Origin of the sequence: Mycolicibacterium chubuense (assembly GCF_001044255.1) — a bacterium.
Classification (GTDB): Bacteria; Actinomycetota; Actinomycetes; order Mycobacteriales; family Mycobacteriaceae; genus Mycobacterium; species Mycobacterium chubuense.
On sequence record NZ_JYNX01000037.1, the window covers coordinates 53,706 to 109,593 of the forward strand.

General features: G+C 65.6%; 53 protein-coding genes and 2 pseudogenes (2 of these 55 only partly in view). 24 read left to right on the forward strand and 31 right to left on the reverse strand.

The annotated features are described in order from the left end of the window. The 5 genes in view from MCHUDSM44219_RS14790 to MCHUDSM44219_RS14810 are tightly spaced (at most 50 nt apart) and all read right to left on the reverse strand, a layout consistent with a single transcriptional unit that may run on beyond the window. Window positions 1–373 carry the 5' portion of an ArsR/SmtB family transcription factor gene (locus tag MCHUDSM44219_RS14790; protein WP_048419011.1) on the reverse strand. It extends 41 nt beyond the left edge of the window, so 373 of the gene's 414 nt are visible here — the first part of the coding sequence; it begins with the start codon at window positions 371–373; its stop codon lies off the left edge, out of view. A gap of 48 nt (window positions 374–421) precedes the next feature. Next, entirely contained in the window at window positions 422–1,705 is a 1,284-nt protein-coding gene (locus MCHUDSM44219_RS14795; protein WP_048419012.1) for an MFS transporter, read from the reverse strand. 30 nt (window positions 1,706–1,735) lie between these two features. After that, window positions 1,736–2,968, reverse strand: a complete 1,233-nt coding sequence (locus MCHUDSM44219_RS14800; protein WP_048419013.1) for a CaiB/BaiF CoA transferase family protein — start codon at window positions 2,966–2,968, stop codon at window positions 1,736–1,738. After that, entirely contained in the window at window positions 2,968–4,428 is a 1,461-nt protein-coding gene (locus MCHUDSM44219_RS14805; RefSeq protein ID WP_048419014.1) for a dihydroorotase, read from the reverse strand. The genes MCHUDSM44219_RS14800 and MCHUDSM44219_RS14805 overlap by 1 nt, the downstream gene beginning before the upstream one ends. Before the next feature lie 50 nt (window positions 4,429–4,478). Further along, entirely contained in the window at window positions 4,479–5,849 is a 1,371-nt protein-coding gene (locus MCHUDSM44219_RS14810) for an FAD-dependent oxidoreductase (protein WP_048419015.1), read from the reverse strand. 222 nt (window positions 5,850–6,071) lie between these two features. On the opposite strand from MCHUDSM44219_RS14810, the gene MCHUDSM44219_RS14815 reads away from it, so the two are divergent. The 4 genes from MCHUDSM44219_RS14815 to MCHUDSM44219_RS14830 all read left to right on the forward strand — a co-directional run bounded on the left by MCHUDSM44219_RS14815 (window position 6,072) and on the right by MCHUDSM44219_RS14830 (window position 10,107). Further along, entirely contained in the window at window positions 6,072–6,887 is an 816-nt protein-coding gene (locus tag MCHUDSM44219_RS14815) for an IclR family transcriptional regulator (RefSeq protein ID WP_048419016.1), read from the forward strand. Further along, the gene (locus MCHUDSM44219_RS14820) at window positions 6,874–7,722 is read left to right on the forward strand and encodes an HpcH/HpaI aldolase/citrate lyase family protein (RefSeq protein WP_048419017.1); all 849 of its coding nucleotides are present in this window, start codon (window positions 6,874–6,876) and stop codon (window positions 7,720–7,722) included. The genes MCHUDSM44219_RS14815 and MCHUDSM44219_RS14820 overlap by 14 nt, the downstream gene beginning before the upstream one ends. Beyond that, the coding region (locus tag MCHUDSM44219_RS14825) for a cyclase family protein (RefSeq protein WP_236695464.1) at window positions 7,719–8,540 on the forward strand (822 nt) is incomplete at its 3' end. The genes MCHUDSM44219_RS14820 and MCHUDSM44219_RS14825, both read left to right, overlap by 4 nt. A 112-nt stretch (window positions 8,541–8,652) precedes the next feature. After that, entirely contained in the window at window positions 8,653–10,107 is a 1,455-nt protein-coding gene (locus MCHUDSM44219_RS14830) for an MmgE/PrpD family protein (RefSeq protein WP_048419019.1), read from the forward strand. Window positions 10,108–10,162: 55 nt separating this feature from the next. Here the strand turns inward: MCHUDSM44219_RS14830 and MCHUDSM44219_RS14835 are convergent, their stop codons facing one another. From MCHUDSM44219_RS14835 to MCHUDSM44219_RS28935, 4 genes are all read right to left on the reverse strand, one after another. Continuing rightward, window positions 10,163–11,284 (reverse strand): hypothetical protein, encoded by a 1,122-nt coding sequence (locus MCHUDSM44219_RS14835; RefSeq protein WP_172506266.1) that lies wholly within the window; start codon window positions 11,282–11,284, stop codon window positions 10,163–10,165. Between the two features lie 360 nt (window positions 11,285–11,644). Continuing rightward, window positions 11,645–14,281, reverse strand: coding sequence for a helix-turn-helix transcriptional regulator (locus MCHUDSM44219_RS14840; protein ID WP_048419021.1), 2,637 nt, complete (start codon window positions 14,279–14,281; stop codon window positions 11,645–11,647). Between the two features lie 601 nt (window positions 14,282–14,882). Further along, on the reverse strand, window positions 14,883–15,539 hold the full coding sequence (locus tag MCHUDSM44219_RS30000) for a hypothetical protein (RefSeq protein ID WP_048419022.1): 657 nt from the start codon (window positions 15,537–15,539) through the stop codon (window positions 14,883–14,885). Between the two features lie 186 nt (window positions 15,540–15,725). After that, complete coding sequence (locus MCHUDSM44219_RS28935; RefSeq protein ID WP_157868768.1) at window positions 15,726–16,175, reverse strand: hypothetical protein; 450 nt, start codon at window positions 16,173–16,175, stop codon at window positions 15,726–15,728. 242 nt (window positions 16,176–16,417) lie between these two features. Between MCHUDSM44219_RS28935 and MCHUDSM44219_RS14850 the strand changes: the two genes are divergently transcribed. The 4 genes from MCHUDSM44219_RS14850 to MCHUDSM44219_RS14860 all read left to right on the forward strand — a co-directional run bounded on the left by MCHUDSM44219_RS14850 (window position 16,418) and on the right by MCHUDSM44219_RS14860 (window position 19,531). Then, window positions 16,418–17,542 (forward strand): hypothetical protein, encoded by a 1,125-nt coding sequence (locus tag MCHUDSM44219_RS14850; RefSeq protein ID WP_131722317.1) that lies wholly within the window; start codon window positions 16,418–16,420, stop codon window positions 17,540–17,542. A gap of 240 nt (window positions 17,543–17,782) precedes the next feature. Continuing rightward, window positions 17,783–18,166, forward strand: a complete 384-nt coding sequence (locus tag MCHUDSM44219_RS14855; RefSeq protein ID WP_236695466.1) for a hypothetical protein — start codon at window positions 17,783–17,785, stop codon at window positions 18,164–18,166. Window positions 18,167–18,660: 494 nt separating this feature from the next. Continuing rightward, entirely contained in the window at window positions 18,661–19,245 is a 585-nt protein-coding gene (locus tag MCHUDSM44219_RS31050; protein WP_236695479.1) for a helix-turn-helix domain-containing protein, read from the forward strand. Further along, a complete protein-coding gene (locus tag MCHUDSM44219_RS14860; protein WP_236695467.1) occupies window positions 19,139–19,531 on the forward strand; it encodes a hypothetical protein in 393 nt (130 codons plus the stop codon). The genes MCHUDSM44219_RS31050 and MCHUDSM44219_RS14860 overlap by 107 nt, the downstream gene beginning before the upstream one ends. Here MCHUDSM44219_RS14860 and MCHUDSM44219_RS28945 read toward each other — a convergent pair. Next, window positions 19,461–20,237, reverse strand: a pseudogene (locus MCHUDSM44219_RS28945) (transposase); the annotation flags it as partial. The gene MCHUDSM44219_RS14860 and the pseudogene MCHUDSM44219_RS28945 sit on opposite strands and share 71 nt — an antisense overlap. Window positions 20,238–20,487: 250 nt before the next feature. Between MCHUDSM44219_RS28945 and MCHUDSM44219_RS14865 the strand changes: the two are divergent. Further along, window positions 20,488–22,878 carry a heavy metal translocating P-type ATPase gene (locus MCHUDSM44219_RS14865; protein WP_048419026.1) on the forward strand — a complete coding sequence of 797 codons (2,391 nt, stop codon included), beginning with the start codon at window positions 20,488–20,490 and terminating at the stop codon, window positions 22,876–22,878. 51 nt (window positions 22,879–22,929) lie between these two features. On the opposite strand, the gene MCHUDSM44219_RS14870 is transcribed toward MCHUDSM44219_RS14865, so the two are convergent. Then, window positions 22,930–23,343 (reverse strand): DUF302 domain-containing protein, encoded by a 414-nt coding sequence (locus MCHUDSM44219_RS14870; protein ID WP_048419027.1) that lies wholly within the window; start codon window positions 23,341–23,343, stop codon window positions 22,930–22,932. Window positions 23,344–23,563: 220 nt separating this feature from the next. Here MCHUDSM44219_RS14870 and MCHUDSM44219_RS14875 point away from each other — a divergent pair, with 220 nt between their 5' ends. After that, window positions 23,564–24,280, forward strand: a complete 717-nt coding sequence (locus MCHUDSM44219_RS14875; RefSeq protein ID WP_048419028.1) for a DUF305 domain-containing protein — start codon at window positions 23,564–23,566, stop codon at window positions 24,278–24,280. A gap of 61 nt (window positions 24,281–24,341) precedes the next feature. Here the strand turns inward: MCHUDSM44219_RS14875 and MCHUDSM44219_RS14880 are convergent, their stop codons facing one another. Together MCHUDSM44219_RS14880 and MCHUDSM44219_RS14885 are read right to left on the reverse strand one after the other, a co-directional pair. Continuing rightward, window positions 24,342–25,487 carry a sensor histidine kinase gene (locus tag MCHUDSM44219_RS14880; protein WP_048419029.1) on the reverse strand — a complete coding sequence of 382 codons (1,146 nt, stop codon included), beginning with the start codon at window positions 25,485–25,487 and terminating at the stop codon, window positions 24,342–24,344. Continuing rightward, complete coding sequence (locus MCHUDSM44219_RS14885) at window positions 25,484–26,224, reverse strand: response regulator (RefSeq protein ID WP_048419030.1); 741 nt, start codon at window positions 26,222–26,224, stop codon at window positions 25,484–25,486. The genes MCHUDSM44219_RS14880 and MCHUDSM44219_RS14885 overlap by 4 nt, the downstream gene beginning before the upstream one ends. 53 nt (window positions 26,225–26,277) lie before the next feature. Between MCHUDSM44219_RS14885 and MCHUDSM44219_RS28950 the strand changes: the two genes are divergently transcribed. From MCHUDSM44219_RS28950 to MCHUDSM44219_RS14895, 3 genes are all read left to right on the forward strand, one after another. Next, window positions 26,278–26,580 carry a hypothetical protein gene (locus MCHUDSM44219_RS28950; RefSeq protein ID WP_236695468.1) on the forward strand — a complete coding sequence of 101 codons (303 nt, stop codon included), beginning with the start codon at window positions 26,278–26,280 and terminating at the stop codon, window positions 26,578–26,580. After that, complete coding sequence (locus MCHUDSM44219_RS14890; RefSeq protein WP_082162213.1) at window positions 26,577–28,115, forward strand: multicopper oxidase family protein; 1,539 nt, start codon at window positions 26,577–26,579, stop codon at window positions 28,113–28,115. The genes MCHUDSM44219_RS28950 and MCHUDSM44219_RS14890 overlap by 4 nt, the downstream gene beginning before the upstream one ends. A 142-nt stretch (window positions 28,116–28,257) precedes the next feature. After that, entirely contained in the window at window positions 28,258–28,512 is a 255-nt protein-coding gene (locus MCHUDSM44219_RS14895) for an SHOCT domain-containing protein (protein ID WP_048419031.1), read from the forward strand. 80 nt (window positions 28,513–28,592) lie between these two features. Here MCHUDSM44219_RS14895 and MCHUDSM44219_RS14900 read toward each other — a convergent pair whose 3' ends face one another. The 10 genes from MCHUDSM44219_RS14900 to MCHUDSM44219_RS14945 form a co-directional block, all read right to left on the reverse strand. Next, complete coding sequence (locus MCHUDSM44219_RS14900; RefSeq protein ID WP_048419032.1) at window positions 28,593–30,941, reverse strand: heavy metal translocating P-type ATPase; 2,349 nt, start codon at window positions 30,939–30,941, stop codon at window positions 28,593–28,595. A gap of 38 nt (window positions 30,942–30,979) precedes the next feature. Then, window positions 30,980–31,222, reverse strand: coding sequence for a heavy-metal-associated domain-containing protein (locus MCHUDSM44219_RS14905; RefSeq protein WP_048419033.1), 243 nt, complete (start codon window positions 31,220–31,222; stop codon window positions 30,980–30,982). Window positions 31,223–31,384: 162 nt separating this feature from the next. After that, window positions 31,385–31,678, reverse strand: coding sequence for a metal-sensitive transcriptional regulator (locus tag MCHUDSM44219_RS14910; RefSeq protein WP_048419108.1), 294 nt, complete (start codon window positions 31,676–31,678; stop codon window positions 31,385–31,387). Window positions 31,679–31,905: 227 nt separating this feature from the next. After that, complete coding sequence (locus tag MCHUDSM44219_RS14915; protein ID WP_330218625.1) at window positions 31,906–32,538, reverse strand: pyridoxamine 5'-phosphate oxidase family protein; 633 nt, start codon at window positions 32,536–32,538, stop codon at window positions 31,906–31,908. A gap of 10 nt (window positions 32,539–32,548) precedes the next feature. Next, entirely contained in the window at window positions 32,549–32,956 is a 408-nt protein-coding gene (locus tag MCHUDSM44219_RS14920) for a hypothetical protein (RefSeq protein WP_048419035.1), read from the reverse strand. Further along, window positions 32,956–34,455 carry a hypothetical protein gene (locus MCHUDSM44219_RS14925; RefSeq protein ID WP_048419109.1) on the reverse strand — a complete coding sequence of 500 codons (1,500 nt, stop codon included), beginning with the start codon at window positions 34,453–34,455 and terminating at the stop codon, window positions 32,956–32,958. Before MCHUDSM44219_RS14925 ends, MCHUDSM44219_RS14920 begins: the two co-directional genes overlap by 1 nt. After that, window positions 34,436–35,167: an ATP-binding cassette domain-containing protein gene (locus tag MCHUDSM44219_RS14930; protein WP_048419036.1), complete on the reverse strand. Its 732-nt coding sequence runs from the start codon at window positions 35,165–35,167 to the stop codon at window positions 34,436–34,438. The genes MCHUDSM44219_RS14925 and MCHUDSM44219_RS14930 overlap by 20 nt, the downstream gene beginning before the upstream one ends. Then, window positions 35,164–35,925, reverse strand: coding sequence for a methyltransferase family protein (locus MCHUDSM44219_RS14935; RefSeq protein ID WP_048419037.1), 762 nt, complete (start codon window positions 35,923–35,925; stop codon window positions 35,164–35,166). The genes MCHUDSM44219_RS14930 and MCHUDSM44219_RS14935 overlap by 4 nt, the downstream gene beginning before the upstream one ends. A 36-nt stretch (window positions 35,926–35,961) precedes the next feature. Continuing rightward, window positions 35,962–36,189 (reverse strand): DUF2933 domain-containing protein, encoded by a 228-nt coding sequence (locus MCHUDSM44219_RS14940; RefSeq protein ID WP_048419038.1) that lies wholly within the window; start codon window positions 36,187–36,189, stop codon window positions 35,962–35,964. A gap of 528 nt (window positions 36,190–36,717) precedes the next feature. Next, the gene (locus tag MCHUDSM44219_RS14945; RefSeq protein ID WP_048419110.1) at window positions 36,718–37,659 is read right to left on the reverse strand and encodes a L,D-transpeptidase; all 942 of its coding nucleotides are present in this window, start codon (window positions 37,657–37,659) and stop codon (window positions 36,718–36,720) included. A 259-nt stretch (window positions 37,660–37,918) separates the two neighbouring features. Between MCHUDSM44219_RS14945 and ripC the strand changes: the two genes are divergently transcribed. After that, entirely contained in the window at window positions 37,919–39,025 is a 1,107-nt protein-coding gene (gene ripC, locus MCHUDSM44219_RS14950; protein WP_236695469.1) for a peptidoglycan hydrolase RipC, read from the forward strand. Between the two features lie 197 nt (window positions 39,026–39,222). Here the strand turns inward: ripC and MCHUDSM44219_RS14955 are convergent, their stop codons facing one another. Together MCHUDSM44219_RS14955 and MCHUDSM44219_RS14960 are read right to left on the reverse strand one after the other, a co-directional pair. After that, window positions 39,223–40,068 (reverse strand): F510_1955 family glycosylhydrolase, encoded by an 846-nt coding sequence (locus tag MCHUDSM44219_RS14955; protein WP_053081260.1) that lies wholly within the window; start codon window positions 40,066–40,068, stop codon window positions 39,223–39,225. 388 nt (window positions 40,069–40,456) lie between these two features. Beyond that, a pseudogene (locus tag MCHUDSM44219_RS14960) lies at window positions 40,457–40,681 on the reverse strand (response regulator); the annotation flags it as partial. 129 nt (window positions 40,682–40,810) lie between these two features. Between MCHUDSM44219_RS14960 and MCHUDSM44219_RS14965 the strand changes: the two are divergent. After that, complete coding sequence (locus MCHUDSM44219_RS14965) at window positions 40,811–41,011, forward strand: hypothetical protein (RefSeq protein ID WP_048419040.1); 201 nt, start codon at window positions 40,811–40,813, stop codon at window positions 41,009–41,011. 41 nt (window positions 41,012–41,052) lie between these two features. On the opposite strand, the gene ripA is transcribed toward MCHUDSM44219_RS14965, so the two are convergent. After that, window positions 41,053–42,459: an NlpC/P60 family peptidoglycan endopeptidase RipA gene (ripA, locus tag MCHUDSM44219_RS14970; protein ID WP_048419112.1), complete on the reverse strand. Its 1,407-nt coding sequence runs from the start codon at window positions 42,457–42,459 to the stop codon at window positions 41,053–41,055. Window positions 42,460–42,836: 377 nt separating this feature from the next. On the opposite strand from ripA, the gene MCHUDSM44219_RS14975 reads away from it, so the two are divergent. The 7 genes from MCHUDSM44219_RS14975 (at window position 42,837) to MCHUDSM44219_RS14995 (ending at window position 48,270) form a co-directional block, all read left to right on the forward strand. Then, window positions 42,837–43,202, forward strand: a complete 366-nt coding sequence (locus MCHUDSM44219_RS14975; protein WP_048419041.1) for a BlaI/MecI/CopY family transcriptional regulator — start codon at window positions 42,837–42,839, stop codon at window positions 43,200–43,202. Further along, window positions 43,199–44,119 (forward strand): M56 family metallopeptidase, encoded by a 921-nt coding sequence (locus MCHUDSM44219_RS14980; RefSeq protein WP_048419042.1) that lies wholly within the window; start codon window positions 43,199–43,201, stop codon window positions 44,117–44,119. Before MCHUDSM44219_RS14975 ends, MCHUDSM44219_RS14980 begins: the two co-directional genes overlap by 4 nt. 202 nt (window positions 44,120–44,321) lie before the next feature. Next, entirely contained in the window at window positions 44,322–44,498 is a 177-nt protein-coding gene (locus MCHUDSM44219_RS30005; RefSeq protein ID WP_157868769.1) for a hypothetical protein, read from the forward strand. Beyond that, on the forward strand, window positions 44,495–44,905 hold the full coding sequence (lpqS, locus tag MCHUDSM44219_RS28960) for a putative copper homeostasis (lipo)protein LpqS (RefSeq protein WP_082162214.1): 411 nt from the start codon (window positions 44,495–44,497) through the stop codon (window positions 44,903–44,905). The genes MCHUDSM44219_RS30005 and lpqS overlap by 4 nt, the downstream gene beginning before the upstream one ends. A gap of 104 nt (window positions 44,906–45,009) precedes the next feature. Further along, on the forward strand, window positions 45,010–46,125 hold the full coding sequence (locus MCHUDSM44219_RS14985; protein ID WP_048419043.1) for a PLP-dependent cysteine synthase family protein: 1,116 nt from the start codon (window positions 45,010–45,012) through the stop codon (window positions 46,123–46,125). Further along, on the forward strand, window positions 46,122–47,384 hold the full coding sequence (locus MCHUDSM44219_RS14990) for an MFS transporter (RefSeq protein ID WP_048419044.1): 1,263 nt from the start codon (window positions 46,122–46,124) through the stop codon (window positions 47,382–47,384). Before MCHUDSM44219_RS14985 ends, MCHUDSM44219_RS14990 begins: the two co-directional genes overlap by 4 nt. A gap of 58 nt (window positions 47,385–47,442) precedes the next feature. Continuing rightward, window positions 47,443–48,270 carry a winged helix-turn-helix transcriptional regulator gene (locus MCHUDSM44219_RS14995; RefSeq protein WP_236695470.1) on the forward strand — a complete coding sequence of 276 codons (828 nt, stop codon included), beginning with the start codon at window positions 47,443–47,445 and terminating at the stop codon, window positions 48,268–48,270. Window positions 48,271–48,302: 32 nt separating this feature from the next. On the opposite strand, the gene ripB is transcribed toward MCHUDSM44219_RS14995, so the two are convergent. From ripB to MCHUDSM44219_RS15015, 4 genes are all read right to left on the reverse strand, one after another. Further along, entirely contained in the window at window positions 48,303–49,073 is a 771-nt protein-coding gene (ripB, locus tag MCHUDSM44219_RS15000) for an NlpC/P60 family peptidoglycan endopeptidase RipB (RefSeq protein ID WP_048419045.1), read from the reverse strand. Between the two features lie 520 nt (window positions 49,074–49,593). Next, on the reverse strand, window positions 49,594–50,817 hold the full coding sequence (locus tag MCHUDSM44219_RS15005; protein WP_048419046.1) for a L,D-transpeptidase: 1,224 nt from the start codon (window positions 50,815–50,817) through the stop codon (window positions 49,594–49,596). Window positions 50,818–51,156: 339 nt separating this feature from the next. Further along, the gene (locus MCHUDSM44219_RS15010; protein WP_048419047.1) at window positions 51,157–52,128 is read right to left on the reverse strand and encodes a sterol desaturase family protein; all 972 of its coding nucleotides are present in this window, start codon (window positions 52,126–52,128) and stop codon (window positions 51,157–51,159) included. A 48-nt stretch (window positions 52,129–52,176) separates the two neighbouring features. Next, on the reverse strand, window positions 52,177–52,947 hold the full coding sequence (locus MCHUDSM44219_RS15015) for a helix-turn-helix domain-containing protein (protein ID WP_048419114.1): 771 nt from the start codon (window positions 52,945–52,947) through the stop codon (window positions 52,177–52,179). A gap of 743 nt (window positions 52,948–53,690) precedes the next feature. Here MCHUDSM44219_RS15015 and MCHUDSM44219_RS30490 point away from each other — a divergent pair. Then, window positions 53,691–53,852 carry a hypothetical protein gene (locus MCHUDSM44219_RS30490; RefSeq protein WP_172506264.1) on the forward strand — a complete coding sequence of 54 codons (162 nt, stop codon included), beginning with the start codon at window positions 53,691–53,693 and terminating at the stop codon, window positions 53,850–53,852. Between the two features lie 737 nt (window positions 53,853–54,589). Here the strand turns inward: MCHUDSM44219_RS30490 and MCHUDSM44219_RS15030 are convergent. After that, a complete protein-coding gene (locus MCHUDSM44219_RS15030) occupies window positions 54,590–55,393 on the reverse strand; it encodes a hypothetical protein (RefSeq protein ID WP_236695471.1) in 804 nt (267 codons plus the stop codon). A 301-nt stretch (window positions 55,394–55,694) separates the two neighbouring features. Here MCHUDSM44219_RS15030 and MCHUDSM44219_RS31055 point away from each other — a divergent pair, with 301 nt between their 5' ends. After that, window positions 55,695–55,888: the 5' portion of a hypothetical protein gene (locus tag MCHUDSM44219_RS31055; protein ID WP_048419050.1), read on the forward strand. 463 nt of this gene lie beyond the right edge of the window; the window shows 194 of its 657 coding nt (coding positions 1–194); its start codon is at window positions 55,695–55,697; the stop codon falls past the right edge of the window.

A 55,888-nucleotide genomic window follows, 5' to 3' on the forward strand; every position in this document is an offset into this window, starting at 1 on the left:
TCGGATGCAGGCTGGCCAGCTCCTCGGCGTCGCGATGGTGGCCGGGCACATCCGGTCCGGCATGTTCGGCGTTGAACACCGCGTCGGTGACGAGCTGGCCGACATGGTCGTTGTCGAGGCTGTAGAAGATGGTGGTCCGGTCGCGGCGGGTCCGCACGAGTCGCGCCATCCGCAGTTTGGCCAGATGTTGGGACACCGACGACGCCGGTTTGCCGATGTGCGCGGCGAGATCGTTGACCGACATCTCGCGGCCCACGAGCGCCCACACCACCTGCACGCGGGTGGCGTCGGCCAGCATCCGGAACACCTCGACGACCAAATTCACCTGATCCTCGGGCAGCCGGCGGCTGCATGCACCACTATCTGCATTCATACGCAGATAGTAAGCCTTACAGCGGTGATCGGCCAGGAGGCGATGCCGTCAGGGGGTCAGGGGCGACCTTTGGCGTGTGATTTCCTCGCGCTGTGGTTCTTTGGTCAGGAAGAACATGGCGGCGGCGCCGACCAAGCACAAGGCGCTCATCACCACAAAGCCCCCGTTGTAGGAGCCCGTGGTGCTGACGAAGAATCCCATGACGATCGGCGCCACGATGCCCGAGCTCGCAAAGCAGGCGTCGGCGAAGCCGGCAGCGGTTCCCGGCTGGCCGGGGGCGGCGTCGATGGAGGCGACCCACCAGATGCCGGCTGTGATGAATCCGCAACCCACGCCGGCGGAGATGCAGATGAGTGCGACGGTGAGGTTCCCGCGGAACATCACGATCGGCGCCAACGCGGCACCCGCAAGCAGCAGGGCCACGCCGATGATGATGAAGCGCGAGCGGATACTCTCCGTCCGCTTGTACACACGATCGACGATCAACCCGCCCACCAGGGCACCGACGACGCCCGCCGCCCACGGGGCCACCGAGAAGGCGCCCACGGCCTTGATTGACAGACCGAAGTCGGCCTCGAGGTACTGGGGCAACCAATACATGAAGGCCCAGAACATGAATCCCCAGGCGAAGTAACCGAAGCCGAGTATCCACATGTTTCTGTTGCGCAGGACGGGCCCCCAGTCGGTGGCTGTCTCGTGGCCGGACTCCTCCTCGGCAACCTGGCCCGCGCGGATGTGCTCGAGCTCTTCCTTCGAGACGAACGGTGCGTCGCCGGGGGAGTCGTACAGCCACCGCCACGCCACGACGATCCACAAGAAGCCGACGGCTGCCAGACCCCAGAACATCACTCTCCAGTTGGTCAGGGCGATGATCTGGGTCAGGATCGGGCCGCCGACGAGCAGGCTGCCTGAGACGGCGACGCCGCCGATGAGGGCGAGCGCCTTTCCTCGCTCCTGTACCGGCAGCCACCTGCTCGTCACCCGGGTGGCTGCGGGGAAGCATGGTGCTTCGCCCGCGCCGAGGAGGATGCGCAGCAGGATCAAGCCGATGAAGCCGCCGGCGAAGGGTGTCAAGGCGGTGGATATCGCCCAGATGAGGAGGCCGCCCATCAGGACGCGGCGGGCACCGAACCGGTCGACGAGCGGCCCGGACAAGAGTGCGAAGAGCATGTAGCCGACCGAGAAGGCGGAGCTGATGATGCCGTACTCGGCGGCGCTGATGCCGAATTCCTCGCGCAGGGGTGACGCGGCAAAAGAGATCGCGCTGCGGTCGACGTAGTTGACGACAACGAGCCCGAGGATGATTCCGATGGTGAGCCAACGCGTTCTCATGAGAACTCCTAACGGGGCAGGGGACAGGGGTCAGACGGTTCCGGTGCCGCGGAGACGCTCGATCTCTGCGGTGTGCATTCCGAGCTCGTGCAAAATGGCGTCGGTGTCCTGGCCGTGGGCACGTCCGGTGTGTTCGATCGAGCCGGGGGTTCGGCTCATGCCCCAGAGGACGTTGTGCATGCGCATGACGCCGAAATCGTCGTCCGTTACGGATGTGATCATCTCGGTGTCGACGACTTGCGAATCCTCGAGAAGCTCGGAGGGTCGGTAAACGGGCGCAACCGCCGCGCCGGCCTCGGCGAAGGCCGCGGTGACGTCATCTCGGCTGCGTGCTGCGATCCACTCTCCGACAAAGGCATCGAGAAGATCCGCGTGCTCTGCACGTTGACGCCCGCTGTTAAACCACGGCTCGTCGATCACCTCGGGATGACCGACCAGGCGCATGACCCGTTCGGCGATCGCCTGAGCGCTGGTGGACACCGCGAGCCAGTGATTGTCCTTGGTTCGGTACAGATTTCGCGGTGAGTTGTTCTGCGACCGGTTTCCGGTGCGATGCTGATCGATACCGAGCTGGTCGGCATAAATCACTCCTGGACCGACCGCGGTCATCATCGGCAGCAGCAGGCTGAGGTCGATGACCTGCCCCCTGCCTGAGGAGCGTTCGCGTTCGAGCAGGGCCATCGCCACTGCCGACGAGCCTGCGATCCCGGCGATGGTGTCGGCCAGGCCGAATGCCGGGAGCGTGGGTGGGCCATCGGGCTGGCCGGTCAGGTGAGCGAATCCGCTCATGGACTCGACCAGCGTCCCGAACGCCGGACGCGTCGAGTAGGGGCCGTGTTGCCCGAAGCCGGTGACACGCAGCAGCACCAAACCGGGATTGTCGGCGCTGAGCGCGTCATAGGACAGGCCCCACCGTTCCAGGGTGCCGGGCCTGAAATTCTCGACGATCACATCGGCGGTCGCGGCGAGCTTGCGGAAGACGCGCTGTCCATCAGGGGTTCCCAGGTTCAGGGTCATCGCCCGCTTGTTGCGGCTGATCATCTTCCACCACAACGGGATACCGTCTTTACCCAGGCCGTGTCCACGCATTCCGTCGGGCTTGTCGGGATGCTCGATCTTGATCACGTCGGCCCCGTAGTCGCCGAGCACCTGCGCGGCGAGCGGACCGGCCAGAATTGTCGAAACGTCGAGGACGCGGTATCCGGCGAGTGGACCGGTCCGGGCGCCGGCCGCGTCGTGGGTCGATCTCGTCAGCGCCGCCATCAGTACGGTCGTTTCAGGTAGTTGCCCACCGGCCGGCCGGTGACGGCACCATCGGTGAGCACGCGGATACCGCGCACGAATGTGTCGGTCACGGCTGCGGTGAGTTCGAATCCCTCGAAAGGTGTGTACTCCTGGGTGGATTCCGAATCGGCAGCCGAAACCGTCCAGGTGCGATCGGGATCGACGATCGCCAGGTCGGCGTCCAGGCCGACGGCGATACGCCCCTTGCCGGGCAGGCCGTATCGGTCGGCGGGGTTGGTGGCCGTCATGCGTGCAATGGTCTTGAGAGACAACCCGCGTTTGGTGCCCTCGGTGATCAGCCCGGGCAGGAGGTACTCGGCCCCGCCGAAGCCGGACTTCGCGGCGAAGACGTCGTCGGGGTCCTCACCGAATTTCAGCTCACTCTTGCAGCACGCGTGGTCGGACACCACCCAGTCCACGTTTCCGGCCAGGACGTGCTCCCAGAGTGCCTCGACGTCCTCTCGGGGCCGGATGGGGGGATTGACCTTGGCGCCCAGCCCCATTGCGGTGTCGATGTCGGCGAGAAGGTGCCCGATGGTGACTTCGCGGCGGAAGTCCACGTGCGGGAAGGTGTTTGCCATCCGCATCGCCGCGGTCATCGCCTTGGCCGAACTCAGGTGCAGCAGATTGATGTTCGGCAGTCCCGTCTCGTCGGCGAGGAACGAGGCGATCGTCACGGCCAAGCCCTCCGAATGCTGCGGGCGTGATGCACTGTAGGCGGCCAGGCCGGTGAGGCGGCCCTCCTGCTCGACGAGTTTGGTGTAAGCGGTCATGATCTCGGCGGTCTCGCAGTGCAGCGAGAGCGAGATGTGCTCGGCGAGATCCGGCATGCTCTCCCGGGCCTGCTGGATCGCGCGCATGACGAATTCGAAGTGAGCGACGTCGTAGCGTTCGTCCTCGGGGATCATCAGGAAGTCGCTCTGTGAGTTCGAGCGGCCGTGCAGTCCGTGGCTGCCATAGAACATGAAGATCTTGAAGGAGCTGACACCCTGATCTCGGATCAGCGAGGGAATCTCGGTCAGGTGCTCCCGCGACATCGGTGCGAGATGGAAGGCGTAGTCGACATACGACCGCGTCTCGGCTGCCTCGAGGACCTCCGGGAAGAACTCCGCGTACGGGCCGCCCTTGTTCAGGTAGTACTGCCCGGTACGCATGTACGTCAGGGCGGTTGTCACGCCACCCTGTGCGCAGGCGCGTGACTCACTGGCGGTGTCCTCGGCCAGCGAGTTGTAGATTCCCCAATGCTGATGTGCGTCGACCACTCCCGGGAACACGAGTTTTCCGGTTGCGTCGATGATCTCGGCGGTTTCGGACCGCAGGTCCGGGCCGATCGCCGCGACCCGGCCGCCTTCGACGAGCAGGTCTGCATTCTCGCCGGCGTCGGGTGAGTCGACGGTGCCGCGAATGATCCTGGCGTTCTTGATCAGATAGCTGCTCATGGACGTTCTCCTTTGCTGTTTCGGTTCGATGACCCTGTGCGGTGATGCGGTCAGGTCGGCAGGGTGGACGCCACGTCTTCGGCGGCCAGGAACGCCAGCCCCAGTGCCGCGATGAGCCCGTTACCGGCGAGGTAACCCGCTGCTCCGTGACCCGAGATACCCATGGCGGCACCACCGCTGGCGTAGAGACCCCGGAGCGGTTCGTCATCGGCGTCGAGGACGCGGGCGGAGCCGTCGACGACCAGGCCGCCTTGGGTGTGGAAGAGTGCCGGCATCACCTGAATCGCTCGGTAGGGCGGGGCGAGGGGGTGTCGGGAGTCATTGCGTCCCTGCGGGTCCGGGGCCGCGCCGCTGGCGGCTCGCGATGCTGTCTGGACTTGGTCGGTCAGCGTGTCGACGGGCAGACTGGTTTTCGCGGCCAGTTCCTCGATGCTGTCGGCGCTGACGACGCCGCCGTTCTCGGCGACGGTGCGGAAGTCCTCGAAGACGCTGCACAGGTCGGCGATGTGCTCGTCGATCACGATCCAACCGGTGGAGCCCGGTTGTTGCGCAAGCAGAGCGGCGAACTCCGAGTAGCCGATCGATTCCGGTGCGAACCGGTGACCCTGTGAGTTGACGATGATCCCGCCGTGCAGGACGGTGGCCCAGCCGACGAGGGTCTGAGTGCGGGAGGAGAGTGCAGCGTGTCCCTGATAGGCGTCGAGAAACGCGGTCTTGCCGCCCAGCGCCTCACCGATGCGTAAGGCGTCACCGAGGCTGTACTGGCCGCCGTGATAGTGCGCGTCGGCGATCTCCGGCATCCAGGTGCGCACCAGATCTCGATTCGCGCCGTATCCGTTGGTGGCCAGAAGCACTGCCGGCGTCGACACCTCCTCGACGACACCATCGGGGTTGGCGATCTGCGCCGCCTGGACCTGTGCGCCGTCGGACGTGACGTCGATCAGCCGCATGGGGGTGATCAACTCGATGTTCGGCTGGCGGCGTGCGCTCTCGACCAGGTGACGCAGGAGGTGTGAGCCGTGGCGGCCGGTGAAAGTGTGGCAGCGATCAGCGCTGTGCCCCGGGTAGCGAAATTCACGGACCAGTTCGGGCTCGAGGCCCTGCGAGTCGGCGAGCCACGTGACCAGCGGTGCGCCCACCGCCGCCAGCGCGTCTGCCAGTGTCGCGTCGGCGGTCTGGTGCGTCTTGTCCATGATGTCGGCGACGAACTGTTCCCGGCTGTCTTCGACGCCTGCGGCCTGCTGCCAGCGGGTGCCCGGCGCCGGAATCATCGCGGTGCACATCGACGTGTTGTTTCCGCGGTGGAAGTGTTCGTCCGCATCGATGAGGAGTACCCGCGCACCCAACTCGGCGGCACGGAGGGCACCGACGACGCCCCCGCCGGCGCCGGCAACCACCAGGTCGAAGTCTGGTTGCGCCACAATAGCCCCAATCGTTCCTCTGAGCGGAACAAATTGCGTGTTCCGCCTCACTTTTGAGTGACCGTAAGGCCATCTTGCATGATGCGATGTGAGCTGTAAACCGGCGTTCACAGGCTGATTCGAATGTTTTATGCTAAAAGTGGACGTACGCTAAGGCGTTCCGTTGAGTGGTACAGGCAGTGGTTCGCCGGAGAGCGATGTGGTGATCGGAAAGGACATCGGATGACCCTGGAGCCTTTGGATCCGGCCGAGACGGCCACGCCGGGGACGGCTGCGACCGCTCGCGCGGCGCAGGTCCTGCTGCAGTTCGGCCGAACGTCGGGCCCCCTGGGTGTCAGTGAGATCGCGAGGGCGCTCGGGATGTCGAAAGCGGTGGTGCACCGTATCCTCACCACGTTCGTCGATGCCGGACTTCTGCTGCACGACAACAGTTCTCGCCAGTACATGCTGGGGCCCGCGGCGGCGACCCTGGGCGCCCGTGCGATGGACGTGTCACCGCTGCGCCGCGCCGCACACGACGCGCTGATCGAGTTGCAGAGGCTGACCGGCGAGACCGCGACCGTGTCGGGTCGTGTCCCGGGCGGGCGCGTGTACCTCGACCAGGTGGAGAGTGGACGCGAGATCAAGATGACGGTGGAACTGGGGCGTCGATTTCCGCTGCACAGCGGGTCGTCGGGGCAGGTGATCCTCGCCTACCTGACCGACCCCGAACTCGACGATGAACTCGCCCGACCCCTCGACCGGCTCACCGAGGACACGGTCTGCGATCCCGAGGAGTTGCGCGAGATCGTCCGGAAGGTCCGACTCCGGGGGACTGCGCGGTCATCCGGGCAGCGCCAGGAGGGTGCAGGGTCGATTGCCGCAGCGATCTTCGGCAGCACCGGCCGGGTTGTCGGGGCACTGTCGGTCTGTGGACCCGCCTACCGGATGACGGAGGCGTTCTGCGACGCCCACGAGCCACAGCTCCTCGCTGCGGCACGGGACGTCTCTCACAAGTTGGGTTGGCGAGATCAGGAGCGCTCCGATGATTCCGCGTAGCTGGCTGTACGTGCCGGGCCACCGCGCCGACCGCATCGAGAAGGCTCTGGCGAGCGCAGCCGATGCCGTCGTGATCGACCTCGAGGATGCGGTGCCTGCCGACCGCAAACAGCAGGCGCGGTCGAACACCGTCGCCGCACTCAACACCTATCCGCAGCGGGCGATCTGGGTGCGGATCAACGCCGCGACTGCTGAGGCCCAGGCCGATCTCGACATCCTCGCGGCCGCAGAGAACCCACCCGCCGGTCTGCGAGTTCCGAAGGTGGAGAGTCCCGCGCAACTGCAGCGGGCCGCCGAACTCGGTCCATGGCGAGTTCATGCGTTGATCGAGTCCGCCGCCGGCCTGCTCCGCCTCGAAGCGATCGCCCAGGCACACACGCAGGTCGACGGGATCGCACTGGGGGAGGCCGATCTGGCCGCCGATCTGCGCGTCGCGCGTGACGGACTCGAATGGGCGCGCGGATGGCTCGTTTGCGTTGCCCGCGCGTACGGCCTCGACTCACCGGTGGCAAGTGTCTTTACCGACGTCGCGGACATCGAGGGGCTGCGCACGTCCTGCCAGACCGCCAGACAGAACGGATTCCACGGTCGATCCGCAATACATCCGAGCCAACTGAAGACGATCAACGACGTCTTCACGCCCACCCGCGCCGAACTCGACGCCGCGCAGCGCGTCGTCGAAGCCGCCCGCAGCGCAGCACGGCGAGGCGAGGCGACAGTGCTGGACCACAACGGATCGTTCATCGACCCGGCTGTGGTCGCCGGCGCCGAGGCCGTGCTGGCGCGAGCGGAAGACGCACCAACGATCCCGCCAACGACAAGGAGCACTCCATGACGAACGTGTCCACGGCCCGCCGCGACTCGCTGCTCGCCGCCGTCGCCGACCATGAGCTCGAGGTCGTCGAGCTCGGCCACCCGCACGCCACCGGAATGCCCTGCTCGCCAAACCATCCCGGGTTCCGGATGACCTTGATCCGGCGGCACGGTGACCACGTCCGGCCCGATGGCGGGTCCGCCTCCAACGAGATCATCGTCACCGGCGGACACGTCGGGACGCACGTCGACGCACTGTCACACGTCAGTCACGACGGCAAGCTCAACGGCGGAATCGATGTGGACCAGGCGATGGCCGGTGGCAGATTCGTCGAGCACGGCGCCGAGAAGATCCCGTTCCTGCTGCGCCGCGGAATCCTGCTCGATGTCGCCCGCGCAGCCGGCGTCGACGCCCTCGACGCGGGCACGCCGATCACCCGCGACATGCTGATCGGGGCCGCCGAGTTCGCCGGCGTCCGTCCGGGCCGCGGAGATGTGGTGCTGATCCGGTCCGGCTGGGCACAGCACTTCGACGATCCCGAGAAATACCTGGGACAAAGTGACGGTGTCCCCGGCCCCGACGTCGACGCCGCCCGGTGGCTCGCCGATGCCGGCATCTCCGCGGCCGGCTCCGACACCACCGCCTTCGAACACATCCCGGCCGGTAAGGGCCACAGCGTGTTACCGGTGCACAGAGTCCTTCTGGTGGACAACGGTATTCATATCATCGAACATCTCAACCTGGAGGCGGCCTCACAACGGGCGCTGACCGAGTTCACGTTCGTCATGGCACCCTTGCGGATCGTCGGTGGCACGGGGTCGCCGGTTCGGCCCGTCGCGNCCTGGAGGCGGCCTCACAACGGGCGCTGACCGAGTTCACGTTCGTCATGGCACCCTTGCGGATCGTCGGTGGCACGGGGTCGCCGGTTCGGCCCGTCGCGGTGGTCGCCCGATGAGCCGTCACGACACCACGACGGTGGTCGGTCGCCTCGCCGACTTCGCGGATCGGACACGCCGTCAGGGTCTGTCCGCCGGTCTCGAGAAGGATGTCGCACGCCGGGTACTCGACGTTCTGGGCAACTCCGTGGCAGCGCTCGGACAGCCATCGGCCAGCGCGGTGACGGCTCTCGCGCACGAATGGTCGGGCGTACCGGACGCTAGTGCGATCGGTACCGCCACCCGCTTCCCGGCAGCAGTGGCAGCGCTGGTCAACGGCACGCTCGCGCATTCGATGGACTCCGATGACACCCACCTGCCGTCGGTGCTGCACCCCTCGGCCTCCGTGATCCCCGCTGCGCTGGCGGTGGCCCAACGGACCGGCGCCTCCGGGCCGGAGCTGCTTGCGGCGGCGGGCACCGGTATCGAGATCGCGGTGCGACTGGGCATGGGGGGATATGACGAAAAGCTCGGCAATTCCGAGTTCTTCGAACGTGGACAGCACGCCACCTCGATCTGCGGGGCGCTCGGCGCAGCGACCGCCGCGGCGATGCTCTACGGCCTGGACGTCGACGGCATCGCCGATTCATTGGGAATCGCGGCGAGTTTCGGTGCAGGGCTGCTCGAGGCGAATCGGACCGGCGGCACCGTCAAGCGTGCGCACTGCGGATGGGCCGCACACTCCGGAATCTCTGCCGCCCAATTGGCCCGACACGGACTGACTGGCCCGCCCACCGTCATCGAGGGCCGGTTCGGATTCCTTCAGGCATTCTGCGGAGAACGAGCCGACGTAGCGAAGGTCACCGATCGGCTCGGTGAACACTGGGAGCTGCCCGGGATCTTCTTCAAGCCCTATCCGTGCAATCACTTCACCCACGCCGGTATCGACGCCGCACTCGAGTTGCGGTCGCGGGGTGTGTCTCCCGCTGACATCGTCGAGATCTCGCTGGGCCTGCCCACCCCCGTCCTTCGCACCGTGGCAGAGCCGCTGGCCGCCAAACGCGCACCCGAATCGGGTTACCACGCGGCCTTTTCCGGCCCGTACACTGTCGCTCGCGCGTTCCTCGGTGGGGCCGGGCTGGGACTGGGCCACCCCGACTTCAGCGACGTGGCGGCGCAGGATCCGGCCACCCTCCAACTGGCCGGCCTCGTCTCATGCCATGCGGACCAACGGTGTGACGAGATCTATCCCCACCAGTTCCCGGCGGTCCTGCGGGTCCGGACCGCCGACGACACATGGCACGAGGTACGTATCGACCACAACCGTGGCGGACCGCAGAGGCCGCTGTCCGACGCTGAACTCAGCAAGAAGTTCGAACTCAACGTGGCAGCGACGCGACCCGCCGCCAACGCTGCCGACGTCGCCGCCAGCGCGTTGGACTTACCCAATGCGGAGTCCGTGGAGCCGCTGATGACGAAAGTCGCCCACACGGCCACCGTCGATGACACCGCAGGAACGGGCGAGAGCTGAGTTTCCGCGCTCCCGTTCGGCACAAATGTCCGATGGCCCGCCCTGCTGTCCCGGCCTACGGAGAGGCGGATCCCGGCTTTCCGTTGGCTCCGTTGTGTCCGAGTTTGCCTCCGGCACCGCCGATTCCGCCTGCGCCGCCCTTGGCCGTGCCGGGCGTGGTCGCATTCCCGCCATTGCCGCCGTCGCCGCCCTTGCCGGTCAAGCCGGTCGAGTCGCCACCGTGACCGCCCGCGCCGCCGGTCGCCGAACCGGCGCCTGTCGCCGCGTCGCCGCCGGCGCCGCCCTTGCCGCCTTGACCCGATTGTCCGGCGCTCCCGCCGTCGCCGCCCTTGCCGCCCGTGGCGGTGGAGTCGCCGGCCGCTGTCGCCGTACCACCCTTGCCGCCGGTGCCACCGGTTGCCCCGACCGACGATTCGCCGCCGGCGCCGCCCTTGCCGCCAATGGCCGCGCCGTGCGTCCCACTGGTGGCGTTCCCGCCGTCGCCGCCCTGGCCGCCGATACCGCCGGCGTAGTGGTTCAGGCCGCCTTGTCCGCCTGCGCCACCTTGGGCGCTGCCGTTCACCGACGTGGCATTGCCGCCCTTGCCGCCCGCGCCGGCCTGACCGACGAACGTGCCACCCTTACCGCCGGCGCCGCCGGCGCCCCCTGTCGCGTCACCTTCGTTGACACTGGTGGTGGCCGGATTGTCTGCGGCGGAGTTGGTGATGTCGGCACCGGCACCGCCCTCGCCTCCGTTGCCGAAGAAGCCGGCATCGCCGCCGTCTCCGCCCGCGTCTCCGTTCACGCCCGCGACACCGGCACCCCCGTCGCCGCCGTTGCCCCAGTAGAGGCCGGCCCGGCCGCCGCTGCCGCCGTTGGCCCCGTTACCGCCGCTGCCTCCGAGAAATCCGCCGTTCTGACCATTGCAGGCTGTTCCGACGCAGTCCGCGGCGGCACTGGCCCCGTCACCGATCAGCCAGCCACTCGGCCCGATCATGGGCCGCAGGGCGGGCGCCGATGTGGCCGCCAGATGGGTCGTGCCGCCTGCGCGGCCGAGGCAATTCGCACTCGTCATGAGGCAGTCCTGACTGGTCGACGCGAGCCGGATCTCGTACGAGACGGGTGACGTCGAGTCGTGCGGTGCCAGCAACAGCACGCCGGTGAACGCCATCGCCGCCCCGGCGAGACCAGCGGTCACGCCGGCTGTCAGAGGCGCGCGCCATGGCGCCGAGTGAGCGATTGTGCGGGAGAGGCCGGCCATGGAGGAACCCCTTAGGAGCAGCGGAAGGGAGCGTCGACGAGCGACGGAGGTACGTGGGCCACCGTGAAGCTTTGTCGGCGTTGATCTTGTTGACGAACCTAACTCGACCGACTGCCCGGATCAACGAAAGTTGCCTGTTCCCAGCGTTTTCATAGCAGACCCACGGCGTTCGAGCATGCTCGCTTCCCGACAGGTGCCCGTCATCCGGTTGCCCGGTTCATCGCGGAGCGAGAGACCAATGACGGAGTGCTGTCGCACTGCGGCCCCGGTGGCGCTTCTCGCGACATGCCGACCGCATCACAGCTGGGGAGAGTCGCGGCGTTGATGCTCGCTGCCGTTTTCGTTGCGCAACCTGGCCGCCAACTCGGCACGGCCGGTGGCATCGACGCGGACCGAAGCGCGGTAGAGGTGACCCTCGACGGTGCGCACCGAGACCGAGAGACGTCGTGCAATCTCTCTGTTGCTCAGACCTTTTGCAGCCATCGCGATCACTTCGCGTTGGCGGTGGGTCAAACCACGGTCGCGACCGATCTCCGCCAGCGCGGGGGTGTGGACCCGGCCGCATTCGCGTGCCCACTCCCGTGCCTGCGCGGCGCACGCGCGGGCCTCCCGGGCGCGTTCGGCGTCGGTGTGCACGATGCACGCCTGGGCGGCCGCGTCGGCGGCGGACAGCAGGTCGCCCATGGCCTCATAGCGTGTGGCCACCGATTCCAGCGCGGTTGCGTCGTTCGCGCTCAACGCCTGCGCGTGAGCCGCGGCAGCGGACGCCCGCGGCCCGTCGATCATCGTCGCCAAGATGCGCAAACGTTGTGTTGTGCCAGCGTCGCCGAACCGCGTCGCAGTCTGCAGGCACATGACCTCCTGAGCAAGTTGACTTCTGGCAGAGGCCAACTCGGCCGCAGATCGCGCCTGCTGGATCGCCCCGCTGGACCAACCCTGCGACGCCCGCACCCATGCCCTGGCCAGCAATCTCGCTGGGGTGTGGTACTCGAATACCGAATGATGATGACGCTCCAGCTGTTCGAGCAGCGAGACAGCAGTCGCATCGTGGCCGGCTATCGCATAGGCCGTCACGAGGTCGATGTGATAGCGGTACGTCCACCCGAGCGAGTCGAAGGGTCGCCGCTCTCCGCCGATGGCTTCGAAGCGGCGAATGGCAGCCTCGGCGCGGCCAGTGGCCAGCTCGTTGCACCCGGCCATCGACTGAGTCCATATGTGCGCCAGCGGGCCTTCGCTGTAGCCGCGCAGACTCTCCACCGCTGTCACAGCGTCGCCGAACCGCCCGGCGAGCCGTTGTCCCCACGCGTAGATCTCGATGAAGGTGGCCAGCGGGGTCACCGCCTCACTTGACGTCTCGGCCAACCGTCGCGCCTCCTCGTAGAGGACAGGCAACTCGTCATTGCGTCCTGTGTCCGCCAAGGCGCCCGCCTTGGCGATCAGCGCCAGGATCCTCGCGATGTCGGGAAGCGCCGGTGACGCGAGGGCGTCGTCGGCGGCCTCGACCGCTTCGGCCAGATCTGCACGGCATGCGTACATCGAGGCGCTCAGCGCTGCGAACGAGGCCCGGGCTGTGGGGCCGGAATGAACCTGCTCCGCGTGCTGCATCACGGAGCGTGCGTCCTCGGGACGTCCCCCGGTGTGAAGCGTCCACGCCCGCAAGAAGTCGGCCTGAAACCGAACATCGTCCGGGACTTCCGCGCTGGTCGCGACAGCCCCCAGAAGAATTTGGGCGTCCTCGATCTCACCGACGGTCATCAAACACGTGGCGTAGCCCAACTCCGCGACCCAGCCGCCTCCGTGAGCCACGGCGGCGTGCGACAAGCGCAGCGCCAAGCCGGGATCGGACAACCACACCGCGATCTGCGCCGCGCGCATCAGCAGCGCCACGTCGGGCGCCAGGTCGGAGTCGAGCGCGAGCACCGCGCGTCGCAGCAGTGCCCGCTGGTCCACCTCACCCAGTTCGGCGAGACTCACCGCAAGCCTTCCCCGCAGTCGTCGCAGGCGCATCACCCCTGCGGTGGCCTTGCGGATCTCGCCGTAGAGGGGGTGAGCCAGCCGCACCACGGGGTCGCGAGCTTCGACGTCGATGGTGACCAGCCGACGCTGCTCAGCGCGCTCGAGTGCGCCGGTGTCGACCAGCCGTCCCAACGTCGAGAGGCTGAGCGGCTCGCCCAGGGCGAGCAGGTCGACAACCTCGGCGAGCTCCTGCGGCAGGCTCCCCATGCGGCCTTCGACGAGCTCCGCCAACGACGAGGACGCCACGAAATCATCATCCCAGAGCCACATGCCGTTCACGGACGTGATGCGGCCGGCGGCGATCTCGCTGTCCACGACGTGCCGCAGATACAACACGTTGCCCTTGGTCAGTCGCCACAATCGGTCCACGGATGCCGGATCGGCCCGCCCTCCGAGGTTTTGGCCGAGCAGAGAAGCGTAATCGGCGCGCGTGAGCGGTCCCACCTGCAACCGCTGCAGCGAGCCGCCCGTCCACAGCGCGGTGACAGCCTGAGCAGTCTCGCCGTCACGCACCGTGAGCAGCACCCTCGCAACGCCGCGCAGCACGAGTTGTTGGACGGCGAACATCGACAGGTCGTCGAGCAGATGCGCGTCGTCGACGGCGACGATCACGCCGTCCCCGTTGCCATCCTGTCCGATGGCGTGCAGAACCTCGGCGACCAAGCCGGCGGGATTCTCAGACCGCGCCGGAACCCATGGTGAGAATGCGCCCAGCGGAATGGCTTTGGCGGCGTCAGTGGCGGCAATCCACACCGACGGCAACGCCGTTCGGCTCAACGCCTCGGCGGCCAGCCGCGTCTTCCCGACACCTGCTTCACCGGTGATCAGCAGCCCGGGGCTGGTCGCGGACGGGTCCAACGCAGCCGCAATCGTCGCGAGTTCACGGGATCGTCCCGTCAGCGGCCACGTGCCGGACATATGGCCACACTATGGGCGCGCCGCGCGCGGATCAGCGCAACGCCGAACTATCCGGGTGCCGATTGGGGTAGTGACTACGCTAGTGCGCCGCCCACCAGCGTTTCACGATGAGCCCTACCGCTGAAGTGGACATCGTCGAGCCGAACGGGACGGCTGCATGAGCGCTGCCGAAAAAGTTTCGATGATCACGGCCGTGCTGACGGTCGGCGTGCTGACGACCGCCGCGATCACGCCCGAGCCCCGGCTTGCAGGGTCAGCGGTGAGTCCCGTGCTCGTCGCCCGGTCGATCCCGGTTTCGCATGCGACCCCGGCGACCGTCAGGGACATTGCGACGCCCAACACGCTCTATGGCCAGCTCGATCCGCCTGTCGCGCAACCAGGGCCCGATGTGCAGCGATCGTCGCACATCTGGTCCGACGACCTCGAGACGGCGCGGGTGCCCGGGTTTCGCCCGCAGCCGGGGCTGAGGCGCGTGTCACGTGCTCGGGCCGCGCGCGCGCCGCACGTCCGTGACGACACTCCTGTGGTGTCGCGTACGCGGGGTCGCGGGCCGATGTCTCGAGCGGAACTGGCCCCGATGCCGCCGTCCCTGGTCGGACCGTCAGATGGACTGGGCGGGTTGCTCGGGGCTTCGATCGCCTTCTTCATCAGCGATGGTGACGAACCAGGGGAGAACGGCGGTCTTCTGATCGGCAACGGAGCTGCGGGTGCACCCGGTCAGAAGGGCGGCAACGGAGGACTTCTGTTCGGTAACGGGGGCCGGGGCGGCGACGGGGTGGGAACTCTCGACGGTGGGGCGGGCGGCCGCGCGGGACTGATCGGCAACGGTGGCGACGGAGGCGATGGCGCGTTGGTCGTCGACGTTGCCGGCGCCACGGGAACAGCGGGTGGTGCCGGCGGCGCCGGCGGATTGATCAGTGGTGACGGCGGTGTCGGCGGGCGCGGTGGCGGCGCGACCGCGATCGTCGGTCTCGCGACGGGTGGCGAAGGGGGTCGCGGCGGTGGCGGTGGGCTTTTCAACGGTGTCTCCGGTGCGGGCGGTCGCGGTGGTGACGCGTCGAGCGGAGGGGACGCGCTCGGTGGCGCTGGGGGCGCCGGCGGCAGCGCACTGGGTATTGGCGTCGGCGGCCGGGGCGGTGATGGCGGCAAGGCTCAGGCATTCAGGGAAGCGCTCGGCGGTGCGGGAGGCAACGCCGGGAAGGCAGGTGTGATCGGAGACGGCGGTGCCGGCGGTAGTGGCGGCACAGCGACGGGTCAAGAGCAGACCCTCGGCGGCAACGGTGGGGCCGGCGGCAGATCCGGGATAGTGGGGGATGGCGGCGCCGGTGGAGCGGCCGGAGCAGCCACCAGCACAGGGAGTCGAGCGTTTGCCGGTATCGGTGGAACCGGCGGCAGCGCAGGGCTTCTCGGCGACGGCGGTGCGGGCGGGGCGGGCGGGGAGGCGTCAGGCGCCGCGTCCGCAGGCGGTGGGGCCGGAGGGGCCGCCGGCGATGGCGGAGCCCTGACCGGCGACGGGGGTCGTGGCGGCGACGGTGGTACGGGCAGCAGCGGCGCCGGTGCGACCACCGACACGTACGGAGGCAACGGAGGTCGTGGTGGCAACGGTGGGCGGTCGGGACGGGGTGGCAGCGGCGGTGACGGCGGAGATGCCGTCACAACGTATTTCGGTGCGGACGGTGGCCGCGGCGGTGACGGTGGACGTGGATCCACCGCCGGCGCGGGCGGGAGCGGCGGCGGTGGATCCAGTGTCGTCGGTGACGCCTCTGGAGGTGCCGGGGGCTCTGGCGGCACCGGGCCGCGCGGGGGCCGAGGGGGTGACGGCGGGCCCGGAAACAGCGTCGCGGGAACGGGTGCCGGCGGCAACGGCGGCAACGGGGGTACGCGCGGTGGCCAAGGCGGTGCAGGCGGATCGGGCAGCTCGACCAGCGGGACCGATGGCAGCGACGCGTGACGTCTGCCCTCGATCCGGTAGGCGCCTCTGGGGCATTATGTGGACTGATCTACGGGAGCGCCGAGGTGCCGGCCTTGTCGAACGAAAAAACGGGCAATTGATTGCCGAACTTCACGGCGATCACGAACGTACGATCGCGGTACCAGGGCGTGGCGCCCGCCGCGCAATGCACCGGGAGAATGGGCATGGCAGTCGCCGAGCAGCCGTCTGAGGGCGGGGGACAACCCAATCATCGATTCCATCGGGACGCGCGAGAAGCCGCGTGCCGCCTGATCGACACCTCGCATCGCCTCCAGCGCGCCGGTCGAGCCCTGGCAGGACTTGCCCCCTCGCGCGAATCGCATCTGATCACCGTTTTGCGCGCCCAGGATCGAGTCGACGGCATCGCGAAGCTGATCAGCGCGGCTGCCAAGGATCTCCGGTTGGCCGGTGTCGACAAAGACGCCAAGATCGTCGAGGTCGGCGGCGAGATGGTCAGCCTGCAGGAGGTTGCGCGACGGCTCCGCGGGATCCGGCATCAGCTGGACAACGAGGCGATGCGCACCCGCTCCGGTGATCAGCCGGGCCAGCCGCCGCGGGATCCCAACGACCCCAATCAGCCTCCGACGACGTGGGACGAGGACGTCAAGAAGGGTGTCGGTTACGCCGCCGAATCGGGCAGTCGGATCGGCGGGTGGATCGCGATCGTCTACCTCGTCGGTGGTTGGCTCGCTGACCTGTTCAATGGGATCGCCGATGACAATGCGCGCGCGACTGTAGCGAACGCATCTCCGGACCAGATTCGACAGATCCCCAATGATGAGCTGGTCAATCTGATCAACGCGATGATCGACGGTTTCTGCGGCGACGATGATGAGCGAGCGATCCTGCGGATCCTGGATGCGATCGACTGCCAGAGGATGAGCGACGTCGTCTCCCGCGTCGGGTTGAACAATCTGCTGAGCGCAATCGACGGTGAAGAGTGGGACCGTCTGGTGAACGTATTGACGAACTGCGGCCTCATCGGCGTCGAGAAGTTGGATGACGACGCATCTCGGCTGTTCGTGCAGAACCGGTCCAACGCGCAGCTCGGTCAGCTGCCGATCGCGGTGGTCTGGCGGCTGATCCTGAACATGTTCGCGGGCTCCTGCGGCGATGACGACGAAGACTCGATCCTTCGACTGCTCAGATGCCAATCCGGCGCACGTATTCATCAGCTGATCGCCATGCCGGGAACAAGCGTCGGTGCCTTCGACTACAACTTCGACGGCGACCAGTGGGACGATCTCGAGTCGCTGTTCGCGATCTACGGCATCGACCTCGACACCTAGAACATCACCAGAATGTGCCGAGGTGGTCGTCACCAAAGTCGTTGTCGGACAGGAGCCAAGAAGGCACGTGAGTGCCGGACAGATTCTCAAAAGACCTGAGAGTATCGGATACCCGTATGCCTATGCTGCGGACGCACGGGCTGGCGGTGGCAGCGCTTCACTTTGGGTGAACGACCTCACGGACGGTCATGGGGGGTCGCTTTTAGTGCCCCGACCATGACAGCTCCAAGTACCTCAAAGGTGGAAGCCCGGCGGAGGGCGCGCGAGGCGACCAGGCGCGCCAACGAGGCCCGCGCGGCTCGGGAGAAGGCGAACATCGAGAACGCGGCGAACTACATGGTGGCCAAGGCCCGGCTGGCCGAGATCGACGTCTGGGAGACCGAGCGGTTGGCGGCGGTGACCGAAGGGGTGCGCGCCGAGGCCACCAAGAGGCGTGCCGGCACTCGGGCCGAGGCCGGCGCGGCAATCAGGCTGTTGCAGGAAAATGGTGAAACGCTGGCTACGGTCGCTGAACTGACCGGCGACGGCATCGGCGAAGTCAGGGCCATGCTGCGGCACGCACCGAAGATCGAGAAGCGCACGGCGAGAAACGGTACGCATTCACTAGACGGCGATGGCAGCTGATCCAGCAGTGAGTCCCAGCGACGGGGCCGCTGGCGTTCCTGATGCGCGGACGTAGCCGTCGTCGCCTCGTAGCCGTTATGGTTCGGCTAGTGGTGCCACCTCGACTCGGGGTGGCCGCGCTGATTGTCGGTGTTCGGCTTTAGGGTTTGCCGACATGAGAAGGGCGGGACAGCTGATCGTTGATCGGCGTCGGCATGCGCGGAAATCGCGTGCTTCGATTGTCACGTCGTCTGCGGCCCAACCTCTTCGGACTGCGACATCTGGACAGGGCGATCGGCACCGATGGCTCCGGTCTAGCCTCACGCGCGACGGCGGGGGTTCCTGTGTGCGTCCGCATTGCTACGCGTTGGCGACGCGGCGGAAGCGTGGCAGCGGGGGTGCCGGGTTTGCATGAGTGCGACAACCCGGCGTGCGTGAAGATCGCGGCGGAGATAGGCGTTCAACAACACGTCGTTTCTGGCGCCCAGGGCGACAACATGGAGCGGATGGCGCGGATGCGTCGCGGCGTGGCCGCCAACGGGCGCAAGCGGGGTCGGCCCCGGAAGGTCGACGACGCTGCCGCCGCCAAGGCGCGCAGCTTGAGAGGCAAGGGCATCGCCTCCGCCGACATCGCCAAGATGATGGGCGTGTCTCGGGCCACGGTCTATCGCTACTTTGCGAAACCCACTCCGGCGACCATAGCGTCGGGCACTCAAGTCGCCGGATGCAACTGTGACCATCGCTCAAGTCGTGGTTGCGCCGTCACGGCATGTGCCAGCTCCCGCCAGCTTGCCAAGCAGCTCTATGATGCGCAGCGGGTGGTGGATGTCAGGAATGAGCGGACGCCTGGGACGGGCATGATGTCCGAGGCCGGAGTGGATGCCGTGAAGCCAGAATCGACACGGGAAGTCGAAACTGTCCTCGCGATAGACGGAGCGGGCGTACATGGGAGCTCGAAAGAGGAAACGTGCGCTGCTTCTGGCAGCCGCGGCGATGTGCGGTGCGCTGTTAGCGGCCATCGCCATAATTACGCGTGGTTTCGGGCTCATCGACTCGGGATCCGTAGACCCGCGCGAGCGTGCGGCCCAGCAGCGGTGTGAACGTGACGTCGTAGCGCGGCTGGTGGCGCCGTCGACAGCGAAACTCACCGACGTCACAGTGACGAGCGCGCAACTGGACCCGGAAGTAATGGACTTGTTCTCGTTGTTTAGCGGCGGGCCCCTCGACGGCGTCGACCACTCCCGCATCAGTGTGCAGAGTGTAGAGGGCGTTGTCGTGGCGCCGAACGAAGTGGGCGGCACGCTGCATGACCCTTTCACGTGCCGTGCGTATTTTGTCGACGGCGATCTGGTCGACACCCTCGTCGTGTTCGACCACGACCATTAACCTCGCTATGGACTATCGCGGTACGTACCCAAAACACTCTCGGTTCCGGTCGTGTAGACCCGACGCGCAAAGATAGCGAGTCAAGTCCAGGGACGTGGTGTACGACGTCGTGGTGTGATGCTTGGAGTTGATGGTTCAGGCGGTCGGTGCACGTCGGTGCGACGCCGGATCTCGACCAGATCTGGCGCCAGATCTGCTTGGGAAACGCGGTGAACGCCAGCAGATCCGCACGGGCGGCTTCGAGGTGGTCGGCGACCTTGGGGAGCTTGTCAGCCAGCGCGTCGATGATCCGATCGTATTGCGCGGCAATCGATTCCTTGTCGGGCTGATTGAACACCGAATGCAACAGGGTCTTGTACACGGCCACGACGCCTTCGGATGATCGCCATCGAATTGGTTGTGTAGTGGGTGCGGCAGTGCTGCCAGGCCGCGCCGGGCAGGGTGGCGCCGATCGCGGCCACCAGACCGGCGTGGGCGTCGGAGGTGACCAGTCGTACCCCGGAGATCTCGCGGGCGGTCAGCGAGCGCCAGAAGGTGAGCCAGCCCGCTCCGTCTTCGGCGGTGCTGACGTCGATGCCGAGATCTCCCGGAAGCCCTCCGCGTTGACTCCGACCGCGATCAGGGCGTGCACGTTGACCACCCGCCCGGCTTCACGGACCTTGAGCACCAGCGCGTCGGCAGCAACGAACGTGTAGGGGCCGGCTTCGTCTAGGCCGCAACAAATTCGCCGCGCCCACGCGGACGGCAACTGTGCCCGTGGCCGACATCACCGCACGGCGGGCGTGTTGCACGCAATCTTCATCGAATCTTTGTCGAACCAGCACTGCAGGCTTATCGATCACCGGAAGGGTGACTGATCGAGATGACTAGCCTGACGGATGCGGGATGGGGATGGCGAGGACAGCGCAGGTCGCAGGACATCTGAGCCGCTCCGGTAACACTGAACGAGAGACGCTATGACGAAGTCGACGATTCTCGACGTACACGGATTGAACTGGGCAAGTTCGACGGCGGTAGTGGAGGGCACTCTGCTTAGACGTCCGGGCGTGACGTCGGTCGAAGCCAATGCGGTAAATCAAACGGCGACAGTCGTTTACGACCCCGCGACCACCTCGGTCGCTGACCTGGCCGGGTGGATACGTGACTGCGGCTTCCACTGCGCGGGGCGGTCGGTGCCAGATCACGTCTGCGATCCGATGTCCGAGCCCCATCACGACCCAGCGGCCACCCTGCACGAGCAGCCAACGTCGGTTTTGTCGCCGACAGCCGGGGAGGTGCATGCGCATGATGCCGCGCCGGCACGAACTCCGCAAGAAGCGATGGGTCACGGCGGCGGACACGCCGGCATGTCGATGGATCACATGGTCCGCGATATGCGCAACCGATTCCTAGTAGCGCTCGCGTTGTCGATCCCGATCATGCTGTGGTCGCCGATGGGCCGCGACATGTTCGGGTTCACCGTGCCTGCGCCGTTCGGGCTCCGCGATGACGTGTTCACCCTGTTGCTGAGCCTGCCGGTCGTCTTCTACTCAGCGTGGATCTTCTTCGACGGTGCCTGGCGAGCGCTACGGGCCCGCACCTTGGACATGATGGTGCTCGTTGCCGTGGCGGTCGGCGCAGGCTGGCTCTACAGCCTCGGGGTGACGCTGACCGGCGGCGGTGAGGTGTTCTATGAGGCCGCCTCGGTGCTGACGGCGTTCGTCCTGTTGGGCCACTGGTTCGAGATGCGAGCTCGCGGTGGCGCGAACGATGCAATTCGCACCCTGCTCGAGCTGGCGCCCCCGATGGCAGTTGTGCTGCGCGACGGTGAGCCGGTGGAAACTCCCACCGCCGAGGTGGCAGTGGGTGACCTCCTGCTCATCCGCCCAGGTGCCAAGATTCCCGTCGACGGCAAGGTGGCCGAGGGAACGTCAGACGTCGACGAGTCGATGGTCACCGGGGAAAGCCTGCCGGTGTCAAAGGCGCCGGACTCGAGGGTGATTGGCGCCTCGATCAACACCACCGGCACGTTGCGGGTCGTGGCAACGAAGGTCGGCTCCGACACGGTGCTGGCACAGATCGTCGCGATGGTTCAGGAAGCGCAGAACTCCAAAGCCCCCGGGCAGCGGTTCGCCGACCGGGCAGCGTTCTGGCTGGTTCTGGTGGCGCTGATCGGCGGCACTGCCACCTTCCTGGTGTGGTGGGCGGTCGGCGCCGGTGTCCAGACCGCGTTGCTGTTCGCCATCACCGTCGTGGTGATCACCTGCCCCGATGCGTTGGGACTCGCGACTCCGACCGCGATCATGGTGGGCACCGGGTTGGGCGCCAAGCGGGGAGTGTTGTTCAAGAATGCGACCGCGCTGGAGACGTCGGCGCGCATCGATACCGTCGTCATGGACAAGACCGGCACGTTGACCAAGGGCGAGCCTGAAGTGACCGACGTCGTCGTCGACGGCATTCCAGAGGATCAAGTACTCGCCATGGTGGCTGCGGTCGAAACTGAGTCCGAGCATCCGCTGGCGGGGGCGATCGTGCGTTACGCGGCCGCGCACGGGATCGCTTCGGCGTCACTGACTGGTTTCCGTAACGTGCCCGGTCACGGAGCTGTCGCGACGGTAGATGGGCGCCGCGTTGCCGTCGGCAATCGCAAGCTGATGGTCGAGGAGGACGTCGAGTTCGGCGTGTTGATGCAACGCCGCGACGAACTCGCCGCCAGCGGACGCACGGCAGTCTTGGTGGGCGTCGACGGCCTGGGAGTCGGTGTCATCGCCTTGGCGGACGCTGTGCGCGAGACGTCTGCCGAAGCGGTGTCCGCGCTGCACGACCTCGGTGTCGAGGTGGTCATGCTCAGTGGCGACAATCAGGCCACTGCCGATCGCATCGCCGCGCAACTGGGAATCGACACGGTCATCGCCGAGGTGCTGCCAGGTGATAAGGCAGCCAAGATCGCTGAGCTGCAACGACAGGGCAAGAAGGTCGCCATGGTCGGCGACGGCGTCAACGACGCACCGGCGCTCGCCCAAGCTGATCTCGGCGTGGCGATCGGTGCAGGCACCGACGTCGCCATCGAAACCGCAGATCTGGTGTTGATGCGATCAGACCCGCTCGACGTCGCGATCGCGCTGCGGATCGGCCGGGGCACGCTACGAAAGATGCGGCAGAACCTTGGATGGGCGGTCGGCTACAACGTGATCGCATTGCCCATCGCGGCTGGGGTTTTCGTACCTTCGCTCGGCTTGGTGCTGCGGCCCGAGATCGCTGCCCTCTCGATGTCAGGTTCCAGCTTCATCGTGGCCGTCAATGCGTTGATGCTGAAGAGATTGAAGCTTCCCGTACCGGCGTCAGCGGAGGCGGGCGCCAAGTCGTAACGCTCCGCGTGCCGTCGCTGTTCTGTCCGGTGTTTGCAGGGGTTTGAGGGACTAGGCGGGTGCGGCCGCAATCTGAAGTGAGTCGATGGCGGCCTGCATCTTTCGCGTCACTTCGTCGGCGACGTCACGCAAAGCCGGCTCTCCGGTCACCTCGACCAGTATCTGCGGGTTCATCGCCTCGACGATGACGGAGGTGTCGTCTGCTCGGTCGGCTCGGACAACGACGTTGCAGGGCAGCAGCAGGCCGATTTGACGGTCCACATTCACTGCCCGGTGAGCCAAAGGTGGGTTGCAGGCGCCCAGAATGAGGTACTCCTCCATGTCCTCGCCCAGCTTCGCCTTGAGCGTCGCCTTCATATCGATCTCGGTCAGGACGCCAAAACCCTGCTCTGTCAGGGCGGCTCGGGTGCGAGCGACAGCGTCGGCGAACGACGTCTGCAGCGCTGTCGACAGTGAGATGGTCATTCCGGTCCTCTCGATGGTCCTGTGGGGCGAACACAGCCAAGGCTGCGCCGCGGACCTCCCGACGCCAAGGGCGGTTGCCGTTCTTTATCGAATCTTCATAGAACGACTAGTCGGGCCATACCGCCGGCGCGAATGCTCGAAGACAGGTCGGGATACCCGCGCGTCAACTGGGCGCGCTGCAGCCGCATCGACCGTGAAACCCGGGAAGGGACTTGTTGTGATGAAGAGGAAGACGCTGGCCGTCGGTGCGGCCACCTTGGCGGCGCTGGTAACCGTTGGTGCGTGTAGTAATACCAGCACTACGCAGGGAGCTTCGTCGTCGTCGTCGGTGTCGGCGCCTTCGTCGACATCGGCCGCCGAAGCCCACAATCAGGCTGATGCCATGTTCACCCAGCACATGATCCCGCATCACCAACAGGCCATCGAGATGAGCGACATGCTATTGGGTAAGCAGGGAATCGACCCGCGAGTGGTGGACCTGGCCAAGCAGATCAAGGCTGCTCAGGCTCCCGAGATCGAACAGATGCAGGCCTGGCTCACGCAGTGGGGCATGTCCACGATGCCGATGATGCCCGGGATGGACGACATGCCGGGTCACAGTGGGATGCCCAGCGCCAGTGCCGCGCCCAGCGAATCCGCTACGCCGACTCATTCGATGATGCCTGGAATGCCGGGCATGCCCGGCATGGGTGATATGCCGGGGATGGAGGGCATGATGTCGGAGGAGGACATGGCCGCCTTGCAAAACGCCCAGGGGGTGGAAGCCTCCAAGTTGTACCTGACGCAGATGGTCAAGCATCACGAGGGTGCAATTACCATGGCGCAGAAAGAGATCAAGGACGGCCAGTTCCCCGAGACGGTCGCGTTGGCGCGCTCGATCGTCACCAGCCAGCAGCAGGAAATCGACACCATGAACAAGATCCTGGCCTCGTTGTAGAAGTCAGGTCATGGCAGCGTTTCGCGCGAGTCATATTGCATGACAACGCTGTCGAGTTCCATTAGTCGTCACGGCGGTCCGTGCGTGCGGGTAGCTCGATGGTGAAGGTACTGCCCAGGCCTGGTCCGCGGCTGGCCGCAGTGATGCGGCCGCCTTGAGCTTCGGTGAGTGCTTTGGCGATGGCCAACCCGATCCCCGCGCCGCCGTGGCTTCGATCGCGGGCCACATCGGCGCGGTAGAAGCGTTCGAACACGTGCGGGAGGTGCTCGGCAGCGATGCCATCACCATTGTCGCGCACCGTGATGATCACTTCGCCGGGCTTTGCCGTCGCGTCGACCTCGACGCGGCCTCGCGCGGGAGTGTGGCGCAGAGCGTTGTCGAGAAGGTTCCCGATCACCTGTGCGAGGCGCAGAGGGTCTACCCACACCTCGGGCAGCGGGTTCGCGGCGTCGAAGGTCAGCGCGACGTCCTTCTCCGCGTATCGGTCGGCTGCGGCAGACACCGTGGTGACGATCGCGGCCTGGGGGTCGATCCACTGCGGTGTGACCGCGCCGGGACCTTCCTCGGCTTGAGCGAGCGCGGCGAAGTCATCGGAGAAGCGCACCAACCTGCTGGCTTGATCGTTGAGCACGGCAACCGTCTCGGGGTCAAGGGTTTTCACTCCGTCCTCGACGGCCTCGATGTAGGCCTTGAGTACCGAGACGGGTGTCCTAATCTCATGGGCGAGGTCACCGAAGAGCTGGCGCCGGGTGGTCTCGACCGATTCGAGCCGTTCGGACATCCGATTGAACGCGCGGGACAGGTTCGCGAAATCCTCCCCCAAGCGCAGCGGCGACACACGGATGTCATAGCGGCCGTCGGCGACTGCAGTGGCGGCCGATGCGACCTCGGCGATGGAGTGCTGCAGGCGACGGCTGAAATACCAGGTCACAACCAGCGCGGTCAATGCGGCTACGCCGATCGCCACCGCGACGGAGATTGCGGTGGCGTAACGGTAGGCCTCCTCGGCATGGAACTGTTCATTGGATGAGTGAGGAAGTCCGGCGCGGTTCAGGTGTTCCCGAAACAGCGGTGGACCGACGATGACGGCGACGACCCCGGTGGTTGCGCCGCCGGCGAGGAGCACCAAGGCTTGCGCCAGCAGGAGTCGCGCCCCGACTCCAGGACTGTGCCGCGACCTGGGTTGAATGCTCGTGTCTGTCCTCATTGGCCGCTTCCCATTCGGTATCCGACTCCGCGGACCGTGATCACATAGCGCGGGTCGGCGGGGTCATCCGACAATTTGCGGCGCAGATGTCCAATGTGGACGTCGACGAGATGTTCGTTGCCGCCCCAGGAGTCTCCCCAGACGGCCTCGAGGAGTTGGCGGCGGCTGAAGACCACGGCCGGCCGCGACGACAACGCCGCTAGAATGTCGAACTCAGTGCGGGTGAGCAGAACTGGTTCGTCGTCGATGAATACCTGTCGGCCCGCAACGTCGATGGACAACGGCCCGAAGGCCCGCGGCGGGGGTTCGTCGGCCGCGGCCGCAGCACTGGTCGGCGTTGCGACGGTGCGAGGCCGGCGCAACATTGCGCGGATCCGCGCGACCAGTTCGCGGGGACTGAAAGGTTTGGTGACATAGTCATCGGCACCGACCGACAGGCCCACGATGGTGTCCATTTCGGTATCGCGTGCGGTCAGCATTACCACGTAGGCATCGGAGAACGTGCGAAGTTGGCGGCATACCTCCACGCCGTCGATGCCCGGCAACGCGAGATCCAAGATGACCACGTCCGGGTCGATCTCACGGGCCTGGGCCAAGGCGTCGGCTCCGCTGTGGGCGAGGCTGACGTCAAACTGCTCGCGTCTGAGGTAGCTCGCCACGACTTCGGCCAGCGGTACCTCGTCGTCGACCACCAATGCTCGATATCCCGCCGAAGGGGTGGCCGCAGGCTTGTCCATGTCTTCATCGTGCCGCCCCGAAGGGATTCAGGAACCCGCGACCCAGGTCTTGAGTGAATCTTCATAAAACCATCGTCGATTCGCTACTCGGCGGCATGAGTGTGGAATGCGAAGAAGGAGACGACCCGATGACGTGGTGGAACGAAGCCGGCGCCCACTGGGGTTGGGGTGGCTGCCTGCTGGCCATCGTGATGCTTCTTGCGTTTTGGGGAGCTGTGATCGCGGCGCTGGCGGCGCTACTCGGGGCGAACAGGCCGCAGCGTCGGGAGGACATCGAAACTCAGCGCGACGCACGGGTACCCGGCCTCACCATTGATGATTGCGTCGCAACGACGAAACCCCCGCACTGCCGATGAACGGTGGGAGCGTCGGCACGACGATATTGACACGACGCACGTTCCTGGCGGCCACCCTCGCCGCCAGTACCGCCGCCATGGCCGCGTGCGGAAAGCCCACAAGTGTCAACCCGGCTACGGATCCGATCGCGGTCGCTGAAGCCGCGCGGCCCCACACCGGGCGCACCGTCACCGCGGCGTTGACACCTGGGCCGGCGGACATCGACCTGGGCGGACCCGTCGCCCGCACACTGGCGTACAACAACAGCGTTCCCGGACCGTTGATCCGCGCCGACGTCGGCGACGAACTGGCGATCAGCGTCACCAACGGTCTGGACCACCCGTCTTCGCTGCACTGGCATGGCATCGCGCTGCGCAACGACATGGATGGCGCAACGCCGGCGACCCCGAACATCGACCCGTCATCGAACTTCACCTACCGGTTTTCCGCGCCTCATCCCGGTACCTACTGGGCGCACCCGCACACCGGCCTCGACGCCGACTACGGGCTCTACGCGCCGGTCATCATCGACGATCCGGCCGAGCCGGCACGCTACGACGCCGAGTGGATCGTGGTGCTCGATGACTGGACCGACGGAATCGGTTCCAGCCCGCGGCAGCTCTACGAGGGGCTGCGTCCCGTCTCGGGGGCCGGCGGCCATTCGGGTGGCATGCCCGGTATGCCCGGCATGAGCGGAACACCTGGAATGCCAGGGGTTCCCGGTGTCGGAGGCGTTGGCGCGAGCGCACTTCTCGGGGGCGACGCGGGTGACGTCAGCTATCCGTTCTACCTAGCGAACGGTCGCATTGCGGCGGCACCGACCACTTTCACCGCTCGCCCTGGGCAGCGGATAAGGATGCGGATCATCAACGCCGGGTCCGATACCGCTTTTCGGGTCGCGCTGGCCGGACATCGGATGACTGTCACCCATACCGACGGTTTCCCTGTGGTGCCGACCGAGGTGGACGCGCTGCTGATTGGCATGGGTGAGCGCTATGACGTGTTCATCACCACCGGTGACGGCGTGTTCCCCTTTGTCGCCTCGGCCGAAGGGAAGAACGCGCTCGCGCGAGCCCTACTGTCCACCGGCGCCGGTGCCGCACCCGATCCGACGTTCATGCCACCCGAACTGCAGCGCCGGGTCGGCACCGTCGGCGTGTTCACCGCCGCGCCCGAGGCGGTCTTGGATGTCACCAGGGCCGATGTCGCCCTGTCGGCCCGGCTTTCCGGTTCCATGGCGTCCTACGACTGGACGATCAACGGCAGACCGTTCGAAGACACCGTCCCACTGACTGTGAGGCAAGGCCAGAAGGCGACGTTGACCTTCGCCAATACCACCATGATGTGGCATCCCATGCACCTGCACGGTCACACCTTTCAAGTGATCAAGCCGGACGGGACTCCGGGCCCACGCAAGGACACCGTCATAGTTCTGCCGATGCAGGAGCTGACGGTGGCGCTCGCCGCCGACAACCCGGGCGTCTGGATGATGCACTGCCACAACACCTATCACCAGGAAGCCGGCATGATGACGAGCCTGAACTACTCGCCCTAGCCCGGTGCCGCGCCCTTCGCACGGTCAGCGGCGATGAGGCCCAAAGACCTTGAAGCGCAGTGCTCTTGACTCTTTCGGGACGAGACGCAAACCGTAAGACTGTGGCCAATCGGCCACGGATACATCAAGAGGAGGAACGGTCATGATGTTTTGGTACGACCACGACATGGGTTGGTGGGGATACGCGGGGATGGGCGTCGGGATGGTGCTGTTCTGGGGCTTGATCATCGTCGGTGTCGTCGCTCTGATCAGATACACCACGGGCAGCTCACAAGCGCCACGCGGTGACGCGCCCACAGCCGAACAACTGCTAGCGGCGAGATTCGCCAGTGGCGAGATCGACGAAACGCAGTACCGCGAACGATTGGCGATACTGCGCGAGGCTGTGCGTCGATAACTGACGCCAGCGCCAAGCCCGCGGCGGGGGAGTTCCGCGCCGCGGGCGTATTCGCTAAGCGTGAGGTGCCCAGCCTGGGGTTATGGTGCGGTGTGGGCCCTGCGGTACTCGTCGCCCCCTGGCTGCACTGTCGCAATGTGGACGTCTTCCGTCTGCCCAGGGGATGCGCTGCTGGTGAACCGGCGAAGTCGCAGGCTGTTGCTGACCACGAAGACCGAGCTGAAGGCCATTGCGGCGCCGGCGATCAGCGGATTGAGTAGGCCCAGTGCCGCTAAGGGAAGTGCGGCGACGTTGTAGGCGAAGGCCCAGAACAGGTTTCCCTTGATGGTCCTCAGGGTTGACCGGGCCAATCGAATGGCGTCGGCGGCTGCGCGCAGATCACCACGTACCAGTGTCAGGTCGGATGCCTCGATGGCGACGTCGGATCCGGTGCCCATCGCCAGGCCCAGATCGGCCTGTACCAGTGCGGCGGCATCGTTGACGCCGTCGCCGACCATGGCGACGGTTCGCCCCTGCGCTTGCAGGCTTTTGATGGTGTCGACTTTGTCGGCAGGGAGGACTTCGGCGATCACGTCGTCGGGGTCGATGCCGACCTCTGCGGCGACGGCGAGGGCGGCGCGCCGATTGTCGCCGGTCAGCAGAAACGGACGCAGGCCGAGCTTGCGGAACTGGCCGATGGCGTCCGCGGAGGTGCCCTTCACCGTGTCGGCGACGACGATGACGCCGCGCACCACCCCGTCCCAGGCCACCCATACCGGGGTGTGGCCCTGGGACTGAGCGTGTTCGGCGGCGGAGGTGAGGTCGTCAGGGGCTGTCAGCGACCAGTCGTCGGTAAGCCAGCTGAGCCGGCCAACCAGGACCGCATGGCCGGCGACGACGCCGCTGACGCCGTAGCCGTTGTGGTTGGAGAAGTCTTCGACCGCTGGCAGCGTGCCGCCGGCGGCTGCTGAGGCGGCGATCGCTTCCGCGATGGGGTGTTGAGACGCGCTCTCCAAGGCTCCCGCGAACTCGAGGAGCTCATCGGAGTTCTGCCCTGCGCCGGGATGCACCCCCATGAGACTCATGCGGCCGGTGGTGACGGTTCCGGTCTTGTCGAGCACGATGGTGTCGACTCGGCGGGTGGACTCGAGCACCTGCGGTCCCTTGATCAGGATGCCCAGTTGGGCGCCGCGGCCGGTGCCGACCATGAGGGCGGTGGGGGTGGCCAGGCCGAGCGCGCACGGGCAGGCGATGATCAGGACGGCGACTGCCGCGGTGAATGCGACTGTCGCTGAATGGCCGGTGAGCAGCCAGGCCGCCAGCGTTGCGACCGACAGCGCCAGGACGATGGGTACGAAGACCGCCGAGACCCGGTCGGCCAGGCGCTGTACCGATGCCTTGCCGTTCTGGGCGTCTTCGACCAGGCGCGCCATCTGCGCGAGTTGGGTGTCGGCGCCGATTCGGGTGGCGCGGACGAGCAGTCGGCCACCGGCGTTGACGGTGGCACCGGTGACGTGGTCGCCGGGGCGGACCTCGACGGGCACGGATTCCCCGGTGAGCATCGATGCGTCGACTGCCGACGAGCCGTCGGTCACGACCCCGTCGGTGGCGATCTTCTCACCCGGTCGCACCACAAATACGTCTCCGACGCTAAGTTCTGCTGTTGGAATGCGGATTTCGGTACCGTTGCGCACGACGGCGACGTCTTTGGCGCCCATGTCGAGCAGGGCCCGCAGCGCGGCACCGGATCGTGTCTTGGCGCGCGCCTCGAAGTAGCGGCCGGCCAGAATGAACACCGTCACCGCGGCGGCGACTTCGAGGTAGATGTGCTCGGTCTCGGAACCCGCGTCGGGTAGCAGACTGAAGGCCATCCTCATCCCCGGCATGCCGGCGTGTCCGATGAACAGCGCCCACAGTGACCACAGGTACGCGGCGCTGACGCCCAGTGAGATCAGGGTGTCCATCGTGGCGGCGCGGTGGCGGGCGTTGGCCCACGCTGCGCGGTGAAACGGCAGGGCGCCCCACACCACGACGGGAGAGGCCAAGGTCAGCGCGAACCATTGCCAGTTGGTGAATTGCAGCGCGGGGATCATCGACATCGCGATCACGGGCACGGTCAGCACCAGGGAGATCAGCAATCGGCTCCGCAAGGAGTCGGCTTCGCCCGCGTCCGGGCCGGAATCGGTCGGGGCCGCGTCATTCGCCGCCGCGGGGGCGGTTGCGGTGTAGCCGGTCGCTTCCACCGCGGCGATCAACACTGCCGGATCGACGGAGTTGGGGTAGTCCACCTTGGCCTTTTCGGTCGCGTAGTTGACGCTGGCCTCGACCCCATCGATTTTGTTCAGTTTCTTTTCGATCCGGGCTGCACATGATGCACAGGTCATCCCGCCGATCGACAACTCGATGCTGTGGGGTTGTTCGACACCGACGGTGTGATTCGGCAGGCTCATGCTCTGTCCTTTGGTTCGGGGTTCGCGCAAGGTGAGTGCTAGCGAGGTTGATCGGTGGATAGGCGGTAGTCGCCGGCCTCGTCGAGTGCGGTGGTGATCTGCTCGGTGGTCAGTGGTGGGTCGCTGGAAACCGTCACTGTGGATATGCCGCCGGCAACCAGATTGACATGAACGTCGGTGACACCGGTGAGTGCGCCGAGTTCTGCGCTCACCGCGGCGATGCAGTGGCTGCAGGTCATGCCGGTCACGGCGTAGGACTTGGTGGTTGTGGTCGTGCTCATGGCGTTCTCCTTGACCGATGCTGGTGGGTGTGTGTCCGAGGACCTCGGTGCGCAGCAACTGCAGCCCGAGGCGGTGGGGGGAATCAGGGGCAGGGTGGCGGTGAGCTGTCGGGTCATTTCTGGCCACTTTCGCTTGCGGGATGGGCGGTTTCGGATGTGTGCTCAGGAACGGACGAGACGCGCGATTGCTGCCGAGGCTTCATCGATCTTCTGCTCGGCGATGTCGCCGCCCTGGTGGACTGCGTCACGGACGCAATGGGAAAGATGTTCGTCGAGAAGCGACAACGCCACCGACTCCAACGCTTTCGTTGCCGCCGATATCTGGGTGAGCACGTCAATGCAGTAGGCGTCCTCGTCGACCATGCGTGCAAGGCCGCGGACCTGCCCCTCAATTCTGCGCAGTCGCTTGAGATGTGCGTCCTTCGAGGCTGCATACCCGGGTGTCGCCGTATCCATGACTCCTCCTCCGTGATACCCCATAGGGGTATACAAAGCAATATACCCCTATGGGGTATCAATCTGTCAAGGGGCCAACGTCACCAGAAGTGCGACGGATACCTCAGCTGCATGACCGGGCTCGCCCGCGTGGGCGTCGAGGGTGTGCAATTCAGCGTGCCGATTGGCCCTCCCGCGTGCGGCGCATGAGCCCGCCGCATGATCATCAAGCCGACCCGCCCCGTTGCTCATAGGTTCCCGCGCGGGTCGATTACTTTGGCCGCACCTGATTCCATGTGATTCCTGAGCTGCCAGATGTTGGAGCCGACCATGTAGGTGTTGATCGCAGGATCTGGTGTGATCTTCAGGAAGCAGATTCGCGTTTCGCCGCGGCGGTAAGACTCTTCGTAAGCCTTGAGGATTCGGCGGCCGATCCAGAACTGGCGGAAGGCATCCCGCCCTTCGTCGTCAGTCCAGTCGAGGATCTTCGCGAATCCGCTCAACTGGAGGGTTGCTGGTGGGAGGAACCACAGGAGCCGCCTCGGCAGCGGAACCACGAGCGAGACCCGCGGATGCCGCACGACATTGCGCGCCTTCTTCAGGTGCCGGCGGGTCATTACGAAGATGGAGATGGCACCGCCGAGCTCAGACACGCGGTAGTTGACTCCCGCTGAGCACGGTTTGCCCTCTTCGTCGGTCGTCGAAAGTACCGCAAACGTTTGCTTCCGTAGATGGCCGAGAACGACCTCGAACGTGACAGGGTGATTCTTCACCTTGACGTCCGGTGGCTCGGTGACCGACGAAGGGCGGGGAGTCGTTGGAAAGAGCCCGTGGCGTGGACACCGGGGTGCATGCGCGGACGGGGTACCTGCCAGGCCCACTCCCGGAAGGTCACGACAGCACCGCCACCAGCGTCGCCACGATCCAGAGTGCCGCCGCAGCGGAGAGCAGCCACCGAAATGTCGAGTGCAGCGCGAAATTCACCAACGCCATGACCCCAATCGACGATGCGCCGGCGACCGCCAGTACCGCCACTGCCGACGACTCGGCATTACGAACGTCAGTGGCTGCCAGGTAGATGGTGAGTGTCCCGGTAGCCACTGCGTATCCGCCAAGGACGATGAACACCAGACGCAGCCACTCACGCAGGCTCGGTAGGGCAGCATCGATCTCGCCCGTGGTGCGGCGTAGATAGCGCAAGTCCTCGGGCAGCAGTGCAGGCCGGGCCAACACAAAGAACCCCCCAACCCCGACGAGGATCGCGCCACCGACTCCGAACAGCCATGCCGCGGCGATCATCAGGTCAGCTTCCCGCCGCGGGTGAGGACAACTGAGGCCACGATCAATAGCCCACCCAGCCAGACGAACCCAGTTAGTAATGGCCAGGTTTCGTCGAAACGTGAGGTGAGACTGGTATCGAATAGCAACCGGGTCACGCCGTACCCGGGAAGAAACTGGGCCCACTCCTGAGGTACAGGGCGGAGCATCGGACTTTGGATGATTCCCAGATCGAGAAAAGGGATCAAAAATGCGACGAACACCCCCGCGACCTTGCCCAGCAGTGGCCCGATGACTACACCGATCAGGGCGTAGATTGCGGCGATCAGCAGGTTGGCAGCAATGTAGCCCGGCCACTGCCTGGCGTCGAAGACGGTCGCGGTAACCCCCATGGTGGCCGCCGTGATGACGATGGCGGCTACGGCGACCACGCCCAAGCGGGCAGCCAGCACCACGCCAGTGCGGTAGCCGGCCAGCCGCAGGCGTCGGTCCCCGCCGGCAGCATCGACCACTACGAACATCCCAACCAGTGCAGCCAGCGCACCGATGCCGATCGGGGCCATCGCTCCGGCGTGTACCTCGGGAAACCAGAACGACTGGTTTGAAACGGCGCCGTTCTCGGTGACCGACACCATTAGAGATCGCCCCGGCGTGGTCACCTTCGCCAGCAGCACGAACGCCGCCGGCACAATAACTAGCAGCACCAACAGCACGCCGTTTCGCCGCAGATCGACCAGACCGAACCTCAGCGCAGTCGGTAACTGGCCGGCCGTGCGCTGACGCCGTCGCGCGGTGCGAGAACCCGCCGCCACCAACGCGCCGGCCACAGCAAGAGCGCCGAGCATCCAAACCGAGGCGAGGCCGAGATCGCCGAGCCGTCCAGCGTGGTGCGAGGGCGTGTCGACAGTCCACAACGTGACGAAGTGAGTGGGAAACCAGCGAGTGAACACGTAATCGCCGCCGCTGCCGGCAGGCCCGACGAACACGTCGATCATCCAGATCAACAAGATGATCACCGCACCGTTGACCGGATTGGCAACCGCTATCCCTACTAGCGCACCGATCGCCAGGTAGATGACCGAGAACATCAGCGTACCGACGATCACCCGGACCGGATGGTCGATACCGACACGCACGGCCAACGCGGCGAGCGCCACTCCCGAGACGAGTCCCGCCATGAGCAGACCGGTGCCCGCCCGGGCAGCGAGCAACCGCGCCGCTGGTAAGCCGACCAGTTGCAACCGCTTGTCCGCGCGTCGCGCCGAGTGGATCTGGAAGTACATTGCGAGCCCCGACAGGAAGCCAGCTGCCCAGCCGGCGGTCGCCGTTTGGGTTGCGATGCCGGGTCGTCCCCGTAACAGTTCCATCGCGTCGGCGATCGAACCGGCCGCGACCAGCACGAACACGAGCGGCACCAGGACCAGCATGATCAGGTTCACCGGGTTGCGAACATAGTCGGCGATGAAGCTGCGGGTCAGCAGCAGCGTCGGCCGCCACTGCTCATGGGCTGCGGTCGTCACTGGGGACCCCCTGCCCTCCGTACTGTCCCTCGCATAGCCGCCCGTCACACAGCTTGACGATGCGATCGAAGCGGTGCTCGTCAGCGACGAAGTGGCTAATGATCAGCACCGACCGTCCGTCGTCGCGACGACGGGCCATCAGATCCCAGAACTTCAGATAGGTGTCCCAATCGAAGCCGGCATAGGGCTCATCCAGCAGCAGCACTTGCGGGTCGGCCAGCATCGCCAATGTCAGGTTGAGCTTGGCCAGCGTGCCGCCCGACAACCGATCCGCCCGTGTGCCGGCGTATCGTTCAAATCTCAACGCCTCGTAAAGATCTCGGCGCGCGCGCCGTTCGGCCTCATGCGCCATACGGTAGGCGCGCGCGAACAGCTCAAGGTGCTCATCACAGGTCAGGCGTTCATACACCACCGGCTGCTGCGGGCAATAGCCCAGCACGCCGGAGCGGACCACCGTGCCCGCGTCTGGGGCAAGCTCGCCAACCAAGATCTTCATGATCGTTGACTTGCCTGAGCCGTTCTCCCCAACAAGACCGACCACTTCGCCAGGCTGCAGCGTCAGGTCGACGCCGCGCAGCACCTGCTGGTGGTGCGAGATCGGCCAGGTGCCGCGGCGAAACGACTTCTCGATACCGCCGGCCGTTAACACCGCGGCGGCGGCCTCGACCACCGGCAGCTTCGTTATGGCGTCGGTCCCAGTGGTGTGATTCATGACCGACCTCCTCCGTGGGAGCCGTCGGTGCTGGGCGGTGGCGAGGCGCCGGTGGGCAGGGGCGGCGGTGTCGGGCGATGCCAGGCGGTGCGGCTGTCACCGGAGTGAGCGGTTTCCGGCACGGTTTGGGGACGAGATCGCACGTGCGGCAGGAATGCCGGAGTGCGTGCCGTGTACGCGTTCCATGCGGGGCCGAATTGGTCCGCCGCGTCGCGTTCTTCGCTGCGCGCCAGCCGCGCGTAGACGTAAACCAGCACTGGGAACATCATCAGTGTGGGAATCGTCGGCCACTGCAGCAAGAAGCCGAGCATGACTAGTAGGAAGCCGTCGTATTGCGGGTGACGTACCCAGGCATACGGGCCGGTTGTGGCGAGTCGATCGGCTTGGGCGGCCGCATGCAAGTGTCGCCAGGCGACCGCGATCAGCCAGAAACCGCCACCGATCGCCGCGTAGCTGGCCAGATGAAAGGGGCTCAGGTGCGGGTCGCCGGTCCAGCCGATGAGGTCGTTCCACAGGTGCCCGCCGGCGTGGGTGTCACGTAGGAGCGGGAAGCGCGATCCCAGCCAGCCGCCGAGCAGGTACACGGTCAACGGGACGCCGTACATCTCGGTGAACAACGCCACCAAGAACGCGGTGTAGCCGCCCATCGCCCGCCAATCTCGATGCGTTCTCGGACGAAAGAAGCTCAGCCCAAAAGCCATGAACAACAACGTGTTCACGATCACCAGCGGCCATAATCCGTAGGCTGCATCTGCCATCGTCAAGACCTTCTGATCGGTGATGGACGTGGAGGTTTATGACCGTCCCGCAGAGTCGCGATGCTCCGGCGTATCGGACCGGTCATGCTTAGTGTCGTTACCGTGCCCGCCGCCCATTCCGCCCATCATGAACATCATCATCAATGGGCATGCCAGCGCAAAGAGCAGCAGCGCCGACGTCGACAGCGGAACGCCGATGGCCAGCGCAGTTACGAGAGCGGCGGCTAAGGCCAAGGCGTACCAGGGTAGGTACTGTGTTTTCATCTCGAGGTCCTTCCGTTCGGGCCGCCCTCAAGCATGCGCTTCTACCCTGGCGATGCCCATGGAACTACGTAGGTGATACGTAGGACGAAAGTCCCTGTCTGATTCGCCCAGAGGCCCTATGGCGGACCCGCCAACGCGATCGTTCTCGTCGGCGTCGGCGTCGGCGTCGGTGCTGGCATCGGCGGTAGGCGTCGCATCCGGTCTACGGCACAATCATCACGAGGCGGCCGGTGTGAAACCCGATCACCACAGTCGGACGATCGGACACGCGGACGATCACGGTCGTGCGGCGCCACCCGCTACGTAGCCGGTCGTCGAGTCAGCCGGCACGCCAGCGACACCGGCGCCTGTCGAGGCTCCTTCGGGCTGAGTCGCTTCACCACGAAGCGGGCGTTGATCACATATACGATCAGTAGTGAGTCAACCGCGGCCCGGTGGACTGGTACGTCGAGAACTTCGTCAGGTGTACGTGATGGGGGCAAAATGGCGCCTTGCTGACTGTCGCACCACCTACTGGGAGTGCCTTCGTTAGATCTGCCAGTCTTGGGCGCCGTCGTTTTGGTTGTAGGTGCCGACGGAGTTCTTGACGACCACGGGGTCTCCACTGCCGAAGTTGTCATAGAACCATTGAGCGTTGGCCGGACTGAGGTTTGGACACCCGTGGCTGACATTGCGCTTGCCTTGATCAGCGACTGACCAGGGCGCACCGTGAACGAAGATGCCGGCGTTGTTGATCCGCACCGCGTCTTGAACTTTGAGCTTGTAACCTTCGGCCGCGTCGACCGGCACACCATAGGTGGAGGAGTCCATCACCATGTCGGCGAACTTCTCGAGCACGTAGTAGGTGCCGTTGGGTGTTTCGTATCCCGGCTTTCCCAAAGACACCGGCATGGTCTTCTCGAGTGAGCCGTTGCGCATGACCTCCATTTGGAGGGTGGCGTTGTCGATGGTCGCCACCAACGAGTCGCCGGTGCGGAAGCTCGATTTCGTGCCGCTGGCATCGATGTTCACCGTTGTGTTGGGGGGCCAGAAGTCGATGGGCCGCCATCTGAGTTGGGTCGCGCTCATCCAGTAGAACTTCCCGGGGACCGCGGGGGTGGAGGAGATGTGAACGGCTTGCTCGGCCAGCGCGCGGTCGGCGATCGGCCGTTGGAAGTTGATAATGATCGGCTTGGCCACCCCGACCATCGCGCCGTTGACGGGATTGAACGTCGGCGGCGCGAACACCGGTTCGCCCTCGTAGGGTGCAGGGTTCTGCCCAGGCGGTGTGGGCCCGGCCGGGGGCGCCGGCCGTGAAAGATCACTTAGCGGACCCTGGATCGAACCGGGGGGGAGGACGAACGGTTCTGGCGGGGATCCCGGCATTGCCATCGGATCGATCGGCGCCGGCGGTCCGGGAAGGGGCGGCTCCGCCGCGGCGGAGCCGGTGCTCAGCATTAGTGCGCCGGCGAGGCCAGTCGCGGCCGACATCAGTCCCAGCTTACGCACTCGCCGCCGCTCCATAACCGGTCTCCTCGCCTAGATTCTTCCGCCGTGCAACCCAAGAAGCACGACGAGTACTTCCAAATCTACTACCTACGTACGTTGGCAGTAGGTCGACCGATTTCGCTTACCGTGCGGTGCGGCAGTGGCTCCGTGTGGACAACCGCCACGTACGTCCGTAACCTAATCGTGATCTACGTATCGAGACCGTACTTGGTTCCTGGGCAACGAAAGGACATCCGACGTCGTGATCCTTGAACCGATCCGGCGGATCTCCCGTTCGCTGGTGCGGTCGCTTGTCGGCGCGGTCGCTGTTGCGACCTTGCTGTGTGTCGCGGTCGTCAGCGACGTCAACGCCGATCCGGCATCGGACGCACTGGCCCGCATGAATGAGCTGTCCCGCCAGGCAGAGCAGACCACTGAGGCTATGCACACCGCACAGATCGACTTAGACGCCAAACTCGCCGTGCAGGCGGACGCGGAAGCGAAGAACGCCATCGACAGGTCGGCCGTCGACGTGGCCAACGCCGAACTGGCGAAGTACCAGGCGGCGGTAGACAAGGTGGCGGCGGCCGCATACATGGGTGGCAGCACTGACGGGCTTACTGCGGCCCTCACTGCGTCCTCACCCCGGGACTTGATCGACCAACTGTCGATCCAGAAGACCATGTCAACGCAAATGGCAGCGGATATGGCGGCCTTCAAGTCGGCTAGCCAGCGGGCCGCCCAAGCCGCGCAGAGATCAGCAGATTCCGCCGTGCGGGCTCGCCTAGCCGCGGATCAGGCAACGAAGGTCCGCGCTGAGTTGCAGGCTAAGCAAAGCGATCTGCGCGCCCAGATAGCCGCAGTCCAAGCCCAGTTCGAGGTGTTGACACCGGATCAGCGCGCGATACTCGCTGACCCCGGCCCTCCACCTCCACCCGTCCCCGGCGAGCCGAATCCCGATGACCCCGCGATCGTCGCGATGCCCGATCCGCCGGCGGCGGGGGTGGCGCCGACTCCGCCGAGCGGCGAGGGTGCCGCGGTGGTGCAGGCAGCGTTGACGCGGGTGGGGTCGCCGTACTCATGGGGTGCGACGGGCCCGAATTCTTTCGACTGCTCGGGACTCATTAAGTGGGCGTTCCTGCAGAGTGGCAAGTCCTTGCCGCGTTCAAGCCAGGCATTGGCGGAAGGGGGCCAACCGGTCGCTGTCACTGACCTGCAGCCCGGAGACATCGTGACCTTCTATGCCGATGTCTCTCATGCGGGTATCTACATTGGCGATGGGATGATGGTTCACGCGTCGACGTACGGAACGCCGGTGAAGGTCGCGCCGATCTCCTCCGCGCCGATTCATAACGTCCGGCGGTACTAGGTCGCCGCCGCTAGAGGTGGCGCGGCGGCGACTGCTGAAGACCTGGTGCTGAGGGCCGTCCATTCGTTGATCTCGTCGATAGTGTGAGCGAGGGGGGGACGGTCGGGGCGGGAAGTGTCCCAGGCCAGGGCCGACGTGGAGTCGCGGACTGAGGTGAGCGGACCCTGTGGTGGCTTCGTGTCTTCTCTGCTGGCCGTCTATTCGACAGCGGTGAGGACGTTCACCGAGGCTCCGTCGTCAGTGGAGGTGTAGATCGCGGTATCCGTGGCGATGTAGACCTGGCCGTCGCTAGCGGCGAGAAGTGCTTGAGGTTTGACGTCTAGGGCGTGTTGTAGCTGCCAGGTCCGCCCGTTGTCGGGGCTGGTGTAGAGGTTTCCTTCGAGGTCAGCTCCGAGCAGGGGACCACGCTCGGGCCAGCTGACGAGCGCCAGTGTCGGTGCACCGCTGACTGCGCCGAACGTCATTGCGCCGTCGGTGCTTCGGAGGAGCCCATGGCGTGTGGTCGCGAGGATCTCGTCGGCGTCCGCGGGTGATACTGCTAGGTCAGAGGCGGGGATTTCTGCTCGCCTCTGCCAGGACTGCTCATCGAGGCTGACCATCACAGCGCCCGACTGGCTGTCGTGACCGTAAACCCGGCTGTGGCGGTACTCGAGTGCGTGAAAATCGGCGCTGCCGTGCAGCGACAGGGATTCCCAGGATTGGCCGGCGTCGCTGCTCTTGATCAGGCCCAGGTGTGGCGGTTGTTGACGGTCAGCCGGATCGGGGTGGCCGCTGGCCAAGAATTCGTCAGGCCCGGCGATGGTGAAGCCCATGAAGTCCTGGGCGAGATCGCCGACTCGTTGTGGCGCCCGATGGGGCTCTACTGTGTAGAGGCCATAATGAGTGGCGACATAGAGGGTTTCGTCGGACGGGTTGATGCCGAGACCGTGGATGTGCACCATGCCCGGCACTATCGCGGGCGGCGCGCTGTCGGGGGCGTTCGACGAACACGCCGCGACGAGGGCTCCGGTCAGAATTGCGGCAACGAATCTGCGGGGCTGCACGGTGAAACCTTCCGGTCGCGGACTATCTACGTAGTGCAATAGTAGATGGGCGGCACAGGGCAACGGCGCGACGCTGGTATGACGCCCTGGGCAGGGCTGCGCGTACCGACAGGACAGTGAGGCTTCTTCATCAAGTCTTCATCGGGACACGAACCGACCCATACTCGGAATCTTGAGGCTGGACCGAGGCGGCGAGAGCGCTTGCCGCGTGGCCTGGTGTCACGAAGTTGTACGAGAAGGATGCGCGATGCAGCAAGCGATGTGGAACTGGGTTTGCGGCGTTGGCGGCGTCGACCCTGTTCATCGTTGCCTGTTCGAATGCGACAACAAACTCTCAGTCATCGCCGAGCGCTGCGAGCAGCGACGCGGCCACAACGAAGCTGATGTGACCATCGATGCCGGGCAGACCTATGTCCAGGATGACGATATCGGGATCGAGGTCGCGCGCGGGGGCGATCGCGCCGACGCCGTTGCCGGCCACGACCGCCTCGAACTGCTCGCGTTCTAGATAGCTGGCCACCACTTCGGCCAGGGGAAGTTCGTCGCCGACGACCAGGACAGGGTATCCCTTCGCCTGCTCAGGTGTACCCGGGTGATCCTCCATATCCCGCATGGTGCCCGCTGAAGCAGCCGCGGTGGCGCTCGACCGCCCGAAGCGGCGCGATCTTCAGCAGATCTCTAAGAGACTCATACCGATTACGTCCTTCGGCTGGGAGACGCCCAGTATGAAGGAGGGCCTGACATGCGCTGGCTGATGGACGTCTGCCCGAACAGTCTCGGGTGGCAAACGTGGCTGATCCTGTGCGCCGTCATTGTCGTGCTGTGGACCGCCGCCATCGCGGGCGCGACGGCCCTGTTCCACGCTTCTGGGCGGCCGCGCCGCAGCGGGCGGCGGGAGGCACTGCAGGAGCCTGTGCGCAGCGGCCACCCCGGAGCGGACTGACTGGTCTGCGACGCGGCCAAGGTAGCGCTCGCCGCGAGGCGTCAATATTCGATCAAGCGCGTGACGTAGGGCGTCATCCCGGAGCTGCGTACGGGTGAGATTTTGACTACTGACCCGGTATAGGGGGCTTCGAGCATCATGCCGTCGCCGAGGTACATCGCTTCGTGCTGGCTGGCGTTGGGGCCGTAGAAGATGAGATCCCCGCGCTGCATCTGCGATGACGGAACTTTGCGGCCGGCGTTGTACTGAGAGCCCGAGTAGTGGTCGAGCTTGATGCCCACGCCTGCGAAGGCGTAGAGCATGAGGCCGGAGCAGTCGAAGCCGACGGTGCTGGCTCCCTGATCGATTCCCCGAGAGGGCCCATTGGCGTTGCCACCGCCCCATGAGTAGGGAACGCCGAGCTGGGACATGGCGCGTCGGATCACGAACTCCGAGGCCTGGCGGCCGTACAGGCGGGGGATGCGTCCATTGGTGATGCCGGGATCTGCAGCAGCGGTCGTGGGGGAGAGGATGCCCAGTTTGGTGAGGAAGTTTCGGCCCATGTCGGCGGTGAGTTGCAGCGAGGTCGCCATGATTTTCAGGACGGCGTTGATGATGGCTATCGGATCGCCGGCCACATTCGCGCTGGGCACCATCGGCAGCGTGGTGTCCCACTGGCCGGTGCCCGATCTGCCTGCCGGTGCCGGACGGGAGCCGTCCCATTGGCCGCTCGGCGGCACTGCAGCGCCGGGTTGCGCGGCCGTGGGCTCGTGCGCGGTAGCTGCTACCGGGCGGGCAGTAGTCAGTCGGGTTTGTGCGGAGTCGCGTTCGGCGGCCAACCGGGTGAGGTCGGACTGTTGATCGGTGAATGCGCGTTGCGTGGCGACGAGTTCGGCGACGGCGTCGTCCTGTCGCCGTTGCGCTTCGGCCGCTGCGGCGTCGGCGTCCAGGCGGGCCTGCTTGGCGGCTGCGAGTCGGTTGGCGCGTTCGGTCTGACGTCGGCGAAGATCGTCCTTGACCCTGCCGAAGGCAAGGAGATAGGTCTGCTGCGTCGAGGCTGCCGAGAGGATGTCTTCAGGGCCACGTGCCAGCGGCAGCGCGCGGGAGGGACCGTTCATGTAGGTCGAGGCGGCGAACTCGTCGAAACGCTGCTGCGTGGCGTCGATGGCGGTCTGGCTGTCGGTGAGTGCTTTCTCGCTGTCGGTGAGTGTGCGGTGTGCCTCGGCGACCCCCTCGCGGGCGGTGGCAAGCTCAACCAGGGCCCGGTTGACGCTCTCTTGTTTGTGTTGGATGTCCGCGCCGATATCGGCGACGTGCTGGTTAGCTTCGGCGACGGCGGCGACCAGTCCTGCGACCGTCTCGCTGTCGCCATCAGGGGTGCCGTGGCCGGCCGCTGCGATGCCCGAGGGGTGAAGCACCAGCATTGAAGCAAGAACCCCGGCGGTGAGAAGTGAAGTGAGGCGCCGCATCAATTCTCCTGTGGGGTGGCTGCCGGTGGCCGCGAGTCGGTCGGGGTTGTACACCGACGTGTTGTGTCCAAGTCCTACTAGCGCTGTAACTACGTAGTTGCTTAGTACGTAGTTGGAACGTACATCACTGCAGCATCAGGAGAAACGCCTGTCACAGTCTCAACTCGATAACACCTGACCGTCCGGCAGCATTCGCTCCTGGGCCCGGCCGTTGCCTTGGGCCGTTTTCGATGGCGCACGCCTTGGCGGATCGCCATCGGTGTCGCATTCGCGGTGAGGTCCCGGTATCTGGGCTGTTGGCGGCTACATTAAGAGGCTGCAGGGTGCCGCGCTGTGCGAATCGGTCACCTCGTCAGAGCGGGCAGGAGTTGCGGCGGATGGAACAGCGAGGATTCGGCGACCTCGAAGCGGTGGTCATGGACTGGGTGTGGGATCACGAGGAGCCGGTCACAGTGCGTGACGTGTTCGAGGACCTGTCGCAGCAGCGGCCGATTGCGTACACCACTGTGTTGTCGACCATGGACAACCTGTATCGCAAGCGGTGGCTCAAACGGCAGCGCAACGGCAAGGCCTATCTGTATCGGGCGGCGATGAGTCGTGAGGAGCGCTCAGCGCGTCTGATGAAAGCCGCTTTCGACTCCGGCGGCGATACCAACACTGTGCTGGCGTTTTTCGTTGAGCAGATGAGTACAGAGCAGTCGGCGCAACTGAAGGCGGCGCTGCGTAAGGGGCGGCGATCATGACGACGGCTCTGTGGCTGGTGCTCTACGGCGCAGTGCTGGCGTGGCTTGCTCCACCGGTACTGCGGCGCCTTACTGGTGGCGGGGTGAGTCCGTCCATGGGTGTGGCCGCCTGGCTGGCCACGGTGGCGGCCGTGCTCGCTGCTTGGCTGGCGGCAGTGGTGCTGGTGGTCAACGCGGCGTCGGACAGCATCCTCGACGGCTCGGTGGTGACCCTCTGCCTGGAACTGTTCGGGTTCTCCGATCACACGCCGCTGGCGGGACGCCTCGGGTCTATTGCTCTCATCGGCGGGGGGCTACTGACCTCGGCAGCCGTGGCGCTACGCCTGGGCCGCTGCCTGGCCCGACTGCGCACCCGAAGCCACGAGCACGCACATGCCGCGCGGATGGTCGGTCGGCCCACCGACCATCCCCACGTCGTTGTCGTCGAGGCGGACCTTCCCGCCGCCTACTGTGTCATCGGCCGTCCGCATGCCATCGTCGTCACCTCGGCGGCAATGCAATCGCTGAACCGCGCGCAATTGAAAGCGGTTCTTGCGCACGAGGATGCGCACTTGTCAGGGCATCATCACCACATGCTCATGGTGCTGCGTGCCCTCGCCGCCACCCTTCCTCATCTTCCATTGTTCGCCTGCGCACATCAGGCTGTGGCGGAACTGCTGGAGATGTGCGCCGACGACACGGCCGCTCGCCGCGTCGGCACTCGTCCTTTACTCACGGGGCTGCTCGCACTCGCCGGTCACCGACCTCCCGTGGCCGAAGGTCTGGCCGCGGCGGCAACGGCGGTCATCACCCGCGCCGAGCGACTGGTCACCCCGACGCGTCGGCACGTGCGGTGGCGTCACCGCGCTCTCCTGGTTGGCGCCATCGCCACCATGCTCGCCACTCCGGCATTCATCCAGGTGCTCTGCCACCACTAGGTGCCGGTCGAACCCGTCCGATCTGGGTGCGGGTCGGTCATGCGCACCTAGACGGACGAAGACCTTTCGGCAGTCAGGTATCTGTCCACTCAGCAAATTTCTTTCTGGCTGTCTGACTGCCTGGTCCACTTGCAAATATCTCCGTAGTCAAACCGTAGATGACCAGTGCAAAGGCCGGTGTCACCGAGGGTCAGGTGATGGCATGCGCAGCGTCGAAACAGGCGGCAACGCAACGTTATCGGGCGAATCCTGTGACTGCGCTGATCGCTTTCCGCGCGGGCCGCTGACGATGACTGTCGCGGGCAGGTCACGACACGGCGTCAACTGCATGGCCGCCATTCCGTTCGGCGATCCGCTGCTACAGTCGGCAACATCGTGAGCTACATCGACGGGAGTTCCTCGCAGCGGCGACGCGCAGTCGTCGCTGTGTTCCTCGCGTTCTGGACCATCATTGTGGCTGCGGAATGGGCGCTGCCGGGGACCGAGGCGGCGCCAGCCCACGGACCCCACCCCCTTGCAAGCGCGGTGGGCGCGCCGGTGGCTGTCCAGCTCGACCATCCGCACATCTCCCAGGGCGGAAGTGCGCCGTCACCGGAGTCTTTTGCTGAAGCCGTTCTGCCGCGGGGAACAATCACGCTGATTGCCCTGACCTTGGTCAGCGCTCTGGCTGTGTTGCCGGCGCTCTGGCGCTACGCGCCGCTTGCTCCTATTCGCGGTCCTCCGCGCTCACCCGTCGCACAGACCGGACGCGACGTGCTTGTCCGGCTGTGCATCGCGCGTCGCTGATCGGCTAGCGTCAGGCCCCGTCTTCTGGACCGGGGCCGGTGACCGCTGCCCGCCACCAGCAGCCGCGCGACAGTCGCGGCGTCAACAGAAGCGATATCCCCGACATGAATCATGCCGTTTCGATCAACCATGCCCACGACACAGACCAGTTCGAGCACCTACGGCTGGGCCGCTTTGAGCGGCCGGCCACGATGGTCGGTCAGACGCCCGTCCTGAGGATCGGCGCGCCGTTCACCACCGCAGGGCAGGGCTTTTGGGCCAAACTTGAAGGCTTCAACCCGGGCGGAATGAAGGACCGGCCCGCGCTGCATATGGTCGAACGCGCGCGCAGCCGAGGGGTGCTCGCCCCGGGCGCCCGCATCGTCGAATCGACCAGTGGCACATTAGGATTGGGGCTCGCTCTTGCGGGCACTGTGTACGGTCACCCCGTCACGTTGGTCACTGACCCCGGAATGGAACCGATCATCCAACACATGCTCGCCGCGTTCGGCGCGCACATCGAACTGGTGACCGAGCCTCACGAGCGCGGCGGCTGGCAGCAGGCCCGCACGCAACGCGTGCAGGAGATTCTGGCCACCGATCCGCACGCGTGGCATCCCGACCAGTACAACAATCCGGACAACGTGGAGGCCTACCGCGGGCTGGCGGTCGAATTGAATGAGCAGCTGGGATCTGTGGATGTGTTGGTGTGTTCGGTCGGCACCGGGGGACACTCGGCAGGCGTGGCCCGGGTCTTGCGGGAGTTCAATCCCGGTCTGCAGCTGATCGGCGTCGACACGGTGGGCTCAACCATCTTTGGGCAGCGCGCCACCACTCGACTCATGCGCGGCCTCGGATCCAGCATCTTCCCGGGCAACGTCGATTACGGCGCTTTCAACGAAGTGCACTGGGTCGCGCCGGCGGATGCAGTGTGGGCCTGCCGAACCTTGGCGGCCACCCACTATGCCAGTGGCGGGTGGAGTGTCGGCGCGGTCGCGTTGGTGGCCGGGTGGGCTGCGCGCAAGAGCGACCCGGGCACCACGGTCGCCGCCATTTTCCCCGACGGCCCGCAGCGGTATTTCGACACCGTCTATAACGACGACTATTGCCGCACCCATGGTCTGTTGGACAAGGTTCCGTCTAATGAACCATCCACCATTGACGACCCGATAACACACGCGGTCACGACCTGGACGCGGTGCCCCGTGGTCGTTGACCCCACGCAGGTGGTGACGCGATGACATTGCTGTCTGGGTTCCGCAGCTTCGGCTGGCCAAGCCGCATGCTGATGATCAACCAGTTCGGGATCAACCTCGGTTTCTACATGCTCATGCCCTATCTGGCGGGCTATCTGGCTGGGCCCCTGGGCCTGGCGGCATGGGCCATCGGGCTGGTGCTCGGGGTCCGCAACTTCTCCCAGCAGGGCATGTTCATCATCGGTGGCACGTTGGCCGATCGCCTGGGCTTCAAACCCCTCATCGTGAGCGGATGCGTGCTGCGCACTGCAGGATTCGGGCTTCTGGTGGTCGCCGACTCGCTACCGGCAGTGTTGGTCGCCTCGGCGGCAACGGGTTTCGCCGGAGCACTGTTCAACCCAGCTGTGCGTGCGTACTTGGCCGCCGACGCGGGCCCTCGACGGGTAGAAGCGTTTGCGCTGTTCAACGTGTTCTATCAGGCGGGCATCCTCGCGGGGCCGTTGGTGGGCCTCGCGTTGATGTTCGTTGACTTCAAGATGACTGCTGCCGCTGCGGCCCTCGTCTTCGCGGCGCTGACCGTGGCGCAGCTGTTAGCACTGCCGCAACGTGCTGTGACTCCAGCACAGGAGAAGACCTCGGTGCTTGAGGACTGGCGGGCAGTCGCGGCCAATCGCTCGTTCCTGCTATTCGCCGTGGCGATGATCGGGTCCTATGTGCTCTCGTTCCAGGTGTACCTTGCGATGCCACTGCAGGCGCGGTACCTGTTCCCCCAAAACGACTCCGTGGTCACAGCGACGATTTTCGTTGTGTCCGGAGTGGTGGCGGTGCTTGGACAGATGCGGATCACACGGTGGTTTGCGCGGCGTTGGGGTTCGGGGCGCTCACTGGCCATCGGCATGCTGATTCTGGCGTTGTCGTTCTTGCCGCTGATCGTCTTGCCTGATGGTCAGCGAGCCGGCCGTGTTGCTGCGGCGACAGCGCTGCTCATCGCGGCGGCCGTGCTGGCGGTCGGCTCGGCTGCGGTGTTCCCGTTCGAAATGGATACCGTCGTCTCCCTGGCCGGCAACCGGCTCGTCGGAACTCATTACGGTTTCTACAACACGATCGTCGGCGTCGGCATCCTCCTCGGCAACCTGGCCACAGGCTCGTTGATGCAATTCACCCGAGAGGCGGGGCGGCCGGAACTTCTGTGGGTGTTGTTGACAGTCATCGGATTACTGTCGGCGGTCGCGCTGTACCGACTGGATCTGCGAGGACGGCTGGGATCAACGCCGGAGGTCCTTGATGACGCGAACCGGCGTTGAACTCGCCGGTCGGCGCGTCGTCTACGTAGTAACTACGTAGATGACGGTAGGCTGTGTCGTGAGCGGCGCAGTGAGGAATGTGGGCGCGTTGGTTTGGTTGAACAGCGAGGAGAGTGCCACGACGATCGAGTCGCACCGTCTCGTCGATGATCTTATACCCCCAGCGGCGGCCGCCGGCCGCATCCGCGTGCTACTGGTGGACCCTCGACGCATCTATGCGACCGCCGTGGCGCGACACCTACTCGCCGGCGATTTCGCCGTGGAGGTGGCCTACTCGCCCGGTGCTGCACTCACAGCACTGCGCGAGCGTGATCCCGATGTAGTTGTAGTGTGCCTCGGCACTCAGGGACCGGGGACGGCCATGCTTAACCGCATCCGTCAGGAAACTCAGGTCGGCGTGGTTGCTCTCAGCGACGGCGATGTCACCCCGCTGCTCCTTACCTCCGGGGCCGTCCCTATGGACGACATCGAGGCGCTGAACGTGCGAATTCGGTTGGCGCTAAGGCGCTGCCGTGTCGACGGCGAGCGACGTGACGGCGGCCGCAGCGACGAGACACATCGTCGTGAGATCGGAGATCTCCTTATCGATCTGGCTGGGCGTCGGGTGTTCCTCCGCGGCGAGGCGTTGCCACTCACCCGCACAGAGTTTGAGGTTCTCTGCACTTTGTCGGAAAGTCCGGGTGAACCGGTGACCTGTCGTCAATTGCAGCTGAGCCTGTGGGGGGATGCGTCTGCCGGTGGCCGGAACACTCTGGGGGTGCATGTGGGTCATCTTCGGCGCAAGCTGGGTGACGATCCGGCATCGCCGCGGTACCTCCGTACGGTGCGCGGGACCGGCTACTGCCTCACAGCCGACGTGGGGCAGCGAGTGTCGGGTGCGTCGTAGCGATAGAACTGGTGACCGGTTGCGGCGAGCAGTCAGCTTTCGATGATGCGAACGACGTATGGAGTCATCCCTGACATGCGCACCGGGGAGATTTTGATTGGGACGCCCGTCTGCTGCGCCTCGAGCATCTGGCCGCCGCCCAAATAGATAGCTTCGTGCTGACTGCCGCCCGGCCCCCAGAACAGCAGGTCACCTCGCTTCGCTTGAGCGGGTGGCACTTTGCGGCCGGCGTTGTATTGGTCGCCGGACCATCGCGGGAGCAGCACTCCGACGCCGGCGAACGCGAACCGTGTCAGGCCTGAACAGTCGAAGCCCACGGTGCCTGCTCCCTGGTCGACGCCGCGGCTGGGACCGGTGAGGCTGCCGCCACCCCAGGAGTAGGGAACACCGATTTGTGTTCCCGCCCGGCGAATCACGTACTCGATCGCTTGCGCGCCATTGACCCGATTTCCGCGCACGCTCGTCGACGGATCCGCGGCGGGGCTGACGATTCCGAGGCTGCTGAGGAAGTTGCGACCCATGTTCATGGCTGTCTGCGTCGCCATGGCCGTTGCCTGCAGGGATGCGTTCGCGATAGCAACCGGATCGCCGGGAGCGCCAGCGCTCGGCATCTTAGGCAGCAGTGGGTCCCACGGGCCGGCGGCAGGTTGGGCCGACGCGACGGGTGCGCACGCAAGGAAAAGCAGGATGACGATGGCGATCACGCCGGGGAGCCGTCGCATGCGTCCTGCAACGCGGATTGCCGGGTCGCAGCCATCAGCGCGGGCAATTGCCGCACCCTTGCTCCGGACGTGTGATCCCATGTCTTCTCCTCGGCGCGCCGCGCGGTGAGCTATTTCACGCACCAATAGCGGGGCTGAATCGCATACGTGTGGCGCAGCATCAAAATACGTAGCGCCTACGTAGAAAAGCCTAACTCACAGAAGCCCCACCAGTAACAGCAGCAACATAATTACAATGGTGAAATTCGGTGTGGCAGATCGGTTTGAGTGCCAAAATTACTGGACCTAAACCGTTTCACGGTCGGCAAGACGCGCGTGAATAGCACGCGGATCAACGCAAATTCTGCGAGCTTCGTGGAGGAGGAGGCACCACGAGCCGTCGGGGGTCAGCAACAGTTCTCCCCCGAGCGATTAGGTAAAGCCTCGTCGGCGGTAGCGCGCCGCCTGCGGTCATCGGGGAGTTTATGGACCCAGCCACGCCGACAACTGCCCGTACGGCAACGGCGTCTCAGTAGTGACCCCAAAGGTACTGCGGAGTAATAGGTTTCAGCCTCTCCGGGTATTGGAGCAATGTCGGCTGGGTGTTAAGTACTTCCGGTGCTTAGAGGTTGGCGTTTCCGGCCTTCCATTGCTCCCAGGGGATGTTCCAGTCGCCGAGACCGTCAGTTCCTGACAGGGTGGGGCCGGTTGTGTTGATGACTTCCACGATGTCGCCGCGTCGGGTGTTGTCGTAGAACCAGCGGGCGTTGGCTGGATTGACGTTGAGGCATCCGTGGCTGACGTTGGCGATGCCTTGGCTACCTACCGACCATGGAGCAGAGTGCACGTAGATGCCGCTGTAAGACATTTGCGTGGCCCATTCGACTTCGGTGCGGTACCCGTCGGGTGAGTTGACGGGGACTCCGTAGGTGGAGGAATCCATCACCAGGAATGAGTAGCGGTCGCCGATGATGTAGGCGCCGTTGTCGGTGGGTGTTGTGGCTTTGCCCATGGAGATGGGCATGGTTTTGACGACTTCGCCGTTGCGCCGCACGGTCATTGTCTTGGTGGCGTCATCGGCGGTGGCGATGATTTGGTCGCCGATGGTGAAGCGTGTAGTGACGTCATCCTGGCCGAAGAGCCCGTCGCCGAAGTCGACACCGTAAGCCTTGACTGACACCTCAACCTTCGTTCCCGGCTCCCAGTACTCGGCGGGGCGCCAGCGGACTTCACGATTGCTGAGCCAGTAGAAGGCGCCCTCAACCGGTGGGTTCGTCGTCACGGTGATCGCCTGCTGCGCCGCAACCCGGTTCGTGATGTTCTCGTCAAAGCGAATTGCAATGGGTTGGCCCACGCCCACCGTTTCGCCGTCATTGGGCAAGACGTAGGGCATCGTCAGGTTTTCGGGTGAATGGGTTTCGAATGTTGCGCTGGTGCTTGTCGTTCCGCCAAGCCCTTGTGCGTGGGCCTGCAGGGTGTACTGCTTGTTGTAGCCCAGCGGTTCCGCCGATGACCAGGTAACGCCGTCAGGGTCCAGTTGTCCGTCAACGAGTTCGCCCGCCTCGTTGGTGAGCGACACTTGGCCGAGAACACCGTCGCCGGCGGTAACGGTCACGGGGGCATCGACAGCGACGCCGATGGCACCATCAGTCACGGACGCTTCCAGTTTCGGTACGAGCAAGTCCGCGTAGGGCGTGCCCTTATCGGTGATGACGTCGGGAGTGGGCGCCGCCGCCGGAGACGAGGTGCAGGCGGTCGCGATCAGCAGCACCGCCACCGCGAGGACGGTCGTGCGCAGCCAGTGCGTCGTCGCTGGAAACGCTGCGGGGCAGCCTATCTGCGGCATGAGTGGGGCTCTCCGTATCGGGTTGTCGTCATCGGCTAACGGGCGGGCAACCGCCTCGTGCGTCGCGAGGGCCGGTCGCGGGCGACGGTGCACCGTTCACGGGTATGCCTTCGAGTGTGCTCATGAGTCGTTCGGCTTTCTTAATCCTTCGATGAAGATTCGATAAAGGCGGCACTAAGAGCTGGCTCCGTGGGCTTACGGAACCGCTTATTCGGGGTGCGCGTCCGTCTGTTGATCCCAGCTGAATGGTGGGGCGTCTGCCGTTGCCGTGGACCGCAGCGAGGACGGCGGCTGCCTGGTCGAGCCAGGCTGCATCCGTGAATGCGTGGGGCCCGACGGCTACAGACGGGCTGAGCCTTGGTCGGATGGCGGTATGGGCACGTTGCCGTCGGCCGTCGTGGCCGTGGTCAAGGACTTAAGGCTGCAGCCGCCGGCGTGGGTGAACGGGTAGATCAACTGCCGTAGATAGCTGCTGGGGTAGTCGGGTTCGGCGGCCATGCCGAGCTGGTTGGAGTCGAATTGCCGGGTCGGGTCGTAGGAGTAAGTGCGCATCAGGTGGTCCCACACCAGGGTGAACAGGCCGAAGTTGACGTCGCCGATGCCGGCCCATTTGAGGTGGTGGAAGCGGTGGCCTTCGTTGAGGGCTAAGACGTACTTGGCGGCGCCGATGCGGTAGTCGGCGTTGGAGTGCTGCATCAGCAGCTGGATTGCCACCGCAAGCGCGAGTACGGAGGCCACGTCGACGGGCAGTCCGATCAGGATCAGCGGTGCAACACCGGCGGCCATCTCAACGGTTTGGTGCAGGGGGTGTTTCATCAGGCCGTTGAGCCCGTAGAGCCGGGTGATGCTGTGGTGCACCGCGTGAAAACGCCACAACACGCCGATCTTGTGGCTGGCCAGATGTACGACGGTGATGCCGAGGTCCGCGACCAGGATCGCGGCGAGGACCTGCGCGACGAATGGCCAGCCGTGTGACCACAGCTGGGGTGCCGGCACCATCGCGGCCAGCAGCGGGATGGCGGCCACGCTGGCCAAGATAAGAGTTTCGTTGACCGCGACGTGGATGCGGTCTCGCGTGCTGTCGCCGCGGTCACGGTTCCATGTGACGTCATACGGAATGACTCGCTCCACCAGGAACGTCGTTGCGATCGCGACGACCAGGACGGCCAGCAGCCAGTACTTCGGGGCGCCGGCGGCGCTGAAAGCGATGCCGGCGCCGTTGAGGCCGATCAGCATAAACGGCACGTAGCCGTAGCGGGCCACCGCCTGGGCCGCGGTAGCCGCCGTCGATGTCGGAGAAGTCGGGCTCATGCAGTGAATCGTCGCGGTCACCGATGCAGCGGCGCTTGAATGATCCGGCTAAAGGACGGCTTCGAGGTCCCAGGACACGTGCCGGCTCAGGACCGACGGCGGCAGGCCGAACATTTCGCGGGTGGTGCGGGTCAGGTGAGCACTATCGGCGAACCCCGCACCGTGCGCGGCGCCGGTCAGGTCATCACCGGCCTGCACCCGCATGACCGCGAGCCGCAACCGCGACCACAGCACGTAGCGGCGTAGCGGGATGCCGACCTGATCAGTGAATAGATGCGTCAACCTGCTCACCGACAGTCCCACTTGCGCAGCGAGATCCGTACCGCTAACGGAGCCTGCCGCCACAAGATAGGGCAGGAGGCGCAGCGCGTCATCAACGGCGGGATGGCGTGTGGTCGCTTCGTCTGCGGTCAGGACGGGTGCGAGGTGCTCGACCAGCTCGTCCACCACGGCGGCCAGCGCGCGTCGACGCATCGGCGTCAACACCGGAGCAACAATCCACCCGGAACGGACCGCGCGCAGATGTGCCGACCGCCCCGGCACGGACTCAGGTTCCAAGAACACCACCGTGCCCTCCTGCGCGCCGACATCGATCCGGTGTGGCGCATCGGCGGGCACGACCACCTTCGTGCCGCGATGCCCGTTGCCGTCCTTGTCACACACCGTCAAAGGTGTAGTGGCCGTCATGATTTGGACGGCGTGGTGGGCGTGGACATCAGTGGTACCGATCGATCCGGTGAACGCCAACACCCCCGGGCGCAGCAGCGCAGCCCCGCCCCAGCGGGGTGCACCGGTGGTATCACCGCCAGCCCGAGTCATCGCCACACAACGATGCTAACGATCTCCCATGGCTGGATTCGCCGCGGTACCAGCAACGACAGGGCGACGAGTCGGACGTCGGCGGCATGGTCCGCCAGCGGCGGCGATGGGTCCGCGCGATGGATTGATGTCGGCCCCCGTACCGCACTGATCTGCACCGAACTCGCCGCCCTGCTCGCGCTACCGATGCACTTAGGCGCCGAATAACAGAGGCGGGCGAGCACCCTCTGATGGAGCCCACGTTGTGCGCAGATACCCCGGAGGGGTATTTTGTGGTTGTACCCGCGGCGGGTGCCTCGTCGACTGGAAAGGCCTGTTGCTCGTGACGGCAAAAGAGAATTCCGGCGGCTCATCCACAGTTCGACCACGCGGTCGATCGCCAAGTGAATCGGTGCAGGCGAAAGAGCGGCCGAAGCGCAGGGCAAGACGGTGGTCGCCGTCGGCTGGGACGGTCAGGCCCACGGCGTATTCCTCGTCCCAGATTCCGTGAAAACGACTAGCGCCCAAGCGATCTCAGAGATGCGTTGGCTTAGTTTGACGCATGTGCTCACACGAGCGGAGAAGTCAGGTGTTTAGTCGCGGTGATCATGATCGCCGTGGTCGTCATGCGCAGGCACCGCGGGTGGGGCCGGAACTTCTGCCGTCGCCGGTGCAGCCGACTCGCCGGCAGGCTCGTTGACCGGCGGCGGGGCGGCCGGCTCGTGATTGCTGTCAGGGCTTTGAACATGCTCGCTGCTCGTCCCATGATCATTGCCCTCCGCGGGCCCAGCGCCATCTCCGTGGTGATCGCTATGCGCATCGTCGGGGGTCGTAGCGGCGTGCTCGCCGTGCCCATCCTCGGGGGTCGCCCCGTGGTGACCACCGTCTGCGCTCGCTGGCCCGTGATGGCCGTGCTGCAGGCCTGAAGCAACCCCCACCGTGGACGCCAGCGCCACGACACCGACTGCGCCCATGAGCACTACTGCGCTGCCGAACACCGGTACCGGCTCTCCTTGCAGGCCGCGGTACCACACCCAGCTGGCGCCCATCACGACGTAGATCTGAAGCAGCAGAGCGCAAAGGTCCGCGGCTTGGACCAATTCTGCTTCCCCCGCGTGGGGGCCGAACGGGGCTCCCGCGGTCCTGGACACGGCCCACAGAGCAATGGCTCCAAGGTTGAGCATGATGCCGGCAGCAAGCACAGGAGTCGTGGTTCGTGTGAGAACCAGCCGCGCCCACAGCAGTTGGAAGGCTGCGATCGATGTGAAGAACACGCCAGCGGGCATCCACTCCTGCCAGTGGGTGGGTACGACGGCGAAGTGGATGACCGAAGCGCCCAGCGAGGCGAGCGCGGCGAGCCGAGCTGCCAACCGGCTGTCGGTTTTCTTCGCTGTCCTTGGCGCCACCGATTAAGGATGACAGCGCCATCCGCGACAGCGGTTGTATGACACCACATCTCAACCCGACCGAGATTCATTCGTCATCAACTACGGTCTTCCTACGTAGATGACGTCGATGCAACCCCTAGTCCGCCGAGTTTCAACTGCCGTTGTTCGGGTGCGAACAACGCCAGCTCGCCCTGAGGTTTCAGCGCATTTAGCGGTGTCGCGTGTCGTTGCTGGCTGTTGGGCACCTTCCGCAAACGTTCGTCCGTTGTACCGTGTCAGCGGGTCCTGGTGCGCAGTCGGACTTGCAGTTGCTGCCGCACTTCTTGGTGAATATCGACCCTGATGGTCGGGGCAACCTCAAGCGTTGCCGCCAGTCCGTAGCGGACCGGTGCCGCCAAGCGGCCCGCGTCGACGCGGCAGTCAACGTTGATCTCCAGCGCATCGCCAGCGGCGAACGCGACGGCCCGTTGCCCTTCGAGTATTTCGTGTTGCACGGTGCCGTTACGGGACACACGTGCCTCAGCTTCGAGGCGATCGACTCCCAGTGGCTGGCGCGGGGGTTCGAACGACAAGCGCGCCATGCGATGCCGGCGCGTCGCCGTGTTCACCGGGGACAGCCACGCCAAGGTGATCGTCAGCCGTCGCCAGTCGGTCGTAGCGGCCAAGCTGCCCGGCAGTGGCAGTTCGAACGTGTGGCGTTGGTCTGCTGTGATCGAGCCGGCGCCCAGGAGAAGAACTCTCGTGGTCGTGGCCGAGATGACCCGTTCGAGGTCAACGGCGCCATAGCCGAGGAGCTGGGAGATGGCACGGCGGGTCAGATCCTGGCCGCCGTCGATTGCGCGGGTCAGCCCGTCGCGCATCGGACCCCACGTCGCGGCGTGAACGAGCAAAGCCTTGGTGAGTACGGGATGGTATTCGGCGGACGCGAAGGGCGGTTCGCCATCGACGGCCTGCAGGGCTTCGAGGATGTTGAAGATATGGTCGGCGGTGCGCGTCGCCATGGCGGTGGCGTTGCTTGTCCCGTGCAGGTACGTGGTTCCGTTGAGCGCGCCACCGCGTCCGGGCGCGGCGACGCGCATACCGGGACCGGTGATCGTCGTTTCTGCCGGATACAGGGTGGTGGTTCCTTCGGCGAAGGGCGGGCATCCCCCATATCGGTCGCATCTAGCACCGTGTCGCTGGTCGGGGTGCGTGCGGCGTCGATGTGCAGGGCTCCGACGGAGATCACGTTCACCGCTTCAGCGGGGGAGAGGAGACGTGACCGCTCCCCGCCAACCGCTGTCTTTCGGAGCCCCTGCCGTGGGGCCCATCCCCACCGGCGCACCCCGCTTCCCGGGGACTCGGATCGCCGGACCGGGACCTGCCCGACAACAGCAGCGCTTGGAACCGCAATTCGCCGCCCTGCAGGAAGCCTTGCAAGCCGGCCGCGTCGACGTGGATGGTGACACCACCGAAGCCGATCCCGAACTGGTGGTCGTCTTCGACCTAGCGGCGCCGGTCGCCGAGTTCGCCCGGGCGGCGGCCCGCGTGCCCGGGCTGGAATTTCTCCTCGAAGTTGACGGTGACGAGTTCGC

What these genes read in the sequence shown, in the direction of transcription:
- MCHUDSM44219_RS14795 (WP_048419012.1), bottom strand. Translation starts at nt 1,705, where the DNA reads ATGAGAACGCGTTGGCTCACCATCGGAATCATCCTCGGGCTCGTTGTC.
- MCHUDSM44219_RS14800 (WP_048419013.1), bottom strand. Translation starts at nt 2,968, where the DNA reads ATGGCGGCGCTGACGAGATCGACCCACGACGCGGCCGGCGCCCGGACC.
- MCHUDSM44219_RS14805 (WP_048419014.1), bottom strand. Translation starts at nt 4,428, where the DNA reads ATGAGCAGCTATCTGATCAAGAACGCCAGGATCATTCGCGGCACCGTC.
- MCHUDSM44219_RS14815 (WP_048419016.1), top strand. Translation starts at nt 6,072, where the DNA reads ATGACCCTGGAGCCTTTGGATCCGGCCGAGACGGCCACGCCGGGGACG.
- MCHUDSM44219_RS14820 (WP_048419017.1), top strand. Translation starts at nt 6,874, where the DNA reads ATGATTCCGCGTAGCTGGCTGTACGTGCCGGGCCACCGCGCCGACCGC.
- MCHUDSM44219_RS14830 (WP_048419019.1), top strand. Translation starts at nt 8,653, where the DNA reads ATGAGCCGTCACGACACCACGACGGTGGTCGGTCGCCTCGCCGACTTC.
- MCHUDSM44219_RS14840 (WP_048419021.1), bottom strand. Translation starts at nt 14,281, where the DNA reads ATGTCCGGCACGTGGCCGCTGACGGGACGATCCCGTGAACTCGCGACG.
- MCHUDSM44219_RS14850 (WP_131722317.1), top strand. Translation starts at nt 16,418, where the DNA reads ATGGCAGTCGCCGAGCAGCCGTCTGAGGGCGGGGGACAACCCAATCAT.
- MCHUDSM44219_RS31050 (WP_236695479.1), top strand. Translation starts at nt 18,661, where the DNA reads ATGCGTCGCGGCGTGGCCGCCAACGGGCGCAAGCGGGGTCGGCCCCGG.
- MCHUDSM44219_RS14860 (WP_236695467.1), top strand. Translation starts at nt 19,139, where the DNA reads ATGTGCGGTGCGCTGTTAGCGGCCATCGCCATAATTACGCGTGGTTTC.
- MCHUDSM44219_RS14865 (WP_048419026.1), top strand. Translation starts at nt 20,488, where the DNA reads ATGACGAAGTCGACGATTCTCGACGTACACGGATTGAACTGGGCAAGT.
- MCHUDSM44219_RS14870 (WP_048419027.1), bottom strand. Translation starts at nt 23,343, where the DNA reads ATGACCATCTCACTGTCGACAGCGCTGCAGACGTCGTTCGCCGACGCT.
- MCHUDSM44219_RS14875 (WP_048419028.1), top strand. Translation starts at nt 23,564, where the DNA reads ATGAAGAGGAAGACGCTGGCCGTCGGTGCGGCCACCTTGGCGGCGCTG.
- MCHUDSM44219_RS14880 (WP_048419029.1), bottom strand. Translation starts at nt 25,487, where the DNA reads ATGAGGACAGACACGAGCATTCAACCCAGGTCGCGGCACAGTCCTGGA.
- MCHUDSM44219_RS14885 (WP_048419030.1), bottom strand. Translation starts at nt 26,224, where the DNA reads ATGGACAAGCCTGCGGCCACCCCTTCGGCGGGATATCGAGCATTGGTG.
- MCHUDSM44219_RS14890 (WP_082162213.1), top strand. Translation starts at nt 26,577, where the DNA reads ATGAACGGTGGGAGCGTCGGCACGACGATATTGACACGACGCACGTTC.
- MCHUDSM44219_RS14895 (WP_048419031.1), top strand. Translation starts at nt 28,258, where the DNA reads ATGATGTTTTGGTACGACCACGACATGGGTTGGTGGGGATACGCGGGG.
- MCHUDSM44219_RS14900 (WP_048419032.1), bottom strand. Translation starts at nt 30,941, where the DNA reads ATGAGCCTGCCGAATCACACCGTCGGTGTCGAACAACCCCACAGCATC.
- MCHUDSM44219_RS14905 (WP_048419033.1), bottom strand. Translation starts at nt 31,222, where the DNA reads ATGAGCACGACCACAACCACCAAGTCCTACGCCGTGACCGGCATGACC.
- MCHUDSM44219_RS14910 (WP_048419108.1), bottom strand. Translation starts at nt 31,678, where the DNA reads ATGGATACGGCGACACCCGGGTATGCAGCCTCGAAGGACGCACATCTC.
- MCHUDSM44219_RS14920 (WP_048419035.1), bottom strand. Translation starts at nt 32,956, where the DNA reads ATGATCGCCGCGGCATGGCTGTTCGGAGTCGGTGGCGCGATCCTCGTC.
- MCHUDSM44219_RS14930 (WP_048419036.1), bottom strand. Translation starts at nt 35,167, where the DNA reads ATGAATCACACCACTGGGACCGACGCCATAACGAAGCTGCCGGTGGTC.
- MCHUDSM44219_RS14935 (WP_048419037.1), bottom strand. Translation starts at nt 35,925, where the DNA reads ATGGCAGATGCAGCCTACGGATTATGGCCGCTGGTGATCGTGAACACG.
- MCHUDSM44219_RS14940 (WP_048419038.1), bottom strand. Translation starts at nt 36,189, where the DNA reads ATGAAAACACAGTACCTACCCTGGTACGCCTTGGCCTTAGCCGCCGCT.
- MCHUDSM44219_RS14945 (WP_048419110.1), bottom strand. Translation starts at nt 37,659, where the DNA reads ATGTCGGCCGCGACTGGCCTCGCCGGCGCACTAATGCTGAGCACCGGC.
- MCHUDSM44219_RS14965 (WP_048419040.1), top strand. Translation starts at nt 40,811, where the DNA reads ATGCGCTGGCTGATGGACGTCTGCCCGAACAGTCTCGGGTGGCAAACG.
- ripA (WP_048419112.1), bottom strand. Translation starts at nt 42,459, where the DNA reads ATGCGGCGCCTCACTTCACTTCTCACCGCCGGGGTTCTTGCTTCAATG.
- MCHUDSM44219_RS14975 (WP_048419041.1), top strand. Translation starts at nt 42,837, where the DNA reads ATGGAACAGCGAGGATTCGGCGACCTCGAAGCGGTGGTCATGGACTGG.
- MCHUDSM44219_RS14980 (WP_048419042.1), top strand. Translation starts at nt 43,199, where the DNA reads ATGACGACGGCTCTGTGGCTGGTGCTCTACGGCGCAGTGCTGGCGTGG.
- MCHUDSM44219_RS30005 (WP_157868769.1), top strand. Translation starts at nt 44,322, where the DNA reads ATGCGCAGCGTCGAAACAGGCGGCAACGCAACGTTATCGGGCGAATCC.
- MCHUDSM44219_RS14985 (WP_048419043.1), top strand. Translation starts at nt 45,010, where the DNA reads ATGAATCATGCCGTTTCGATCAACCATGCCCACGACACAGACCAGTTC.
- MCHUDSM44219_RS14990 (WP_048419044.1), top strand. Translation starts at nt 46,122, where the DNA reads ATGACATTGCTGTCTGGGTTCCGCAGCTTCGGCTGGCCAAGCCGCATG.
- ripB (WP_048419045.1), bottom strand. Translation starts at nt 49,073, where the DNA reads ATGGGATCACACGTCCGGAGCAAGGGTGCGGCAATTGCCCGCGCTGAT.
- MCHUDSM44219_RS15005 (WP_048419046.1), bottom strand. Translation starts at nt 50,817, where the DNA reads ATGCCGCAGATAGGCTGCCCCGCAGCGTTTCCAGCGACGACGCACTGG.
- MCHUDSM44219_RS15010 (WP_048419047.1), bottom strand. Translation starts at nt 52,128, where the DNA reads ATGAGCCCGACTTCTCCGACATCGACGGCGGCTACCGCGGCCCAGGCG.
- MCHUDSM44219_RS15015 (WP_048419114.1), bottom strand. Translation starts at nt 52,947, where the DNA reads ATGACTCGGGCTGGCGGTGATACCACCGGTGCACCCCGCTGGGGCGGG.
- MCHUDSM44219_RS30490 (WP_172506264.1), top strand. Translation starts at nt 53,691, where the DNA reads ATGATCATTGCCCTCCGCGGGCCCAGCGCCATCTCCGTGGTGATCGCT.
- MCHUDSM44219_RS15030 (WP_236695471.1), bottom strand. Translation starts at nt 55,393, where the DNA reads ATGCGCGTCGCCGCGCCCGGACGCGGTGGCGCGCTCAACGGAACCACG.